The 57,671-nt window shown below is 36.7% G+C and carries 53 protein-coding genes; 33 read left to right on the forward strand and 20 right to left on the reverse strand.

Going from position 1 to position 57,671, the window contains the following annotated elements; all coding sequences use genetic code 11:
- The 6 genes from Q4496_RS13625 to Q4496_RS13650 all read left to right on the forward strand — a co-directional run.
- Positions 1–216: transposase (locus tag Q4496_RS13625; RefSeq protein WP_303610647.1), on the forward strand; the 216-nt coding region annotated here is incomplete at its 5' end.
- Between the two features lie 43 nt (positions 217–259).
- Positions 260–1,437, forward strand: a protein-coding gene (locus tag Q4496_RS13630; RefSeq protein WP_303610648.1) for an IS3 family transposase whose coding sequence is annotated in 2 segments (ribosomal slippage) — positions 260–518 and positions 518–1,437 — 1,179 coding nt in all. Because the reading frame shifts where the segments join, the coding sequence is not laid out codon by codon here.
- A gap of 265 nt (positions 1,438–1,702) precedes the next feature.
- The gene (locus Q4496_RS13635) at positions 1,703–3,865 is read left to right on the forward strand and encodes an AAA family ATPase (RefSeq protein WP_303610649.1); all 2,163 of its coding nucleotides are present in this window, start codon (positions 1,703–1,705) and stop codon (positions 3,863–3,865) included.
- A 1,326-nt stretch (positions 3,866–5,191) separates the two neighbouring features.
- Complete coding sequence (locus tag Q4496_RS13640) at positions 5,192–6,016, forward strand: hypothetical protein (RefSeq protein WP_303610650.1); 825 nt, start codon at positions 5,192–5,194, stop codon at positions 6,014–6,016.
- A gap of 98 nt (positions 6,017–6,114) precedes the next feature.
- The gene (locus Q4496_RS13645; protein WP_303610651.1) at positions 6,115–6,339 is read left to right on the forward strand and encodes a hypothetical protein; all 225 of its coding nucleotides are present in this window, start codon (positions 6,115–6,117) and stop codon (positions 6,337–6,339) included.
- A 165-nt stretch (positions 6,340–6,504) separates the two neighbouring features.
- On the forward strand, positions 6,505–6,903 hold the full coding sequence (locus Q4496_RS13650; protein WP_303610652.1) for a hypothetical protein: 399 nt from the start codon (positions 6,505–6,507) through the stop codon (positions 6,901–6,903).
- Positions 6,904–7,177: 274 nt separating this feature from the next.
- Here the strand turns inward: Q4496_RS13650 and Q4496_RS13655 are convergent, their stop codons facing one another.
- Positions 7,178–8,239 (reverse strand): AI-2E family transporter, encoded by a 1,062-nt coding sequence (locus Q4496_RS13655; protein WP_303610653.1) that lies wholly within the window; start codon positions 8,237–8,239, stop codon positions 7,178–7,180.
- 276 nt (positions 8,240–8,515) lie between these two features.
- Between Q4496_RS13655 and Q4496_RS13660 the strand changes: the two genes are divergently transcribed.
- Complete coding sequence (locus tag Q4496_RS13660; RefSeq protein ID WP_303610654.1) at positions 8,516–8,656, forward strand: hypothetical protein; 141 nt, start codon at positions 8,516–8,518, stop codon at positions 8,654–8,656.
- A 122-nt stretch (positions 8,657–8,778) separates the two neighbouring features.
- Here Q4496_RS13660 and Q4496_RS13665 read toward each other — a convergent pair whose 3' ends face one another.
- The 7 genes from Q4496_RS13665 to ubiG all read right to left on the reverse strand — a co-directional run bounded on the left by Q4496_RS13665 (position 8,779) and on the right by ubiG (position 15,430).
- Positions 8,779–9,183: a lysozyme inhibitor LprI family protein gene (locus tag Q4496_RS13665; protein WP_215974532.1), complete on the reverse strand. Its 405-nt coding sequence runs from the start codon at positions 9,181–9,183 to the stop codon at positions 8,779–8,781.
- Positions 9,184–9,204: 21 nt separating this feature from the next.
- On the reverse strand, positions 9,205–9,507 hold the full coding sequence (locus Q4496_RS13670; RefSeq protein ID WP_215974531.1) for a YciI family protein: 303 nt from the start codon (positions 9,505–9,507) through the stop codon (positions 9,205–9,207).
- Between the two features lie 8 nt (positions 9,508–9,515).
- Positions 9,516–10,139, reverse strand: a complete 624-nt coding sequence (locus Q4496_RS13675) for a septation protein A (protein WP_215974530.1) — start codon at positions 10,137–10,139, stop codon at positions 9,516–9,518.
- A 233-nt stretch (positions 10,140–10,372) separates the two neighbouring features.
- Positions 10,373–10,663: a class I ribonucleotide reductase maintenance protein YfaE gene (gene yfaE / locus Q4496_RS13680; RefSeq protein WP_303610655.1), complete on the reverse strand. Its 291-nt coding sequence runs from the start codon at positions 10,661–10,663 to the stop codon at positions 10,373–10,375.
- A gap of 20 nt (positions 10,664–10,683) precedes the next feature.
- Positions 10,684–11,814, reverse strand: a complete 1,131-nt coding sequence (gene nrdB, locus Q4496_RS13685) for a class Ia ribonucleoside-diphosphate reductase subunit beta (protein WP_215974528.1) — start codon at positions 11,812–11,814, stop codon at positions 10,684–10,686.
- A gap of 151 nt (positions 11,815–11,965) precedes the next feature.
- Positions 11,966–14,236 carry a class 1a ribonucleoside-diphosphate reductase subunit alpha gene (gene nrdA, locus Q4496_RS13690; protein ID WP_215974527.1) on the reverse strand — a complete coding sequence of 757 codons (2,271 nt, stop codon included), beginning with the start codon at positions 14,234–14,236 and terminating at the stop codon, positions 11,966–11,968.
- A 465-nt stretch (positions 14,237–14,701) separates the two neighbouring features.
- Positions 14,702–15,430, reverse strand: a complete 729-nt coding sequence (gene ubiG, locus Q4496_RS13695) for a bifunctional 2-polyprenyl-6-hydroxyphenol methylase/3-demethylubiquinol 3-O-methyltransferase UbiG (RefSeq protein WP_215974526.1) — start codon at positions 15,428–15,430, stop codon at positions 14,702–14,704.
- Between the two features lie 305 nt (positions 15,431–15,735).
- On the opposite strand from ubiG, the gene gyrA reads away from it, so the two are divergent.
- The 9 genes from gyrA (at position 15,736) to pyrF (ending at position 26,730) form a co-directional block, all read left to right on the forward strand.
- Positions 15,736–18,453 (forward strand): DNA topoisomerase (ATP-hydrolyzing) subunit A, encoded by a 2,718-nt coding sequence (gyrA, locus tag Q4496_RS13700; protein ID WP_303610656.1) that lies wholly within the window; start codon positions 15,736–15,738, stop codon positions 18,451–18,453.
- Between the two features lie 323 nt (positions 18,454–18,776).
- The gene (gene serC, locus Q4496_RS13705; protein ID WP_215974524.1) at positions 18,777–19,865 is read left to right on the forward strand and encodes a 3-phosphoserine/phosphohydroxythreonine transaminase; all 1,089 of its coding nucleotides are present in this window, start codon (positions 18,777–18,779) and stop codon (positions 19,863–19,865) included.
- 1 nt (position 19,866) lies between these two features.
- Positions 19,867–21,147 (forward strand): 3-phosphoshikimate 1-carboxyvinyltransferase, encoded by a 1,281-nt coding sequence (gene aroA, locus Q4496_RS13710; protein WP_215974523.1) that lies wholly within the window; start codon positions 19,867–19,869, stop codon positions 21,145–21,147.
- An 85-nt stretch (positions 21,148–21,232) separates the two neighbouring features.
- Positions 21,233–21,913 carry a (d)CMP kinase gene (cmk, locus tag Q4496_RS13715; protein WP_215974522.1) on the forward strand — a complete coding sequence of 227 codons (681 nt, stop codon included), beginning with the start codon at positions 21,233–21,235 and terminating at the stop codon, positions 21,911–21,913.
- A 144-nt stretch (positions 21,914–22,057) separates the two neighbouring features.
- On the forward strand, positions 22,058–23,719 hold the full coding sequence (rpsA, locus tag Q4496_RS13720) for a 30S ribosomal protein S1 (RefSeq protein ID WP_215974521.1): 1,662 nt from the start codon (positions 22,058–22,060) through the stop codon (positions 23,717–23,719).
- Between the two features lie 145 nt (positions 23,720–23,864).
- Entirely contained in the window at positions 23,865–24,152 is a 288-nt protein-coding gene (gene ihfB, locus Q4496_RS13725; protein ID WP_215974520.1) for an integration host factor subunit beta, read from the forward strand.
- A gap of 153 nt (positions 24,153–24,305) precedes the next feature.
- The gene (locus Q4496_RS13730) at positions 24,306–24,551 is read left to right on the forward strand and encodes a lipopolysaccharide assembly protein LapA domain-containing protein (protein ID WP_215974519.1); all 246 of its coding nucleotides are present in this window, start codon (positions 24,306–24,308) and stop codon (positions 24,549–24,551) included.
- 14 nt (positions 24,552–24,565) lie between these two features.
- Positions 24,566–25,735: a lipopolysaccharide assembly protein LapB gene (lapB, locus tag Q4496_RS13735; protein ID WP_215974518.1), complete on the forward strand. Its 1,170-nt coding sequence runs from the start codon at positions 24,566–24,568 to the stop codon at positions 25,733–25,735.
- 302 nt (positions 25,736–26,037) lie between these two features.
- On the forward strand, positions 26,038–26,730 hold the full coding sequence (gene pyrF, locus Q4496_RS13740) for an orotidine-5'-phosphate decarboxylase (protein WP_215974517.1): 693 nt from the start codon (positions 26,038–26,040) through the stop codon (positions 26,728–26,730).
- A 253-nt stretch (positions 26,731–26,983) separates the two neighbouring features.
- Here pyrF and gap read toward each other — a convergent pair whose 3' ends face one another.
- On the reverse strand, positions 26,984–27,988 hold the full coding sequence (gene gap, locus Q4496_RS13745; protein WP_215974516.1) for a type I glyceraldehyde-3-phosphate dehydrogenase: 1,005 nt from the start codon (positions 27,986–27,988) through the stop codon (positions 26,984–26,986).
- Positions 27,989–28,341: 353 nt separating this feature from the next.
- Here gap and gndA point away from each other — a divergent pair, with 353 nt between their 5' ends.
- From gndA to Q4496_RS13760, 3 genes are all read left to right on the forward strand, one after another.
- Positions 28,342–29,871 carry an NADP-dependent phosphogluconate dehydrogenase gene (gndA, locus tag Q4496_RS13750; protein WP_215974515.1) on the forward strand — a complete coding sequence of 510 codons (1,530 nt, stop codon included), beginning with the start codon at positions 28,342–28,344 and terminating at the stop codon, positions 29,869–29,871.
- 55 nt (positions 29,872–29,926) lie between these two features.
- Entirely contained in the window at positions 29,927–30,298 is a 372-nt protein-coding gene (msrB, locus tag Q4496_RS13755) for a peptide-methionine (R)-S-oxide reductase MsrB (RefSeq protein ID WP_215974514.1), read from the forward strand.
- A 539-nt stretch (positions 30,299–30,837) separates the two neighbouring features.
- Complete coding sequence (locus Q4496_RS13760) at positions 30,838–32,289, forward strand: glyceraldehyde-3-phosphate dehydrogenase (RefSeq protein ID WP_215974513.1); 1,452 nt, start codon at positions 30,838–30,840, stop codon at positions 32,287–32,289.
- Positions 32,290–32,580: 291 nt separating this feature from the next.
- On the opposite strand, the gene Q4496_RS13765 is transcribed toward Q4496_RS13760, so the two are convergent.
- The 6 genes from Q4496_RS13765 to Q4496_RS13790 all read right to left on the reverse strand — a co-directional run bounded on the left by Q4496_RS13765 (position 32,581) and on the right by Q4496_RS13790 (position 35,600).
- A complete protein-coding gene (locus tag Q4496_RS13765; protein WP_215974512.1) occupies positions 32,581–32,913 on the reverse strand; it encodes a TusE/DsrC/DsvC family sulfur relay protein in 333 nt (110 codons plus the stop codon).
- A complete protein-coding gene (gene tusB, locus Q4496_RS13770) occupies positions 32,904–33,233 on the reverse strand; it encodes a sulfurtransferase complex subunit TusB (protein ID WP_215974511.1) in 330 nt (109 codons plus the stop codon). Before tusB ends, Q4496_RS13765 begins: the two co-directional genes overlap by 10 nt.
- A 56-nt stretch (positions 33,234–33,289) precedes the next feature.
- Positions 33,290–33,661, reverse strand: a complete 372-nt coding sequence (gene tusC, locus Q4496_RS13775) for a sulfurtransferase complex subunit TusC (protein WP_215974510.1) — start codon at positions 33,659–33,661, stop codon at positions 33,290–33,292.
- On the reverse strand, positions 33,661–34,023 hold the full coding sequence (gene tusD, locus Q4496_RS13780; RefSeq protein WP_215974626.1) for a sulfurtransferase complex subunit TusD: 363 nt from the start codon (positions 34,021–34,023) through the stop codon (positions 33,661–33,663). The genes tusC and tusD overlap by 1 nt, the downstream gene beginning before the upstream one ends.
- Positions 34,024–34,182: 159 nt before the next feature.
- The gene (locus Q4496_RS13785) at positions 34,183–34,851 is read right to left on the reverse strand and encodes a Bax inhibitor-1/YccA family protein (RefSeq protein ID WP_215974509.1); all 669 of its coding nucleotides are present in this window, start codon (positions 34,849–34,851) and stop codon (positions 34,183–34,185) included.
- Positions 34,852–34,991: 140 nt separating this feature from the next.
- The gene (locus Q4496_RS13790) at positions 34,992–35,600 is read right to left on the reverse strand and encodes a DNA-3-methyladenine glycosylase I (protein WP_303601810.1); all 609 of its coding nucleotides are present in this window, start codon (positions 35,598–35,600) and stop codon (positions 34,992–34,994) included.
- A gap of 544 nt (positions 35,601–36,144) precedes the next feature.
- Here Q4496_RS13790 and Q4496_RS13795 point away from each other — a divergent pair.
- The 12 genes from Q4496_RS13795 (at position 36,145) to Q4496_RS13850 (ending at position 51,680) form a co-directional block, all read left to right on the forward strand.
- On the forward strand, positions 36,145–38,610 hold the full coding sequence (locus Q4496_RS13795; protein ID WP_303610657.1) for a TonB-dependent receptor: 2,466 nt from the start codon (positions 36,145–36,147) through the stop codon (positions 38,608–38,610).
- A 464-nt stretch (positions 38,611–39,074) separates the two neighbouring features.
- Positions 39,075–39,806, forward strand: coding sequence for a histidine phosphatase family protein (locus tag Q4496_RS13800; protein ID WP_215974506.1), 732 nt, complete (start codon positions 39,075–39,077; stop codon positions 39,804–39,806).
- Between the two features lie 36 nt (positions 39,807–39,842).
- On the forward strand, positions 39,843–40,610 hold the full coding sequence (locus tag Q4496_RS13805) for an SDR family oxidoreductase (protein ID WP_215974505.1): 768 nt from the start codon (positions 39,843–39,845) through the stop codon (positions 40,608–40,610).
- Between the two features lie 146 nt (positions 40,611–40,756).
- A complete protein-coding gene (locus Q4496_RS13810; protein WP_303610658.1) occupies positions 40,757–41,872 on the forward strand; it encodes an NADH:flavin oxidoreductase in 1,116 nt (371 codons plus the stop codon).
- A 64-nt stretch (positions 41,873–41,936) separates the two neighbouring features.
- Positions 41,937–43,145 carry an acyl-CoA dehydrogenase family protein gene (locus Q4496_RS13815; protein ID WP_215974503.1) on the forward strand — a complete coding sequence of 403 codons (1,209 nt, stop codon included), beginning with the start codon at positions 41,937–41,939 and terminating at the stop codon, positions 43,143–43,145.
- Positions 43,146–43,230: 85 nt separating this feature from the next.
- Positions 43,231–44,262: a phosphotransferase family protein gene (locus Q4496_RS13820; protein ID WP_215974502.1), complete on the forward strand. Its 1,032-nt coding sequence runs from the start codon at positions 43,231–43,233 to the stop codon at positions 44,260–44,262.
- Positions 44,263–44,413: 151 nt separating this feature from the next.
- Positions 44,414–45,175 carry an SDR family NAD(P)-dependent oxidoreductase gene (locus Q4496_RS13825; protein ID WP_303610659.1) on the forward strand — a complete coding sequence of 254 codons (762 nt, stop codon included), beginning with the start codon at positions 44,414–44,416 and terminating at the stop codon, positions 45,173–45,175.
- Positions 45,176–45,276: 101 nt separating this feature from the next.
- Entirely contained in the window at positions 45,277–47,082 is a 1,806-nt protein-coding gene (locus Q4496_RS13830; protein ID WP_303610660.1) for an acyl-CoA dehydrogenase, read from the forward strand.
- A 99-nt stretch (positions 47,083–47,181) separates the two neighbouring features.
- Complete coding sequence (locus Q4496_RS13835; protein WP_303610661.1) at positions 47,182–47,643, forward strand: MaoC family dehydratase; 462 nt, start codon at positions 47,182–47,184, stop codon at positions 47,641–47,643.
- Positions 47,644–47,680: 37 nt separating this feature from the next.
- Entirely contained in the window at positions 47,681–48,601 is a 921-nt protein-coding gene (locus Q4496_RS13840) for an SDR family NAD(P)-dependent oxidoreductase (RefSeq protein ID WP_215974498.1), read from the forward strand.
- Between the two features lie 119 nt (positions 48,602–48,720).
- On the forward strand, positions 48,721–49,902 hold the full coding sequence (locus tag Q4496_RS13845; protein ID WP_303610662.1) for an acetyl-CoA C-acyltransferase: 1,182 nt from the start codon (positions 48,721–48,723) through the stop codon (positions 49,900–49,902).
- 119 nt (positions 49,903–50,021) lie between these two features.
- A complete protein-coding gene (locus Q4496_RS13850) occupies positions 50,022–51,680 on the forward strand; it encodes an AMP-binding protein (protein WP_215974625.1) in 1,659 nt (552 codons plus the stop codon).
- Here Q4496_RS13850 and Q4496_RS13855 read toward each other — a convergent pair.
- A complete protein-coding gene (locus Q4496_RS13855) occupies positions 51,669–51,854 on the reverse strand; it encodes a hypothetical protein (protein ID WP_303610663.1) in 186 nt (61 codons plus the stop codon). The genes Q4496_RS13850 and Q4496_RS13855 overlap by 12 nt on opposite strands.
- Here Q4496_RS13855 and Q4496_RS13860 point away from each other — a divergent pair.
- Both Q4496_RS13860 and Q4496_RS13865 read left to right on the forward strand, forming a co-directional pair.
- On the forward strand, positions 51,853–52,851 hold the full coding sequence (locus Q4496_RS13860; RefSeq protein WP_215974495.1) for an NADP-dependent oxidoreductase: 999 nt from the start codon (positions 51,853–51,855) through the stop codon (positions 52,849–52,851). The two genes, Q4496_RS13855 and Q4496_RS13860, sit on opposite strands and share 2 nt — an antisense overlap.
- Positions 52,852–52,984: 133 nt before the next feature.
- Positions 52,985–53,893: a haloalkane dehalogenase gene (locus Q4496_RS13865; RefSeq protein ID WP_303610664.1), complete on the forward strand. Its 909-nt coding sequence runs from the start codon at positions 52,985–52,987 to the stop codon at positions 53,891–53,893.
- A 97-nt stretch (positions 53,894–53,990) separates the two neighbouring features.
- Here the strand turns inward: Q4496_RS13865 and Q4496_RS13870 are convergent, their stop codons facing one another.
- From Q4496_RS13870 to Q4496_RS13885, 4 genes are all read right to left on the reverse strand, one after another.
- Positions 53,991–54,683, reverse strand: coding sequence for a crotonase/enoyl-CoA hydratase family protein (locus Q4496_RS13870; RefSeq protein ID WP_303610665.1), 693 nt, complete (start codon positions 54,681–54,683; stop codon positions 53,991–53,993).
- A 29-nt stretch (positions 54,684–54,712) separates the two neighbouring features.
- The gene (locus Q4496_RS13875; protein WP_215974492.1) at positions 54,713–55,321 is read right to left on the reverse strand and encodes a glutathione S-transferase family protein; all 609 of its coding nucleotides are present in this window, start codon (positions 55,319–55,321) and stop codon (positions 54,713–54,715) included.
- A 137-nt stretch (positions 55,322–55,458) separates the two neighbouring features.
- Complete coding sequence (locus tag Q4496_RS13880) at positions 55,459–56,397, reverse strand: bile acid:sodium symporter family protein (protein ID WP_303610666.1); 939 nt, start codon at positions 56,395–56,397, stop codon at positions 55,459–55,461.
- Between the two features lie 50 nt (positions 56,398–56,447).
- Positions 56,448–57,575: a DUF2855 family protein gene (locus Q4496_RS13885; RefSeq protein ID WP_303610667.1), complete on the reverse strand. Its 1,128-nt coding sequence runs from the start codon at positions 57,573–57,575 to the stop codon at positions 56,448–56,450.
- Between the last annotated feature and the right edge of the window lie 96 nt (positions 57,576–57,671).

Here is a 57,671-nt window from a genome sequence, read left to right on the forward strand (position 1 = left end):
CAGTTTAAAAATGATGAATCGTGTAAACAGCTAAGCTACATTGACAAAATGAAGGTTAAAATAGACAGCCCAATCGGTCGACGACAATACAGTAAGCGATTAGGTGCTATCGAGCCAGTGTTTGGCAATATTACCGTCAACAAAGGCATGAATAAATTGACCTTACGCGGGAAGGAAAAAGTAAACTGTAGTGGCATAGTTAATTTGGCCACCTAACTAGAGGTGTTATTATACACCTCATCAAACTTTAGGTGACACTATGACAAAAAGAACAAGACCCAATTTTACACCAGAATTCAGACTCGAATGTGCTCAATTAGTCGTTGATAAAGGCCACACTGTACTTGAAACGGCAAAAGCCATGAATGTAGGTAAATCATCGTTAGATAAATGGGTTCGCCAATTAAAAAATGAGCGCAATGGTTTAACGAGTAAAGCCATGCCATTAACACCAGACCAACTTGAAATTCGTGCACTTAAAAAGCGTATTGCTCGCATTGAAGAAGAAAAGGAGATTCTAAAAAAGGCTACGGCTCTCTTGATGTCGGACTCACTCAACAGTTCGCGATAATCAAAGCCCTTAAAGGGAGTCATACCGTTAAACGCTGCTGCGATGTGTTTGCTATTCATCGCAGCAGCTACAAGTATTGGGCAAAGCAAGGTAGACGTATTAAGCCTAAAAAGGTTAAAGCACTGGCGATGGTAAAAAGCATTCACGCACAAAGTAATAGCTCGGCAGGTGCTCGCACCATTTCAGTTATTGCCACCACAAGAGGCTTAGCGATTAGCCGTTATGTTGCTACGCGTTTGATGAAAGAACAAGGCTTAGTTAGTTGTCAGCTGCCAAGTCACAAATACAAGAAGGCAACACAGCCGCATTTAGCGATACCGAACACACTTGAACGTCAGTTTGCCGTATGCCAGCCGGATAAAGTTTGGTGCGGTGATATAACGTTTATTTGGACGGGCGCTCGTTGGGCTTATCTAGCTGTTGTGATGGACTTATTTGCCCGAAAACTAGTGGGTTGGGCAATGTCGTATTCGCCCGATACTAAGTTAGCAGCGAAAGCCTTATCAATGGCATTTGAATCAAGAGGTCGACCAAGCAATGTGATGTTTCATTCAGACCAGGGAAGTACTTACACAAGCAGGAACTACCGTCAGTTATTGTGGCGATATCAGATTAAGCAAAGCATGAGCCGTCGTGGTAACTGTTGGGATAATAGTCCGATGGAGCGATTTTTTAGAAGTTTAAAAACAGAATGGGTACCAACAACAGGTTATCGCTCATTTATTGAAGCTGAAAAGTCAATTATTAACTACATCATTGGATATTACAGCAAAGTTAGGCCTCACAGTTATAACGGAGGATTAACACCAAATGAGTCAGAGAAAAGATACTGGCTTGAATACAAATCCGTGGCCAAAATTAGTTGACCACTACATAGATCTTTAACAGATGTAAAAGATGCGAAAAAGGAAGTGGATGCCATTCATGAGAAAGTTGAAAACCAACGTCAAAACCTTTTAGAGTCTGGTGGCAGGGGGTATCGATGGTTGAAGTAAAAGTAATAGTGCGAGTAACCAACGTATTTAAGGGTAAATTGGGAGCTGGTGACGCAATAATAACAGGTATCCGATACAAAAAGGATAAGGGGAATTTGTAGAAGCTTATGGTAGGTGGGTTACTTTTGAAAATACTTTGCAATTATTAGTTGAAAAATGTAGCCCTATTCCAATCCCCATGGAAATTATTGAGATTGAGCTAGTAAAATCTCCTCTTCTTATTCCTCCAGTCTATTTATATTATTTTAACAAACACCCAGCTTTTGAAGGATTAGGTCTCGGTCCCAAGCGACTTCAAAAAGCCATAGATCATGTTGGTAGTTTTACTCTCTTTATGGCAGATTTGGAAAATTACAACAGTAAATCCTTAATGGATGCATTTAACGGCAATTACGTAAGAGCGAGAGGCGTTATTGATGGGTATCATGAGCTTCAAGCAGAGATCGATACAGCTCTATTTCTAGCTGACTCCGGGCTAGATAACAATGAAATTAACAAGATAATATCTCTACTTGGAACAACATGTCATGAAACTATTAAATCCAATCCATACTGTTTATTGGCTTTTGGAAGCCGATTGGCTAAGAAAGCATGGATATTAGCTGAAGACTTAAAAGAAAAACTTGAAATTAGTGATGACGACCCTAGAAGGCTACTTGGTTCTGTAGATAAAATTGTTTATGACGCGCTATCAGAGGGTCATACAGCCATTTTAATTAAAAAGGCAAACGAAGACCTTGCTTCACTACTAAATGACCAACAGTTGGGTGAAGAGGCGATAAAGCTTGCTTTAAAAAACAGAACCGCTTGTCTAATAGGTGATTGCTTGCAAGGCGTTGGTCCAGCCGAACTAGAAATATACGTAGAAAAATCTTTTTCTAAATTGTTGAATTTAAATAGTCCAATGCAAGGACAACTTTTTGATGCATTAGAAATTGAATATGTTTCGAAAGCTACAGAAAAGTATGCTGCCAAATTCGAAAAAACAAATGGATATGGATTAGTCGCTAAGCAGGTTGAGGCTATTAAAATGGCTTTCACAACAGGTCTCGTAGTTCTCCAAGGTGAGGGTGGGACAGGCAAAACAACGGCATTATCTGGCATCAAAGCGGTAGGGATTGAGATAGATAGGCCCGTTTATTTTGTTGCTCTAGCAGGAGTTGCTCAGAGGAAAATCTACCGAGATTTACATAAACAAGGGCTGATCAATAATATTCAGACTAAAGACCCTGATTTAGAAATTGAAGAGCCGACATGTTTTACTATTCACTCATTTATTAATGCCATCTACAAAACCAAAAAAGCTAAGAAAGATAGCCCTTTTAACTTAAAATTAAATCAAAAGCCGATAATCGTTATGGATGAATCTTCAATGCCAGATTTGGGGTTGTTTAATCAACTATTGGCTGCACTTGGAAATGTTGAATATCATCTATTCATGGCTGGTGATATTGGTCAGCTAGCTCCAGTAGGCTTTGGCGTTGTTTGGCACAAGTTACATGACTCTAAAGTAGTTCCCTACATTGAACTTAATCAAATTCATCGTCAAGCAAATGAGAACCCAATTAAACAAGCTGCTCAAGCCATCAGAAAAGGTAAAATGCCTGAAGTACCACTTTTTGAAGGGGGTGGTGATGCTTTGGGGGTCTATCTGTCTGAGTGTGTAAATTCAGATTTGATCGAGGAGTCATTTGATTGCGCGATTAAGTTAGGTATGAGGGAATCACAAATTATCGCTCCCACTAAGCAGTTGGTCGATAAAATTAATAAATTCGTTCAAAGAAAAATGTTAACTCAAGAGGTTATGGCAGATGATTCTGCTTGTTATTTAAGTCGATTTTATCGAGGAGATAGGGTGATTTGTACTGAAAACAATCACGAGATGGGGTTGCAAAATGGTGATATTGGTGAGTTTATAGGTATTGAATACGAAGATGATTATGAGTATGCGCATTTTGATTTTCATCACAAGTCCTACAAATTGACTGAACAAGATATCTTTGCTTCTCGGATCAAACTGGGTTGGTGTATTACTATTCATAAAACTCAAGGCTCTGAATTTAAAAATACGATCATTGTCATGCCTGAGCCATATAACAAAAGGAAGAAAAATAATTTTGTTGAAAGAAGTATGATTTATACTGCTCTTACAAGATATTCCAAATTAAGCGTTTTTGTTGGTAATAAAAATGCTCTTGCCAACGCTATAATGGCCAAGGAAAGGTGGAAAACACTGAAAACTTTGTTTGATCTTGATAGATATCATGAATTAGATGTTTTAAACAACAAAGTATCTTAATCGAATTAAGTAAAAATAGATTTCACCTCGCGTCAGCGAGGAGGAAAGGAATTAATTATCGCCAAAATTCTTGTGAGTCAATGTAATCATATATGCCTGTTAGTGCTGACGTAAATCCGCAGTTATTTGCCGCAACACAATACCATAAAAATATATGAAATGGTTTTTTATTCAAAAATGTTATATATAATCAGATTTAGCATTCACTAATTCAAAGATCTATTTTTAGTGGGGGAGTTTTATGTGGTTCTTCTGAACATAAGTATTTAACGAGTGATGTCGAAGAAACGGAGAGCAAATATTATTGCAGGAATAGCAAAAAATCTCTTTAGTATATGGTTTCTTTTCAGACTTAAAAGTATCCTCAACAGAATTCCCATTATTAACCAGTAAATCACGAAGTGATATAACCTTGGAACACTGATGCGTCACTTTTTTTTTCAAACGATTTCTATAACGCTTTTGCCTTGCTGCATGATTAATGCGACCTTGGTAGGTTTTTTGATACTTTTGTTTAGCCCTGCGACGAGCTTTTAAGTACATGATTGGAGCACACTGCTTACAATATCTATTCCCCCGATCACAGTGCCTACAAATGACTGTAGGTCTGTTGCATTTAAGGCAACCATACTGTCTAGGGCTATCATGCATGAGAACACCAAAACCTTTAAATATTAATACCAGTTTATAACCATTTCAGATTGGACTAGCGAATAAACAAACAATTTTTTATTGAGTTTTAATCGCTGAGAACAAAATATTATTGCCTTGGAAATAGTTGTATAACCCAATTTCATAATAATTCAAAAATATTAAAAATTCGTAGATATAAAGAAAAAATCTAGTGTTCGGCAAATAATCGCGGTTTTAGGGTGGCGTTAACATATGTCTTTGTATTTTATGATATTAATATGTTTGATAAAATATTTATTGACTTTAAAGTTATTGTTTGTTAAGGTTTTTTTAGTTTTTTGATTTGTTAGTACATACTTGCATTTTGAAATGGATTAACATGGAATAAAGGGATATTAGATGAAAGGATTCAAGTTTTTCAATGGAATCGTGCGAGTTTTCGCAATAGCCCTATCAATACTTTCAATTATGTATGATGAAATTAGTAGTCAAACAGGTGAACTCTATCCTATTGAACTTCCATATTCTTTAGCTATATAAAGAAATAAAAATTTTTTAACAATATATCGTTATATCGTTTTTTACTCTAAACATATTGCTGATTTAGTCTATCAAAAGTAAATATAGCAAAGTACATGTATCTACAGTCAATTGGCTACAACTGTAATAACTACTATAAAAGGATTTTCTAAAATGAAAATAAAAACCCTTGCTTTAACTTCAGTATACTTAATATCAACTAATCTTTTCGGTATAGAGCTACCTTCTAGCACACAAGATTCACTTTGTCAAAATGCAGGTGCTATATTTAGCCCTGTATACGCACACAATACAATTGGTGTAGCAGGAGCTTTTGAAAATGTAATCTCTACTAAAAGTGGGCTTTACACTGAAAGCGGCAATACTTTTAAGGTTAAAGCTAAACAAAACCATCAATTTTTTTGGAAATCAGGTGATCTTTATCCTACTTATGAAACAACTAGAAAGTTCTCTTATTTTTCAGGAAACCTTTTTCCTACGATGCACACAAACCTAACCGCAAGTGAAGACTACCATATTAACATTTCTAGAGGTAGCAACTACATAACTGTCATTGCTACAGATAAGGAAGTGAGACAGCAGGTTTGGGATGGAATTAAATGGGTTGATGATAACTTCGTTCCTTTATGTGAAGCAATACAAGTCTGGGGACACAATAAACCTGTTGTTTCATCTGGCAATATAAGTGGTGGATCTTCTATTTTAGCAAGTGTTAGCATTACACTTGATAATTACTCTAAAACAAAACGAGAAGGGAACGGTGAGCCTGTCGTGATTTGGAAGTTTGAAAATAATTTTTACAATCAAACCGAATCAATTACTACAAACAGTTCTTCAATTTCATTTGCACCTCAATATAATGGCGTATATGAAGTAAGCGTAAGTGTAAGTGATGGCACTTTATCCACTTCTTATACAGTTGGTGATATGATTTTTAATGGCGGCATAAATTGCACAACCTGTGGAAATATAAATTAGAAACTTACTGATCTGATATTTGTAATTCTATGGAATATTGAATTGCTTAAAATATTATTTCAATATTTCATACTATACAACTTAGGAAAATAGTTTACATGAAAATTATTACAATTATGCTTCTTTTAATAATCAGTAGTTGCTCACACAATAATAACCGAGGAAATCAGCAGTTAGTTGAAGAAGCTTTTAAAGTTATTACTGGTAATGAAATATCATATAGATCAGATGATTGCCCTAAAATAGAAGCTAGGTGTGCAGACGGTGATTATCAAGAATGGATACAAAAAAATGGTGAGACTGCTTGTGCTTGTAATAATTAATATTCACGTGCAGTTAAATTATAATAAGTCAACGAGCTATTGAAAATCAGTACTCTAAAATGGAGAAATAAAATCAAAACATATATTTTACCAATAATCACTCTTTTGTTCTTAATCCCAACCAAAAGTGAGGCTAATGAACAAAGGTACTCCTTCGGTTTAGGTATGGGATCAATTTATAGTGGAATAGGCTCAAACTTTGCCATTATATCTGATAAAGATATGAAATATATATCGATAGGATGCATTGAGTATAGTTCAAATAACGGTGCTGAATGTGGCTTAGGTTTAGGGTGGGTTAATACCGACTTGTTTAGTCCTGATAACAATAAGCATGGTTTAGGCTTATATATCAGCATGGTTGGACATGAAAGTAACACAATAAAAGTAAATGGAAATTTTGAAACTGAAGAAAATGATATTTATGGACTAGGTGTTAGCTATACATATTTTTTTAATGGTATTGGGAATTCAGGTATGAACATTGGAATATCTTCCCATTTAACTAATGCAGATTATAAAGATAACTATGGTGGTTTTCTTCAAATAGGCTACCAGTTTTGAATTATGTGGAGCTTTCATCAATGCTCTACATATTAAATTATATTGAGAACAGGTCAAAATCATTATAAATTAAACTTGTAGAACAAGTAGTGGACATAATAACCACTTTGGTTACTTAATATGAACACTACTTTAATTCAACTACAAACCCTTATATTGAGCGTTGTGAAAAGTATATATTTGAACGCCAGATAAATTGCGCCTAACAGCCTTTAGGGTCTATCACAAAATTTAACTAATATGCTAGGTTTTTCACCTGCTGATGTATTTTTTATTATTTGTGCTGCCCCACACAAATAACCTCTTCAGAAGCCTCAACTTCTGGGCCTAGCATAATCCCTAACCATCTGGTTTTTTCACTAGTATCTAGTGAAATTTTAATGATCATTGTTAATGGTACGGAAAGAAACATTCCAATTGGGCCAAAAATGAAACCCCAACCAATTAGTGAAGCAAATGTCACAAAAGTCGAAAGACCAAGCATTTTCCCCATTAGTTTTGGTTCAACAAAATTACCAATCAAATTATTAATTACAAAATAGCCTATGCCAGTCCATACAAACGCCCCAAACCCTAGTTGCACTAGTGCAAGTAATAAAGGTGGTATTGCAGCAATTAAGGAACCAATTGAAGGAATGTAATTTAACAGAAAAGCTACCATTCCCCATAAGAAAGGGTAGTCAACTTCTATTATTAACAATAGTGCAGTAGCTAGTACACCAGTTATAAGGCTTGTAATGGTTTTAATTGCCAGGTAATGACGGATTTTGCTTAATACATGGTTTACATGAAACATTTTTTCTTTAGAGTTTGAAAATGCTTTCGAAAACTTAGACGGGAAGCTTGTTGTTTCAGCGAGTAAAAATATAACACTAAGGAAGATGATGAAGAAATCGCCAAATATTACACCTACGCCACCTACGACTTGTGTTATTAGAGTCATGATATCTATTTTTTCAAACAGGGATTTAATCTCAAAACTGTCTATTGGTGCCCCAATTCCATCTAGCCAAACCACCAAATCAGTGAAACGAGTATTTAATCGTTCAATATAAAATTCCTTATTGCTATTGAAGGAATTAATAGAATCTCCAACTAAAACCATAACAGAATAAACAAAAATCATTATAACTGTAAGTACAATTAATATAGCTAAACCACGAGGCACTTTTTTACTTTCCATCCATCCAATAGGAGGTGTACAAACCACAGCAATAAATAAAGCCATTAAAAATTGGCTCAGCAATGGTGCTGCGAATTTTAATCCTGTGATGATAATTACTATTGATGCTAGGGTTACCAAAATAGAGGTAGACTGTTGCTGTAAATTACTCATGTAAAATATAACCTTGTTAATGATATTGTTTTTGTAACATGTGCTTCATTTAAATTCTAGCTATAAATCTAAATGGATTCTACATAATAAATCACTGTTAGACGTGTCCAGTAGTAATCTATAATAAATAATATTTTTTATTGTCCTGTTTCTTTTATAAATTTCTAGTATATACAGGGTCTATAGTGGTAATATATTTTTACCTTACTCCTATTGCATGCACACACATGGATAACCTAGAGAAAACTAGTATCAGATAAATTAGGAACTGTTGGTATGTTATTGAGTGTCCCATTAACCATGATTTTAAAAATAGGGTTAGAAAGTACGCCTGAAGGACGCTGGTTAGCTGTTTTACTCAGTGATGAAGATAGCGTTTTATTAGAAATAGAACAGATTCAAAAGAGTAAAGATTAATTGTTTAAATTGTTTGGAATAACTTGATGAATTTAATAAAAGTCAGCGATGTAAATAGCTGACTTTTTTATGGATATTATTTGATATTATTAATACTAATATGCCGCTACTGTTAATATTCTTTACAGTGTCTTACTCAATTGATCTATACGATTTTGAGTAATTAATATGTAGCATCGTTTATATGTTAATGTTGCACTTTTTTCTGGTGGTGTCGCAAAATATTGCCACCGACATTCATGCTCTCGAAAAGCAACAAAGTCACTTTCTGAACGTCTGAAAAGTTTTAGTGCTGCTGGGCGCCAAGTAGCTGTTATTTTCTCTTCCAAGTTTAAAATATGGGTGTTTATCCATGTTTGCAATTCGCGTTCAACCACTTCTTTTAAATTATCAAGGCAGAGTGATTGGCTTTTAGCCGTTTGCTCTACCTCTAAGCATGCGTCTAACGGATCATGAGCGTAGACAGGAGCAGAAAGTAATTGATACGTAAATATTAATACGCTTGAGATAGTTCTCTTGTTAATCATATTTTAAATAGAAGAAAATTATTAATTAGGTAATACTTTTTTATAAGGCTTCACGGTGACTTTTTCATAAACACCGGCTGCAATATAGGGATCAGCATCAGCCCATTGTTGTGCTGCTGTTAGGTCATCAAACTCTGCAATAATTAATGAGCCCGTAAAGCCAGCTGCACCCGGATCATTACTATCTATAGCGGGGCATGGGCCTGCAACTAATAAGCGTCCTTCACTTTGTAGAGTACTTAAGCGAGCTAAGTGAAGCTCTCTTACTGATAAGCGTTTTTCTAAACTGTTGCTGACGTCTTCACTGTATATTAAATATAACATTTGTTTTCCTATATTTTGTCATTATCTTTGTTGTGTTGAGGTTTACTTATTACATTTGAATTTATTTCAATACTATCTTCAATTGCGTTAGTTATGTCTTCGCTGTCATCACGCATATATTTGTGTAAAGATAATATTGTGATAATTGAGAAGGCAAACATAAGCCCAGTTAAGCCAAATACTTTAAAATTTACCCAAGTTTCTAAGTCAAAGTTAAAAGCAACATACCAATTTAGTACACCACATAAGGCAAAGAAAAGTGCCCAAGCTAGGTTTAGTTTAGTCCAAATAGGATCGGGAAGGTTTATTGATTCAGATAAAAATTGTTTAATAATATTCTTTTTAAATAGGTAATAACTAACGAGTAGCGCAACAGCAAAAAACTCATTGATGATCGTTACTTTCCATTTAATAAAAGCTTCATCGTGTAAAAAGATAGTTAAGCCACCAAAAACAGCGATTAAACCAAAAAATATCCAATTACGTGTGGGGACTTTTTCTTTTTTAATAATGTAATAAAGAATTTGTAAGGCTGAACTAGCAATTAATGAAGCGGTAGCCCAATAAATATCGACAAATTTATTTACTACAAAAAAGATAACTAATGGAATGTATTCAAAAAGTGCATGCATATTATAATTATTACAAGGAAGATACTGATGAATTGAGTTTAACGAAACTTCCTATACTTTAAAAGTTAAAGCTCAGTATCTTGTAAAATAAACCTACTTTCTTTGTAAGTATTGTTTAAATAGTAACTATTGAGCTTAGTATTTGATTTTTTAAGTGTATTTAATATTTCTATATGTAAAATAATTAAAGAGTGGTGACAAAGACATCTCAAAAAATAGTTAAGATGTCTTTATTATTCATCAATTTTTAAACTAATATCAGTAACGGGAACACAGCAGCAAGGTAGGATCTCATTTTCGCCGATAAAGGCTAACGGCTCCCCATCAGGGTAGCTTATCTCTCCTGAGGCTAGCGTGACTCGACAAGCTCCGCAAAATCCATCTCGACAGTGATAATGAACTTCGACACCTGCCTGCTCTAAACATTCCAATAAGCTTTGCTTTGATTGCTTATACGCTATGACCTTACCGTTGACACTAATTTGTGGCACTGGTTTTATCGAAGGTTTACTTGATGCAGGCATAGAAAGATATTTAAACGGTTTTACAAATCAAAATCATCAAAATCATCAGCATCAATAGTTGAATCTACTTGGCCAACTAAGTAACTTGATATCTCTGTTTCTTGAGGAGCTACTTGTACATTGTCACTAACTAAATAAGCATTCATCCAAGGGAGTGGGTTGCTTTTTATATCGAATGGCGCACCAAAACCAATGGCAGAAAGGCGTTGGTTGGAAATATATTCGATGTATTGATTCAATATTTCGGCATTCAATCCGATCATTGAACCATCTTTAAATAAGTATTGTGCCCATTCTTTTTCTTGTTCAACAACATCTAAGAATATTTGTAAACCAGCATCACGTAATTCAATGCTTATTTCTTGCATTTCAGGATCGTCTTTACCTGTCATCCAATTGTTTAAAATATGCTGAGTTCCCGTTAAATGAAGTGCTTCATCGCGAGCAATTAATTTAATAATTTTTGCATTGCCTTCAAGTAATTCACGTTCCGCAAAAGCAAATGAACAAGCAAAGCTAACGTAAAATCTGATTGCTTCTAAGGCGTTAACAGAGCATATAGCTAAATATAAACGTTCTTTAAGCTTACGTTTACTTACCTCGATAGTTTTCCCTTCAATGTCGTACGCGCCTTCACCAAGTGATTGTAACAATTGTGTGGTTAGAATAACGTCATCAAAATATTTTGAAATGCTACTTGCACGTTTTAAAATTGCCGGGTTGACAATAATGTCATCAAAAACTTCACCTGGATCGGTAAATAAATTACGTAAAATATGCGTGTAAGAGCGTGAGTGAATGGTTTCACTAAATGCCCAGGTTTCTACCCAAGTTTCAACTTCGGGTAATGATACTAGAGGTAATAAAACTGCATTAACTGAACGTGCAGCCATTGAATCAAGTAAAGTTTGATATTTTAAATTTGAAATGAAAATATGTTTTTCAGAGTCAGTTAAACCTTGCCAATCAGATCTATCTTTTGAAACATCAACTTCTTCTGGTCGCCAAAAAAATGAAAGCTGTTTTTCAATTAATTTTTCAAAAGCGACATATCGTTGCTGGTCATAACGAGAAACATTAACACTATTACCTAAGAACATTGGTTCAAGTAAAGCATTATTAGGCGTCTGATTAAACGTGGTGTACGTCATTATTTATTTATCCCTTAATATATTGCCATTGTTTTAAACGACAATAATGAATCGAGTAAAATTACCCGATTCATTTGATTTCATTTGTTGAATTGTGTTCGTTATATTATTTGATGATTGTTATATACCTGATTACGTAATCACTTAGGTATTATATTTTGCAAGCACCACCAGCGCAGCTATCATCTTCTACTTCCATATCATCATTCGCACCATCACGAGTGTTATGGTAATACATGGTTTTAACACCAAGCTTATAAGCAGTTAATATGTCTTTTAAAATTTGTTTAATTGGCACTTTGCCACCGTCAAACTTAGCCGGATCATAATTGGTATTTGCAGAAATAGTTTGGTCAACAAATTTTTGCATAATACCAACAAGCTCTAAATAACCTTCATTGCTTGGGATATTCCAAAGTAATTCGTAATTGTCTTTAAGTTTCTGATACTCAGGTACAACTTGTTTTAGTATGCCATCTTTACTGGCTTTAACACTGATCAAACCACGAGGTGGTTCAATGCCATTTGTTGCATTTGATATTTGAGATGAAGTTTCAGATGGCATCAAAGCCGATACAGTTGAATTACGTACACCATATTTTTGAATACTTGCGCGCAATGATTCCCAATCTAAATGTAACGGTTCACCGGTAATATCATCAATAGATTTTTTATAAGTATCAATTGGTAAAATACCTTGAGCAAGACGAGTTTCATCAAACTTAGGACAAGCACCTTTTTCTTTTGCTAAACCGTTAGTCGCTTTCAGTAAATAATACTGGATGGCTTCAAAGGTTTTATGGGTTAAATTATTGGCACTACCGTTTGAATAATATAAGCCATTTTTAGCTAAATAATAAGCATAATTGATTACACCTATGCCTAACGTACGGCGTGCTAAACTCGCACTACGGGCCGCAGGAATAGGGTAGTCTTGATAATCTAATAAGTTATCTAGCGCACGTACGGCTAAATCGGCCAACTCTTCTAGTTCATCAAGAGACTCAATTGCACCTAAGTTAAAAGCAGATAAGGTACAGAGTGCTATTTCACCATTTTCATCGTTGATATCAGTCATTGGCTTAGTTGGTAAGGCAATTTCTAAACACAAGTTACTTTGACGAATAGGGGCTTTGCTTGGGTCAAACGGACTATGAGTATTACAATGGTCAACGTTTTGTAAATATATACGGCCAGTACTCGCACGCTCTTGTGCGAATAACGTAAATAACTCTATTGCTTTAATGCGTTTTTTACGAATTGAATCATCGTTTTCATATTGTACATAAAGCGCTTCAAACTTGTCTTGATCTTCAAAGAATGCATCATAAAGTCCTGGAACATCACTAGGGCTAAACAGGGTAATATGGCCACCTTTAATCAGACGTTGATACATGACTTTGTTAAATTGAACGCCGTAATCTAAATGTCTAACACGGTTTTCTTCAACACCACGATTGTTTTTAAGTACTAGTAAGCTTTCAACTTCTAAATGCCAAAGCGGATAGAACAAGGTAGCGGCACCGCCACGAACACCACCTTGTGAACAACTTTTAACGGCTGTTTGGAAATGTTTGTAGAAAGGGATACAACCGGTATGAAATGCTTCACCATTACGAATAGTACTACCTAATGCACGAATACGTCCTGCATTAACGCCAATTCCAGCACGTTGAGAAACATATTTTACTATTGCGCTTGATGTTGCGTTAATCGAATCTAAAGAATCATCACATTCTATTAATACACATGATGAAAATTGACGAGTTGGTGTTCTAACACCCGCCATTATTGGGGTTGGTAACGATATCTTAAAGGTTGATATAGCGTTATAGAACCCCTTAATATAACTTAACCTAGTTTCTTTCGGATATTTAGCGAATAAACAGGCAGCAACTAAAATATATAAAAACTGTGCGCTTTCATAAATTTCACCATTAACACGGTTCTGTACTAAGTATTTACCTTCGAGTTGCTTAACTGCAGCATAGCTGAAGTTTAAATCACGACTATGATCTAAAAATAGCGACATATGTTCGAAATCGCTTTCATCGTAATCAACTAATAAATGTTGATCATATTTACCTGAGTCAACCAGCTTCACTATATGGTCATATAGTTTTGGTGGCTCAAATTGGCCATAAGCTTTCTTACGTAAATGAAAAACCGCTAGTCTGGCAGCTAAATATTGATAATCAGGTGTCTCTTCTGATATTAAATCTGCGGCTGCTTTAATAATCGTTTCATGAATATCAGCCGTTTTAATACCATCATAAAATTGAATATGAGATTTTAATTCAACTTGAGAAACAGAAACGTCATCAAGATCTTCAGCTGCCCAAGCAATAACGCGGTGAATTTTCTCTAAATCGATGGGTTCTTTTTCGCCATTACGCTTAGTAACAAAAAGTTTATTAGTCATGAAAGGCCTGTGGTGTAAATTGTTATTGTTTTCTTTAGTTTTAAAACGTTATTTATCACTAAAGAGTCCTGTGTTGTACCTGCTTTTCAAATAGCCTAATAAATAGACTGGTTAAAAAGTGCATGCACAACATCTAGGGTTTGTTTGTAAATATAGACACAAGATAATGAGGTTTGGTTATTATTGCAAGTGATAAAAAAGTGCTAATTTCACTTGATTTTTCGATTGATTGCATTAGGTTAGTAATGACTAACCTACTACCATTAAAAGCTTTAGTAATTTGCTAAAATCAATCTTTATTTTTAAATAAATAATTCGCTAAAAATATTTTAATTAATTTTAATATATTTTCACAACGATTAAATATGGAATTTGAGAGAAATAAAAATAATTATTTAAATCAATTGCTTAGCTGTTTTGTTTGTAGTTTGAACAACTTGATTGAAAAAAAAACAAATGCGTAAATTATATTTTCTTACAGCACAAAATGTAGTTCACATCTAAGTTATTTGTTAATTTATGATTCTCAGAAATTGGATTGTAATGAATACCGCTAGCATCAATACAATTTAACCCACATTGTTCAGCCCAACTTATTAATTGCGAAGGCTTGATAAACTTATCATGCTCATGTGTACCATCAGGTACTAACTTAAATATTTTCTCTGCGGCTAAAATAGCAAGTAAATAAGATTTGACTGTTTTATTGAGTGTTGAGAAAAAGACTAAACCACCAGGTTTTACTAAGTTTGCACAAGCATTTATTATAGAAGCAGGGTCGGGAACATGCTCTAGCATTTCCATACAAGTTACCATGTCAAAACTTTCGTGGTTTTGTTGTGCTTTTTCTTCAGCGGTTATTTTTTCGTAATTAATTGTTAAACCTGACTCGAGTGCGTGTAACTTAGCAACGTTAAGTGGTTCAGTTCCCATATCAATACCAGTAACATTAGCACCTAATTTAGCTAAAGATTCTGATAAAATACCACCACCACAGCCAACATCAATTACCTTTTTAGAAAAGAGTTCGCTTTGTTGTTCGCTAATATGCTGACATATAAATTGTACTCTTAGTGGGTTAACCTGATGTAATGGTTTAAAATCACCTGTTAAATCCCACCACTGATTTGCAATTTGCTCAAATTTAGCAATCTCAGCATCATTCACATTCAGCATTTTATTAGTTTCTGTCATGGTTATATCTAGTTAATTTTTGAATTATTCAATTCTAAACGAAACTTTTAACTAAGCAAAGCGCAAACGAAGCGCAAACAGCAGCTAAAGTAATAGAGTAGATCAATTTAACTGTGCATTTGTTGTTTTTATCATCACTTTTTTATTAGTACTCCATCACCTTGTAAATGGGCAAATAAAGCTGTTTGGCATCACTCAAAATTGTGCTATTATGCCGCGTTGATTTATATATTTTTTATGAAAATATAATAATAAAAATATTGTGATTTTATAGTTACATTTTAAGTTAAGGGATACGTCTATATATGTCAGATCTGGCCAAAGAAATAGTTCCAGTAAATATTGAGGATGAGTTAAAAACATCCTACCTAGATTATGCCATGAGCGTAATCGTTGGGCGTGCATTGCCTGACGTTCGCGATGGATTAAAACCTGTACATCGTCGCGTATTATTCGCTATGGAAGTTTTAGGGAATGATTGGAACAAACCTTATAAAAAATCAGCCCGTGTGGTTGGTGACGTTATAGGTAAATATCACCCGCACGGTGATACTGCTGTTTACGATACTATCGTTCGTATGGCGCAATCATTTTCTTTACGTTATATGTTGGTTGATGGTCAAGGTAATTTCGGCTCTGTTGATGGTGATAGTGCAGCTGCAATGCGTTATACCGAAATTAGAATGTCTAAAATTGCGCATTCGATTCTTGCCGACTTAGATAAAGAAACTGTTGATTTTGTACCTAACTATGATGGTACAGAGTTTATTCCAGCAGTAATGCCTACCCGTATTCCTAACCTACTTGTTAATGGTGGTTCAGGTATTGCTGTTGGTATGGCTACTAATATTCCACCGCATAATTTAACAGAAGTTATTAACGGTTGTTTAGCGTTAATCGATAACAGTGACATTACGTTTGAAGAACTTTTAACGCATATCCCTGGTCCTGATTTTCCTACTGCCGCTATTATTAGTGGTAGAGCAGGTATAGAAGAAGCATACCGAACAGGTCGTGGTAAAATAAAGATTCGTGCACGTGCAGAAATTGAAGTTCACGAAACATCAGGTAAGGAAACAATCATTGTTCACGAATTACCTTACCAAGTTAACAAAGCACGCCTGATTGAAAAAATGGCTGAGCTTGTTAAAGAAAAACGTCTTGAGGGTATTTCAGCATTACGTGATGAGTCTGATAAAGACGGCATGCGTATGGTTATCGAGATTAAACGTGGCGACGTAGGTGAAGTTGTATTAAATAACTTATTTAAACTTACGCAAATGCAAGTATCTTTTGGTTTTAATATGGTGGCATTAGGTAATGGCCAACCGAAAATATTTAATCTAAAAGAAATGCTTGAAGAGTTTGTTCTTCATCGCCGTGAAGTTGTTACGCGTCGTACTATCTTCGAACTTAGAAAAGCCCGTGATCGAGCACATATATTAGAAGGTCTATCGATTGCGCTTGCTAATATTGAACCTATCATTGAATTAGTTAAAACCTCTCCGTCAAGAAAAGAAGCGGAAGAGCAGTTAGTTGCTCATGGTTGGGACTTAGGTAATGTTAGCGCAATGCTAGAGCGAGCAGGTACTCATGCAGCTCGTCCTGAGTGGTTAGAGCCACAATTTGGTATTCGTGATAATAAATACTATTTAACGCCGGTTCAAGCAAAGGCGATTGTAGAACTACAATTGTATAAGTTAAGTGGTCTTGAACATGAAAAAATTCTAAATGAGTACAAAGAGTTATTAGATCTTATTGCTGAATTAATGCTTATTTTAGAAAGTCCTGAGCGTTTAATGGAAGTTATTCGCGAAGAACTAGAAGTTATTAGAGATGAATTTGGTGATGAACGCCGAACAGAAATTACTAATGCGTCTCATGATTTATCACTAGAAGATTTAATAACTGAGGAAGATGTTGTCGTAACACTTTCTCACGAAGGTTATGTTAAGTACCAAGTGTTAAGTGATTATGAAGCTCAACGTCGTGGTGGCAAAGGTAAAGCTGCAACTAAGATGAAAGAAGAAGATTTTATTGAACGCTTATTAGTCGCTAACACTCATGATACTATATTATGCTTCTCAGATCGCGGTAAGTTGTACTGGTTGAAAGTTTATCAGTTACCACTAGCAAGTAGAACGGCCCGTGGCCGTCCAATTGTTAATATTTTACCATTAGAGAATGATGAACGTATTACAGCAATTCTACCTGTACGTGAGTATGAGGAAGATAAATACATTATCATGGCGACAGCGTCTGGTACTGTTAAGAAAACAGCGTTAACTGCTTATAAAAATCAAAGAGCTAACGGTATTATTGCGTTAAATCTACGTGATGACGATACCTTAATTGGTGTTGATATTACAGATGGTAATAATGACATCATGTTGTTCTCCGATGCGGGTAAAGTTGTACGCTTCAACGAAAAAGTTCGTGATAGTGAAACAGGTGAAATTAAGCTTGATCCTGAAACAGGTGAACAACGTTGGGCGTTAAAACCTATTGGTAGAACCGGTACTGGTGTTCGTGGTATTAAACTTGAAGACGATCAAAAGGTAGTATCACTGATTGTTCCTAAGAATGACGGTCCTATTTTAACCATTACTGAAAATGGTTTTGGTAAACGTACTGACCTAAATGAGTATCCTGCGAAGAGTAGAGCAACGAAAGGTGTTGTTTCTATTAAAGTTAGTGAACGTAACGGTAAAGTTGTTGGCGCTGTTCAAGTTGAAGATCTTGACGAGATTATGGTTATCACTGATAACGGTACATTAGTACGAACGCGTGTTAATGAAGTGAGTGTTATTGGTCGTAATACCCAAGGTGTTCGTTTAATTCGTACAGTTGAAGGTGAACATGTTGTTGCACTTCAACGTATTGATGAGGTTATTGAGCCAGAATTACCCGAAGGAGAAGAAGGTGAGAATGTAGATGCTATTGAAGCAGAGCAAACATTATCCCCTGATACTTCTGAAAGTAATGAACAATTAGATAACGAAAGTACACCCGACGACCAATAATAGGCGTCACATATGAAATAAAGGCGGCTAATAACCGCCTTTTTTTATGTTCAGGATGAACGGTATTTCGCGGTGCCATGTCGTTACAAGGATGTGACTTATTAGGATAATGCAGGAGCAATTATCCTGATGGTAAAGAGCGTGTATGTTCAAGAGGAGCAGTATTTTGCGGTGCCATGTCGTTACAAGGAGGTAACTTATTAGGATTATGCAAGGAGCAATTATCCTGATGGCAAAGCACGTGTATGTTCAGGATGAACGGTATATCAAGTGTATATTTTAAGGCTTGATAAGTTAAAGTCACCTATTTTGAGAAAAAGATAATGTCAGAAATATTTAATTTTTGTGCGGGTCCAGCAATGTTACCTAAGCCGGTAATGGCAAAAGCACAAAAAGAGTTTATTCATTGGAATAATACAGGTAGCTCAGTAATGGAGCTAAGTCATCGTAGTAGTGTATATATGGCTATGGCTGCAAAAGCTGAAGCAGATTTACGTGAACTTATGGCTATCCCAAGCAATTATAAAGTATTATTTTGCCATGGTGGCGGACGAGGTCAATTCTCAGCGGTACCGCTAAACTTATTGCCACCAGGTAAATCTGCTGATTATATCGTGAATGGTTCATGGTCAAAAGCGGCAGCTATTGAAGCGCAAAACTTCGGTGAAATTAATGTGATTAATATTCGAGAAGAGCATTCTGATGGTGAAATAAGCTTAATGCCGAGTGAACAATGGCCACTCAATAGTGATGCTGCTTATGTTCATTACTGTCCGAATGAAACGGTTGATGGCATTGAAATTAATGATGTACCTGATACCAATGGCATTCCACTTGTTGCTGATATGTCATCAACTATCTTATCTCATGAAATAGATGTCACTAAATTTGGTGTTATTTATGCTGGAGCTCAGAAAAACATTGGACCTTCAGGGTTAACAATTGTCATTGTTCGTGAAGATTTACTTGGGAATGCACAAAAAGCAACACCTTGTATTATGAATTACGAAACTTCAGCCAATAATGATTCTATGTATAACACGCCACCAACGTATGCATGGTATTTAGCAGGATTAGTTTTTCAATGGCTTAAAGCACTAGGTGGAGTGAGCGCCATAGCTAAAGTCAATCAGGCTAAAGCTGAATTGTTGTACCAAACAATCGATGCCAGTGATTTTTATCAAAACACTGTTGAACACAAGTATCGTAGTAAAATGAATATCCCATTTTGGCTTAAAGATGAAAGCTTAAATGAAACGTTTTTAGCACAAGCTGAACAACAAGGCTTAATGGCTTTACAAGGTCATAGAATTGTCGGTGGTATGCGTGCAAGTATATACAATGCAATGCCAATTGAAGGTGTGCAAGCGTTGGTTGATTTTATGCAAGAATTTGAAAAGGGGAATAAGTAGTATGGAGCAGTTAACATTACAGCCAATTGGCAAGATTAACGGCGAGATTTTCTTACCAGGCTCAAAAAGCTTATCTAATCGTGCATTGCTAATTGCCGCATTGGCTAATGGCGTGACTAAAATTACTAACTTACTTGTTAGTGAAGATATTGAGCATATGCTTAACGCATTAACAACACTTGGTATTAAATACACGTTAAGTGATTGTGGTACAGAATGTACTGTTGTTGGCAATAATGGCTTTTTTAAAACAGATAAACCTTTAGACTTATATTTGGGTAATGCAGGTACTGCAATGCGTCCATTATGTGCTGCATTAGCTGCCAGTGAAGGGGAATTTGTTTTAACAGGTGAACCACGAATGAAAGAGCGACCTATTGGTCATTTGGTTGATGCACTTGCACAACTTGGTGCTGGTATAGAGTACCTTGAAAATAAAGATTACCCACCAGTAAAAATATCTGGTAAAGCGTTAACAGGTAAAACTGTTAGTATTGATGGTTCAATTTCAAGCCAGTTTTTAACAGCGATATTAATGGTTGCCCCTTTATTAGCAACAGACACCAATATCGAAATTGAAGGTGAATTAGTTTCTAAGCCATATATAGATATTACACTTAATATCATGAGTCGATTTGGCGTGGATGTGCAAAATAATAACTATCAATCCTTTATCGTTACAGGTAACCAATCATACCAAGCTGTTGAAAAGTACATGGTTGAAGGGGATGCCTCTTCAGCGTCATACTTTTTAGCTGCCGGTGCAATTAAAGGTGGAAAAGTTACAGTACATGGTGTTGGAACATTAAGTGTTCAAGGTGATAAACATTTTGCCGATGTGCTTGAAAAAATGGGTGCAGAAGTTACTTGGGCTGATGAATCAATCAGTGTTGTAGGTAAACCATTGACGGCAGTTGATATGGATATGAATCATATCCCTGACGCTGCAATGACTATTGCAACAGCGGCACTTTTTGCGAAAGGTACAACAACCATTCGTAATATTTATAATTGGCGAGTAAAAGAAACTGATAGATTAACTGCTATGGCAACAGAGCTTAGAAAGGTAGGGGCAGAAGTAATAGAGGGTGAAGATTTTATTACTATAACTCCGCCAGCTTCATTAAAGCATGCTGAAATTGATACTTATAATGATCATCGTGTCGCTATGTGTTTTTCGCTTGTGGCATTAAGTGATACACCTGTCACTATCAATGACCCTAAATGTACGGCGAAAACATTTCCTGACTACTTTGACAAATTAGCACAAGTTTCTTGTTAAACAGGTTACAAAATATTTTTTTTGGCGATTTTAATACATAAATCCAGTATAATTCTGCCGATTTTTGAGATAAGGAGAAATATGTATGCTGGAAAGCATTCCCGTCATTACTATTGATGGCCCAAGTGGGGCAGGCAAAGGAACTGTTGCCAGAATTGTTGCTGAACAGCTTGGTTGGCACCTACTCGATAGTGGTGCTATCTATCGTGTACTTGCTGTAGCAACCCAACATCATCATGTTAATCTTGATGATGAAGAACACTTGATTCCTATGGCAGCGCACCTTGATGTACAATTTGAAATAACGGGTGAAGGCGAAAGTAAAGTTATTTTAGAAGGTGAAGATGTTACTGACACCATTCGAACAGAGGAAATTGGTGCTCTAGCATCAAAAGTTGCTGCTTTTCCGCGTGTTCGTGAAGCTTTATTACGTAGACAGCGTGCATTTAGTGTTGCTCCTGGGTTAGTTGCTGATGGTCGCGATATGGGAACTGTTGTTTTCTCTAAAGCACCAGTGAAGGTTTTTTTGACGGCTAGTGCAGAAGAAAGAGCAGAACGCCGATTTAATCAGTTGAAAGAGAAGGGCTTTGATGTTAAAATCGGGCGCCTTTTGGATGACATACGTCAACGAGATGAAAGAGATAGCAACCGAGAAGTCGCTCCTCTTATTCCCGCAGAAGGTGCGTTAATTATTGATTCTACTGGCCTTTCTATACAAGAAGTGGTCAATAAAGTCCTTTCATTTGCGAATGGAAAGTTAACATAAACCCTTATTTTTTTTATTGATGTTGAAAAACTAAATAAAAATAAATTTAACTAAAGCCTACGTCATGGATGTACCGAGGCTAAATTAATAACCCCATGAAACAATGATGTTGACTGGATTAATAACTGAGTTAATAGACAAGTTATGATGGAAAATTTTGCAGAACTTTTTGAAGAAAGTTTAAAAGAAATCGAAACTCGCCCGGGTTCAATTATCCGTGGCACAATCGTTAAAGTAACCAAAGACAACGTAATTGTTGACGCTGGTCTTAAATCTGAGAGTGTAATCTCAATCGACCAATTCAAAAACGCTGCTGGCGAAGTTGAAGCGGTTGTTGGTGATGAAGTAGATGTATCGCTTAAAGCTACAGATGATGGTTTCGGTGAAACTATACTTTCACGTGACGATGCTAAACGTCACGAAGCATGGCAAGTACTTGAAAAAGCTTACGAAGAAAAAGAAACTATTATCGGTGTTATCAACGGTAAAGTTAAAGGTGGTTTCACGGTTGAAGTTAGCAATATTCGCGCTTTCTTACCGGGTTCATTAGTTGATGTACGTCCAGTACGTGACACAGCTCACCTTGAAGGTAAAGATTTAGAATTCAAAGTTATTAAGCTTGATCAAAAGCGTAATAACGTAGTTGTTTCACGTCGTGCTGTTATCGAAGCAGAAGGTAGTGCAGAACGTGATGAATTACTAGAGTCATTAGCGGAAGGCCAAGAAGTTAAAGGTATCGTTAAAAACCTTACTGATTACGGTGCATTCGTAGACTTAGGCGGCATTGACGGCCTACTTCACATCACAGATATGGCTTGGAAACGCGTTAAGCACCCAAGTGAAATCGTAAATGTTGGTGATGAAATTCAAGTTAAAGTATTGAAATTTGACCGTGAGCGCACTCGTGTATCTCTAGGTATGAAGCAGTTAGGCGAAGATCCATGGGTAGCAATTGCTAACCGTTACCCAGAAGGTTCTAAACTTTCTGGTCGTGTAACTAACTTAACTGACTACGGTTGTTTCGTTGAAATCCAAGAAGGCGTTGAAGGTTTAGTTCACGTTTCTGAAATGGATTGGACTAACAAAAACATCCACCCATCTAAAGTTGTTAACTTAGGTGACACTGTTGAAGTACTAGTATTAGAAATTGACGAAGAACGTCGTCGTATTTCTTTAGGTCTTAAACAATGTATCGCTAACCCTTGGGAAGAGTTTGCTAAAAACTTCAACAAAGGTGATAAAGTATCAGGTAAGATTAAGTCAATCACTGACTTCGGTATCTTCATTGGTCTTGATGGCGGCATAGATGGTTTAGTTCACTTATCTGATATTTCATGGGCTGGCGGTGAAGAAGCTGTTCGTGATTATAAGAAAGGCGATGAAATCACTGCTATCGTTCTTCAAGTTGACCCTGAGCGTGAGCGTATCTCTCTTGGTGTTAAACAAGCTGAAGATGACCCGTTCAACATGTACTTAACTGATAAGAAGAAAGGTACTATCGTTACTGGTAAAGTAACTGAAGTTGACGCTAAAGGCGCTACAATTGAGTTAGCTGAAAGTGTTGAAGGTTACTTACGTGTTAGCGACATTTCTGTAGAGCGTATCGAAGATGCATCTACAGTAATTAAAGTTGGTGATGACGTTGAAGCTAAGTTTATGGGTGTGGATCGTAAGAACCGTACTATCAGCTTATCTATCAAAGCAAAAGATCAAGCAGAAGAACGTGATGCAATGGAAAACCTAAACCAAGTTGAAGAAACTGGTTTAAGTGCTATGGCTGCTGCGTTTAAAAATGCTAAAAACTAATATCTTGTAACAAGATACTAATTTTATTTTTTGCACTTTTTATAGATTGTATTACACTATAAAAAGACTAGGGGAGGAGAATGTTATTATTCTCCTCTTATATTAACCTCATTAGCACGATGCTAGATGAATACTGGAGGGTCATATGACCAAATCAGAACTCATTGAAAAACTAGGTGATAAATTCAGCCATTTATCAGCTAGAGATGTAGAACAATCGATTAAAGAAATCTTAGAATTAATGGCGCAATCTTTATCTAAAGGAGAACGCATTGAAATTAGAGGGTTTGGTAGTTTTTCATTACATTATCGTGCTCCTAGAGTTGGTAGAAACCCAAAAACAGGTGAATCAGTTGAGTTAAGTGGTAAATACGTACCTCACTTTAAACCTGGTAAAGAGTTACGAGAAAGAGTTAATCTTTCAGCTGCTTAATCGCTGCATCATTGTAAGCTCATTGCAAAAGCAAGAAAAAAATTGGATAATAAACGGTATACTTTAGTATGCCGTTTTTTTTTGGTAATTATTTTTTATATTCGAAAGACGCTTACGTAATTTCACCAACAACTTCAAGCGAGACAGTCCAACGTGCGAATTTATTTTACTCTTTTATTAGTTCTAATTTTACTCGCCATTGCTTTTGTTTTTGGTAGCCAAAATGATCAAATAATTTCATTAAATTATTTGATCGCTAGAATTGAGCTTTCTATTGCAGCAGCTGTTAGCTTATTTACCGGGATTGGTTTTTTTCTTGGTTTGTTAGCAACCATTATTTGGCGATTGATCCGCAAGGGTAAAAAGTCTTTAGCCAAAAACCGCTCAACTGAAATATAGAAATAAGTAACCAAATGATAGAGCTCCTTTTCTTACTACTCCCAGTAGCTATGGCCTATGGCTGGTTTATGGGAAGAAATAGCATAAAGCAAAAAGATCAAACCATTAAACAAGACTTGTCTATCAAGTACTCCACCGGACTAAACTACTTACTTTCTAATCAAAAAGATAAAGCAATAGACTCACTGCTTGATGCATTAAAAGTTGAAGATGATAGTGTGGAAGCACATTTTGCCATGGCTAATCTCTTTCGTAAAAGAGGTGAATTGGATAGAGCATTAAAAGTACATGAACATTTAGTTCGTCATGGCAACCTACCTACAAAAGACAAACAACAAGCAGTCTACGAGTTAGGTAAAGATTTTTTAAGTGCAGGTCTATATGATCGTGCAGAAAAAATGTTTAATAAATTATTAAAATCTCCTGATTATGGACTGAAATCATTAACTTATTTGCTGCAAATATTTCAATCTACTAAAGATTGGCAACGTGGTATTAGTCATAAAAAATTAGCCATTAAATTTAATGATAAACGTTTATTACATACGTTAGCTAATTTTTATTGTGAACAAGCAACAACTGCTTTTGAGCAAGATAAATTTATTGAGGTAATTGAATTACTTGAACAAGCACTCAAGTTGGATCCTAATTCTTGCCGTGCTAATTGGTTGATGGCTAAGATTTATGAAAATCATAAGCAGTGCGAGTTAGCGGGAAAATGTTATCAAGATATCTATACACAGGATAAAGATTTCTTTCCTGACGTTATCGATCAAATGCATCAATGTTATCTTGACCTTGATGCTAGTGATGAATTTTTTAGTTTTATTAAAAAAGTTTATGATGAAACGGCAAGTTCCAGTGCGCTTATTTCTTATTTAAGTCATGTTGAAAAAAAACATGGCAATAAAAAAGCTAAAGAGTTTTTATTATCAGCACTTAAACGCAGACCCACTATTCGAGGCTTTAAACACCTAGTTAAAATGGAAATGAGCCAAAGTGACCAAATAGAGAACAAGGCTAGTTTAGATTTAATAAAAGATCTAATCAGTGAATATTTAAAACTTAAACACAGGTATAGTTGTCGTAGTTGTGGTTTTAATAGTTCGACCCATTATTGGTCTTGTCCATCATGTCACGAATGGGAACAGCTTAAGCCAGTTCGAGGCCTTGAAGGTGAATAATTTAATCTTTCTTTGTTCTAAAGCTCAATAACTGCATCGGAAGTACTCATTGACTATCGTCAACTCCGTGCTTTCTCTTTGCTCTTGAACTATAGAACTTTGAAAGAAGTCATTATTAATAAAATGATCGTAATTTAGTTAAGCAGTTAAGTAAATAAAGTCGACTAATTTAACATTGTTATTATAAGTTTCAAATAATACGCCCTTCCGGTTGTGTCTTAAGTCGGAATCTATAGCTATTAACATAAATTATACTGTAAGAGCGACATTGTCGCGTGAAAGAATTGAAAATAGGAACTCCCATGTTTGACCCAAAAGTTGTTGTCGCTTTAGACTTTGATAAAAAAAATGATGCTTTGTCGTTTGTAGACAGAATTTCTCCGACAGAGTGCAAACTTAAGGTAGGCAAAGAAATGTTTACCTACTTTGGTCCAGATTTTGTTAAAACGTTAACAGGGAAGGGCTTTGATGTCTTTCTTGATTTAAAGTTTCACGACATTCCTAATACCGTGGCAAAAGCGGTAACGGCTGCGGCTGACTTAGGTGTTTGGATGGTTAATGTACATGCTAGTGGTGGTAGTCAAATGATGACTAAAGCAAAACAAGCATTAGATAACTATGGTAACGATGCACCACTGTTAATTGCAGTTACGGTATTAACTAGTATGGCACAAGATGACTTAACAGGTTTAGGTATTAATAAAACACCAGCAGAGCAAGTTAACTTTTTAGCAAAATTAACTAAACAAAGTGGCCTTGATGGCGTCGTTTGTTCAGCATGGGAAGCAGAACAATTAAAGCATGATTTAGGTAAAGAGTTTAAATTGATCACGCCAGGAATAAGACCTGAAGGCTCAGCACAAGACGATCAACAACGTATTATGACCCCAAAACAAGCTATTGATGTTGGTGTCGATTATTTGGTGATCGGACGTCCTATTACTAAAGCGGCTGATCCACAATTAGTTTTACAACAAATTAACGCCTCAATTTAATTTTTAACTTATTTTCAGGTTTACTCCTGAAAATTAAGATAGTAAATTCTCCTTTATTGAAAGAGTTTAGTTATAAGATTTATCTTATGGTTAAACTCTTTGTTCGCATTGATATTCGCTATAGCAGTATGGGTTAATGCTAGTTGATAGAGATTCTTCTATTTGAAATAAAAGTCGTTATTTAATATTTTAAGCAAAAAAAACCAGGTAATTAAATTACCTGGTTTGATATTTTTCTTATGATAAATAAAAGTTATTTTTCGTATTGACTGATGAAAGCAACAAGATCTAATACCTTGTTTGAGTAACCAATTTCATTATCGTACCAAGATACAACTTTCACAAAAGTATCAGTTAAAGCAATACCTGCTTTAGCATCAAATACTGAAGTACATACTTCACCAACAAAGTCATTAGAAACAACAGCATCTTCTGTGTAATCTAAAATACCTTTTAACTCACCTTGAGAAGCCGATTTCATTGCTTCACAAATTTCAGCATAAGTAGCTGGTTTTTCAAGGTTAACTGTTAAATCAACTACAGAAACATCAGGAGTAGGTACACGGAATGCCATACCAGTTAATTTACCATTCAATGCTGGAATAACTTTACCTACAGCTTTTGCTGCACCTGTTGAAGATGGAATGATGTTTTGGCCAGCACCACGACCACCACGCCAATCTTTAGCAGAAGGGCTATCTACAGTTTTTTGAGTTGCTGTAGTCGCATGAACTGTTGTCATTAGGCCATCTTTAATGCCCCAGTTATCATTTAATACTTTTGCAATTGGCGCCAAGCAGTTAGTGGTACAAGAAGCATTAGATACCACATCTTGTCCTGCATATTCAGCTAAATTAACACCACAAACAAACATCGGTGTATCATCTTTAGAAGGTGCCGAAAGCACAACTTTTTTAGCGCCAGCTTCAATATGTTTACGTGCTGTTTCGTCTGTTAAGAACAAACCTGTTGATTCAACTACAACATCAACATCGATTTCATTCCATTTTAAATCAGCAGGATTACGCTCTGCCGTAACACGTACTACTTTATCGTTAACGATAAGTTGTCCGTCAACAACATCAACAGTACCATTAAAACGACCATGCGTTGAATCATATTTCAACATGTATGCCATGTAATCAATATCAATTAAATCATTAATACCAACTACTTCAATATCATCTCTTGCTGCAGCAGCACGAAATACGAAACGACCAATACGGCCAAAACCATTTATACCTATTTTAATTGTCATAGAACTCTCCCAGAAACTCAATATGTAGTAAAATTACATCATTTTAGGAAAAATTCAAGTTAAAGTTTGCATATATGACGTAAAATGTCATTTTAAGTTAATTATTTACATGTTTTTGCTAATAAATAGATATTTATTGTAGAATATTTCAGAATATGTAGCTTTATTCGCTATTTTCATGATTTAGCAATAGCTGCATGTTAGAATAATGTTATTCCGATGTACCTTTTATATTTTATCTTTGGGAAATAAAGATCAAAATCGTTACATCAGTATAAGCTTCATATAGTAAAATTTATCAATATCAAGTCAACACATTAGTGTAGAGCATTAATCTTTAGGAAAATAATTTTATGACACAGGATAAAATTTTGTGTGACATCGGTTTTATTGGCTTAGGCGTTATGGGTAAAAACCTTGTACTGAATCTTGCCGATAATGGCTACAATATAGCAGCTTTTGATTTATCAGCAGAAAAAGTTCAAAGCGTTATTGAGCAAGATAAAGAGGAAAACACAACGGGTTTACCTCGTGTTTATGGATGCTCATCCTACACTGAATTATTAGCTCAGTTAAAGGCACCTCACCTTATTGTGTTGAGTGTTCCTGCTGGCTCGCCTGTTGATCAAGTTTGTGAGAGTTTAATTGGTGCTGGAGTTCAGCCAGACGATATTGTTATTGATACAGGCAATAGCCTTTGGGTTGATACCGTTGCTCGTGAACAAAAATATAAAAATAATTTTTTATTATTTTCTTCAGCTGTTTCAGGAGGAGAAGTTGGAGCACGTTTTGGACCTTCATTAATGCCAAGTGGTTCACCTTATGCTTGGACTCGGGTTAAACCTATTTGGGAAGCCATTTCAGCTAAAGTTGATGCAAATACAGGCAAGCCTATTGAACGAACAAAACCAGGCCAAGTTGTTACTGAAGGTGAACCTTGTGCCACTTATATTGGGCCTGCTGGTGCAGGGCATTATGTTAAAATGGTGCATAATGGTATTGAATATGCGGACATGCAAATTATTTGTGAAGCCTATCATATTCTAAAATCCGGTTTGGGTTTATCTTCTGATGAAATAGCTGATATTTTTGAAAACTGGAATGGTGGTTTACTTGATAGTTATTTAATGGAAATTAGTGTGGAAGTGCTTCGCCATAAATCAGTTGATACAGGCACAACACTTATTGATCTTATCCTTGATAAAGCGGGACAAAAAGGTACGGGTCTGTGGACCGCGATGAGTAGTTTAGAGGTAGGTTGTCCAGCACCTACTATTGCTCAAGCCGTTTATGCTCGTTCAATTTCATCATTTAAAGATTTACGTGTTAAGGCATCCACAATATTAAGTGGACCAGCAGAGACAAGCTTATCAAGCCAAGAACAACATGATTATATCGAACAACTGCATGATGCTATTTACTGCGCTAAAATGTGTGCGTACGCACAAGGTTTTCAGCTAATGAAATTAGCTGCGAAAGAACATGGTTGGACGCTTGATTTTGCTAATATTGCAAAAATTTGGCGTGCTGGGTGTATTATTCGAGCGACATTTTTACAATCTATTGTTCAAGCCTATGCAAGAGATGAAAACCTAGATAACTTACTATTAGACAGTTTTTTTGCTGAGCAGTTGAACACACGTCAGCTTAATTGGCGTAAAGCTATCTGTGGTGCCACTATGTTTGGTATACCTAATGGTGCCCTTTCATCTGCATTATCATATTATGACTCTATACGTAGTGAAATGTTGCCAGCAAATTTATTGCAAGGGCAACGAGATTTTTTTGGTGCGCATACTTTTGAGCGTCTTGATAAAGCGGATGGCAAAAAATATCATGTTGAATGGTCTACTGCAGAGCGTAAAACGGTTGTTGTAGACTAGTTTTAGGTACCAAAATACATATTAATAAGGTTTATAGCCTTTAGGAGAAATATTGATGAACGATCATTATAAAGATAAACTAAGTGAAGACGCTTACAAAGTTTGCCGTTTAGCTGCAACAGAGCAGCCCTTTTCGGGTATTTATAATGATCATTGGCTATCAGGTACTTATCTGTGTGCTTGTTGCGATAAACCTTTATTTAATAGTGACAGTAAATTCAATGCTGGTTGTGGTTGGCCTAGCTTTTCTTCTTCTATCGCAGGCAATGTTGCCTACTTTGAAGATGAAACTCATAATATGAGCCGTACAGAAATCCAATGTAAGGATTGTCAGTCACACCTTGGTCATGTATTTGACGACGGACCTATGCCAACCGGCAAAAGATATTGTGTGAATTCGCTCAGTTTAACTTTTAAAAACAATTAAGCATTACTATCTCTAAGCATATAATTATCTCTACCATTTTACTGTTAATGGCTGCGAACAAAATGACTCACATCTTGGTGAGTCATTTATACAATCACTTTGTGTCACAACCTTAAATTACCATTCCTTATAGCAAATAATTTAACGGTTTCCATCGCCTAAAGGAAATCGTTTACTACAATGCCTATCAAAGAAAACAACGTATAATATTATTTATAGAATAACGAAGATAAATGAATAAAATAACGCGTTGATAAAGATTGTCTATTCTAAGGGGTGACCTATAAATTTTAATTGTATATCAATAATATTGATCTATTACCTTAAAATCAGGCTAGGTAATAACGAATTAATAGCGTTGTAATAATTGTAGTTTTTCTCATTAAATTATTATGTAACCTATAGAGAAATATTACGTCTTGCATTACAATATGCCAAAATTAATTATCCACCTTAGTCTAGTTTTATATTTTTTTTAATTAGTCTAAGATTATTTTATTAAACTCTCGCTCAATCACTTGAAATATAAGGCTTAACTAATGACGTCTCATCTTGAGGAAGAATATCAGATCAGCTGGCAAGAACGCCAAACTTTCGCAGAAAATATGCAACCAATCATTGGTCAATTATTTAGAAATAAAGGAATTGAAATATCTGTTTATGGTAGACCGTTATTAAATGCTTCTCCTATTGATATCATTAAAGCGCATAAATCCGTTGCTTTACATGAAGAAAGCAAACTACGTTTACGTGAAAGTTTTCCATTTGTTGAAGCGTTAAGCAAAATGTCATTGGCTCCTGCACGTATTGATGTAGGTAAATTGGCATATCGTTACTTATTTAAAGAGCAGTCTAATGGCTTGTCTATTGAGCAATATTTAGAAAAAGAATTAGAAACAGTCAATACAACAAATAATGTAGATCAAGGGCAAGATGTTGTTTTATATGGTTTTGGACGTATTGGCAGACTACTTGCTCGTTTGTTAATTGAGCAAACAGGTCCTAATGCTAAATTAAATCTTCGTGCTATTGTATTACGTCCAAGTAAAGGCGGAGACGACCTAGAAAAACGTGCAAGTTTACTACGTAGAGACTCTGTGCATGGCGCATTCAATGGTAGCATTACTATTGATAAAGAAAATAATGTCATCAAAGCCAATGGCGCTTTTATTAAAGTTATTTATGCAAATTCACCTTCAGAAGTAAACTACATTGAGCATGACATTAACAATGCTCTTGTTGTTGATAATACTGGTATCTGGACTGATGAAGAGGGTTTAAGCCAACATTTACAATCTAAAGGTGTTGCTAAAGTTTTATTAACAGCCCCTGCTAAAGGTGATATCAAAAATATCGTTTATGGTGTTAATCAAAGTATGATTTTACCGGAAGATAAAATTGTTTCAGCTGCAAGTTGTACAACGAATGCGATTACTCCTGTTCTTAAAGCATTGAATGATGAATTTGGTATTCGTAATGGCCACGTTGAAACCATTCATTCTTATACAAATGATCAAAACTTAATTGATAATTATCATAAAGCGCCTCGTCGTGGTCGCAGTGCACCACTTAACATGGTTATCAGCACTACAGGTGCAGCAAAAGCGGTTGCAAAAGCGCTACCTGAACTGGCAGGTTTGTTAACGGGTAATGCTATTCGTGTTCCTACGCCAAATGTATCTATGGCTATTATGAACTTAAACCTGAAAAAAGAGACTGATAAAGATAGTTTAAACAACTATTTACGTGAGATGTCTTTAGAGTCTGATCTACAAAATCAAATTGATTATACTGCTTCAAACGAAATTGTTTCAACAGACTTAGTGGGCTCACGCTATGCGGGTGTTGTAGACTCACAAGCAACTATTGTTGATGGTGATCGTGCTGTTTTATACGTATGGTATGATAACGAGTTTGGTTATAGCTGTCAGGTAGTACGTGTTATGTTAGAAATGGCAGGTATTACAATTCCAACCTTACCAGTGAACTAGTAATAACATTAACTGAAAGTAACACATTGAAACGCCTTCATTAAATTGTAGGCGTTTTTTTATGCTTAAAATTTATTAAATTTCCATGTTATACCAGTTTCATTAATTAGGTGAGCAATTTTATACGAAGAAAAAATTGCCCAATACCAGGTATTTATTTCAATAACTCGTAGTTCTAATTATTAAATAAATAACGATGTCGTTGGTGACGTTAACAAGTAGAAATGACACATAGTTAGTGTGCTAGCTTTGAACTCTCGTGTTTAGCGAAACATGTTTATCTTCGTGGCACTATAAACAGCGTTTAGGTTTTGGTAAACCAGCATATTTAGTTGCTTGTTTAGCCGGCCCATCAGGAAATAAACGAAAAAGATAACGGCTATTGGCTTTATCCTCACCAAACTCAGCTTTCATTGCTTTTGTTAGGGCTCTTATTGCTGGAGAAGTGTTATAGGTTAAGTAAAACTGACGAACAAAATTGATTATTTCCCAGTGTTCAGTTGTCAGTGTAAAACCATCTTGATCTGCGATTATTTGTGCTAAATCGGATTGCCATTGAGTGTAATCTAATAGGTATCCTTGTTTGTCAGTATCAATTTTTATGCCTTTAAAGTCTATTGCCATGTTATCACTCTGTCATTTTCAAAAGTCAGTGAAACTAAATCTGTCATCTCAATTTTACTAACAACTGCTTCATTGATCTTAATTGCCCGAGCATTAGCATGCTGCGCAATCACCTTTAATTTTATGTTAATTGCGCTTACATTGCTCTTAGATAAATTGTTATTTAAGTTATCGATTAAGTTGTTTGTTAAATGATGATGTAAGTTATAGCAGCCATCATCAATAAAAACGATGACATCGTTATCACCAAGTACTTGTAAGCATTGAGCATAATCATTGGTATTAAAAGCACTTTGACGAACAATATGTAGTGTAGTCATCAACGTAATTCCTTAGCGTTTATTCGTAAATTAGTATAATTATTAATAAATTAACACTAAAACCTGAAAATAGTATGGTGTGATGTTAATCGCTCTGCAAAGTCTCGTTGATTTAATACCTGTACTGCTTCAATATGAAAAGTAGCAGGTAAATTCCGCTGTTCTAACGAGTTTTGGCATACGTAAATATCTTCAATATCGTAAAATTCAAAAGCTGAAAAGGTCTTAAGATAATCTTTCACGGCAATAGCCGAGCCATCTTGCCCTTGTACTAGCTGCCAAACACCATCCCCCTGAAAGAACAGTGATACAGGTTGTTCAAAAGAGCCAAAAACTAAGGCAATATCTACTGAATCCTTACCAGCGCTATCACTATAAGGGGCTTTACTATTCAGTATTGCGAGTGTTTTTAATGCGTGATCACTCATTACAGTTGCACCATCCTATCAGCCTTTGTCGTAAGTTCAACTAACTCTCCTAAACCTGAAACAGTAAAAATTGCGTGAATAGAGTCATTGTGTTCATCACTTATGCCGCGTTTTTCTGCTGCCGTAATACAAAGATGTAAGGGGAGGTTATAGGTGTGGTGTAATCGTTGCCAATGTTGTATTGCTTGAAATTCATCACTGGCTATTTGGATATTTTTACTCGCATGCATAACTCCGTCCTGATAAAAGAAAACCCCTACAAGCTCAATATTACTTTTTAGCGCAGTTTCAATATAGTCAAGTGCTGTAACACTTAGATTACTATAAGGGGAGGTGGTGACAAGAACGGCAAGTTTCTTCACGATTAAAATCTCTATTTGTCTATTAATAAACGTCTATATTATGCTAATGAAAAAATCATACTTTAGACATAAAAAAGCCCCGCAATAGCGAGGCTTGATATTATAACGTTTTTTTTTGAGACTAAAAGCTAATTAGCTTAAGCTGTTATACAGCTTCTATTAGTCATCGCCACCGAAAACACCTAAAAGGTGAAGCAAGTGAACAAAAATATTATAAATGTTTAAATACAATGAAACAGTTGCTCTAATATAGTTTCGTTCGCCACCGTTAATAATACGGCTAGTATCAAACAAAATTAAACCAGACATAATCATGATAACACCGGCACTAATTGCTAATGATAACGCTGGAATTTGGAAAAATATGTTAGCTATCATAGCAACAAATACAACAATTAAGCCTGTCATCAAAAAACCACCCATAAATGAGAAGTCTTTTTTACTTGTTAAAGCGTATCCAGATAAAGCGAAAAATATTAATGCTGTACCACCAAGTGCTTGCATAATCATTGCTGGACCACCAGGCATAGCTGCATAACCATTAAGCATTGGTCCTAATGATGCACCCATTAAACCAGTAAAAGCAAAAATCCAGTAAATACCACTAGCAGAATCAGCCTTTTTATTAACAACAAACATTAAACCAAAAGCAACTAACATCATCACAAGTGCTGCCATGTGAGACAGGTTGATTGCCATTGAAACGCCAGCAGTTACGGCACTAAATGCTAGTGTCATAGATAAAAGCATATAAGTATTTTTTAATACTTTGTTAATTTCAATCGCTGAGCTTTTACTCGCGGTTTGAAAATTCATATTAGTTTGCATAACTCTTCCTTTAAGAACTTAATTATAATTACTTTATATAAGCTAAGATAAGGGCGTTTACGTAAAGTTCAAGTATTTTTCTTAACATTGACTAACGACCTTCTGACATATTATGACATGGGGGTTTTTAAATAGCTAGTTTAGCACTGCTGATATTTATCAATAATTTGTTTCCGTTTGTAACATGACAAACTGTGATCATTAACCATGCCACATGCTTGCATATGAGCATAACAAATCGTTGAACCAACAAATTTAAAACCACGCTTTTTCAAATCTTTACTCCAAGCATCTGACTCTGGACTTGTGGCTGGGTAATCGCTCAATGTTTTATATTCTTTAACTATGGTTTTGTTATCGACAAAGCCCCACATATAGTTACTGAAGCTACCAAACTCTTGCTGAATTTTAATAAATAATTGTGCATTATTGATCGCGGCGTTAATTTTACCTCGATGACGAATAATGTCAGGGTTTAGCAATAACTGCTCAACTTTATCCTGATCATATTGTGCAACAATATTCACATCAAAGTTTGCAAATGCATCACGATAGCCATTTCTACGTTTTAATATAGTGTACCAACTCAAACCCGCTTGTGCAGATTCAAGGCATAAAAACTCAAACAATTTCTGATCATCATAAACGGGAACACCCCATTCTTCGTCATGATAAGCAACATAATCAGGCTTTGATGTATCTAGCCATGGACAGCGACATGCTAATAGCTCTTTTTGTTGATTTTCCACAGATACCTCTTTTATATTTAAATTAATTTCACTTACTTGTATCACCTAGTTATCTTGTTTTGCTTAATAAGGTTACAGGCTCTTTATATTTAATGATTTTCTGTATTTTGTCCGATGGTCGTTGATAATAAATTAACCATATAACTTTAAGTCTTGGATATTATCACTATAAAAAACAGCTCAACTCTTATCGAAAAACCTCGCTTTATCCAGCTAAAAACATGGAGTTTTCCATCATAATATCTTCTTTATTTTGAGGTATATCTATCACTATTCTCAATATGCATAGTTAGTTATTAGAACTATTCATTTGTTAAATCTAATAGCTAGACCTAGCATGATTAATAGTACAAAAATTGTGCTTGAGGAATCATTAACGTTGGACTGATAGTGACAACAGGTGGTGACAATAATAAGTACGGCTTAGTCAGTAATTACTGAAATGTACTTTATACAATAATTCATGTTCAAACAAAGTATTTGAATGGGATCATATTAGTGAATACGTGTTTTTTAGTATTTATAGCAAAATTGGGGATTCAAGATGAGAGATATACCAACAACAAGAACAACAAAATATTTTAAACGTACATTACTTGTTTCAGCAATATTAAGTGCAATCAACCTAGGCGCAGTAAGTGCTCAGGAAGTTAATCAAGCTGTTGAAGACGATGATAAAGATGTAGAAAGGATAATGGTCACTGCATCTAAGCGACTTAAAGGGCTACAAGAATCTCCTGTAGCCATAACCGTTGTAAGTGGCCTCGCTGTTGATCAAGCAAAAGTTTTAGATATGAATGATTTACAAACGCTGGTGCCAACCTTACGTGTCACCCCTTTACAGCGGTCTATAAATACTAATTTTGCTATACGAGGTTTTGGTAATGGTACAAATAATACCGGTATTGAACCATCGGTAGGTATTTTTATTGACGGTGTTTATCGTTCGAGAGCTGCCGCTCAAATTGGTGATTTACCACGATTACAACAAATAGAAGTGTTAAGTGGTCCTCAAAGTACGTTATTTGGAAAGAATGCATCTGCTGGTGTTATTAATGTTCGAACGATGGAGCCTGCTCACTCGCTTGAAGGAAGCATAGAATTTGGTGCTGGTAATTTTAATCAAAAACTTGTTAAAGGCTATATTACTAATGGTGTTACGGAAGAGTTGGCTTTCAGTTTATCAGGTGGTTTCAATAAACGTGATGGTTACACCGATAGTGTTGTTGGACTAAATAAAATTAATAATCGCGATCGCTGGAATATTCGTGGTCAGGCATTATATGAGCCTACTACAGATGTAACCTTACGTGTTATTGCTGATTATAGTGAGATAGATGAAGCCTGTTGTACTGCCGCCGATGTTATTAATGGTCCGACAACTGCAGCGGTACGTGCATTAGGTGGTGTTGTGTTAGAAGATAACGATCCATTCTCTTATCAATCATCACTTAATATTGACCCTGACAATACAGTGCAAGATGGTGGTGTTTCAGTTCAACTTGATATTGATTTTGATGGCTTTTCTTTTACCTCAATTAGTGCGCTGCGTAGTAATGATTCCGATTTTTTAAACGATGTAGACTATACCTCGTTAGATATTTTACGAGAAGGAGGTCACACCAAAATTGATACTCTTACTCAAGAATTTCGTTTGACTTCAACAGGAAAGCAAACTTTGGAATGGATGATAGGTGCGTATATTTTCCAAGAAGAAGTAATTACAGGCGATACGCTATATTACGGGGATGATATTCGTAGCTTTTTTGATGCGTTGATGACCGCTGGTGGTGCAGATGGTTTATTAGCGGGTGTTGAACAAGTTTACGGGCTTGAACAGGGGGCGTTTTTTTCTAATGAATCTTTTGTAAACTCTGAATTTACCCAAGATAATGACGCTTATTCATTATTCGCTAATTTTGATTATCATATAACGGAAGATTTTACGGCTATTTTCGGTGTTAGTTACACGAAAGATGAAAAAACGATAACAGCGGAACAGATCAATAAAGATGTATTGTCTGGCCTTGATATAGACACTGAATTAACAGCATTTGGTGTACCATTATCGCTTATTCCAACACTTGCACCAGCCATTCCTATTTTAAATAGCATTCAATTGTTACCACCCATGCCGAGTTTACCTAACGACGTTGAACAGAGTAAATCTGAGGATAGTAAAACAACTTGGTCAATGCGCTTGGCCTACGAGGTAAACGATAACTTTAATGTTTTTGCAACGGCAGCGACTGGCTTTAAAGCATCATCATGGAATCTAGGACGAAATAGTAACCCTTTTATTGCAGATCAAGCAGCAATGGAAAGTGCAGGTGTTGCGCTTGCTAATCAAACCTACGGTGGTCGCTTTGCTTCACCTGAGGAAGCAAAAGTTTATGAGCTTGGCGTGAAAGCGAGATTTAAAAAAGGGGCATTTAACGTAACTTTATTTGACCAAACGATTGAAGGGTTTCAGTCATCTATCTTTATTGGTACTGGTTACGTATTGGCAAATGCCGGTAAACAAAGTACGCAAGGACTGGAATTTGATTCAGTTTACAACCCAACTGAAAACTGGTCATTTACGTTAGCAGGTACTTTTCTTGATCCTGTCTATGACTCATTTGTTGGAGCAACAGGGTTAGATGGTCCTGTTGATTTATCAGGTGAAAAACCAGCGGGTATTCATGAACGCAGCATAACGGCCGGCATTACTTACAGCTATGAATTAGAAAATGGTGCATATGGTTATGTAAGAACTGATTATATTTATGAGAGTGAAGTGTACCTCGCTGAAAATGTGCCGGAGTCGCTAACACGCGAAGTTGGCACCTTAAATGCGACAGCAGGATTAAACTTTGACAATGGACTTAATGTTCAACTTTGGGTACGTAATCTAAATAATGATGAATACCTACATTCTGCCTTCCCACCACCAATACAGGCAGGTAGTTATAATGCTTACCCAAGCCAGCCTCGTATGTATGGTGCTTCTATTTCTTATGAATTTTAAACAGAAGGATTAAACAAAAACGTAAGCACATTTAAGAAGCATATCAAACTCAAGTCGATTTTATGGTCGAGTTGAATTGATAGTGAGTGTCAATTAAACAGCCTTGTAATTTTTATTACAAGGCTGTTTCTTATTCTAGGGTTCTATACCCAGTAAATTTTTAATAAAACAATTATAAATCAGATGTTTAAATAGGTTTTTTGTTGTTTGCTTATTACTAAGTATTGATCATTTTATTTACTACTATTAATTCGTATGGAGAATAGTAAGTTATAAGAACTATTCATTTGTTTAATCATTCGATTAGGCATAGCATGAGTTATTCACATTAATCCAGAGTGTTAAAGCTGTTTTTAATTATATCAATTAACTGTTTAACTATATTGGTGGTAATAAATAAGATGATAAAAATAATAAGCATTATCCCAGTGCAACACCCAACCTTGATAATAGCAGCGTAACTTATGTCTGCTATCTATCTTATTCGCCATGGGCAGGCTTCATTCGGCAAAGCTGATTATGATCAACTGTCTGATAAAGGTTGTCAGCAATCTGAATTACTTGGTCAATATTGGCAAACGCTTAAGACACAGAATAAACCAGGAAAGTTATTTTCAGGTGCATTGTTACGTCATGAACAAACACTTGAAAACTTTTTAAAAGGTTATCAGGGCGATAAACCATCTACAGTGTTGCACTCTGGTTTTGATGAATTTAATCATGTTGATTTGTTATCGCGTTATGATAGTCAATGGAAAAATTACGCCAAAATGGCTGCACTAATTAGTCAAAAACCAGAAGCAAATAAAGTGTTTCAAAAAGAATTTTCTTTGGCGCTTAATCGTTGGGTTAGCGGTAAATATGATGGAGATTATATGGAAAGTTGGTCGCAGTTTAAAAAGCGCTGTATTACTGCATTAAAAGACGTAATTAACCAAGAGCTCAATGCTAAGAAAGAATTCAGTAACATCACACCGTCAAATAACATTTGTATTTTCACTTCTGGCGGTACTATTTCAGTATTGGTTCAACATATTTTAGGCTTATCTGATCAAAACACATTATCGATTAATCAACAATTACGAAATACTAGTGTCACAAAGCTACTCTTTACCAAAGGTAGCCTAAGCATTGATTATTTGAATAATTATGGTCACTTAACTCAAGCAGGTCATGACTGGGAAACATTTAGATAAAGGTCGTTAACAAAAATTTTAAAGAGGAATTTAGATATGAGTACTAATTTGTTCGATTTAACAGGAAAAGTGGCTTTAGTTACCGGCGCAAGTCGAGGTATTGGTGAGCATATAGCAAAATTACTCGCTGAAAATGGCGCTCATGTCATTGTATCGAGCCGTAAAATAGACGGTTGCCAAGCTGTCGTTGACCAAATCATTGCCGCCGGTGGTAGTGCTCAAGCAATTGCTTGTCATATTGGTGAGATGGAACAGATAGAAAGCATATTTAAGCAAATATCAACTGAGCACGGCAAACTAGATATATTAGTGAATAATGCTGCAGCAAATCCTTATTTTGGCCATGTATTAGATACAGACCTGTTAGCTTTTCAAAAAACGGTTGACGTTAATATCCGTGGCTACTTCTTTATGTCTACTATTGGCGCTAAATTAATGAAAGAAAATGGTGGTGGAGCCATTGTTAATGTTGCCTCAATCAATGGAATAATTCCTGGTGATTATCAAGGTATATATTCTATTACCAAGGCCGCGGTTATTTCTATGACAAAAACGTTTGCTAAGGAATGTGCACAATTCAATATTCGTGTTAATGCCTTATTACCTGGTGGTACGGATACTAAATTCGCTTCAACCTTAGTCAATAATCCAAAAATATTAGAACAACTAATGCATCACGTACCAATGAAACGTGTTGCCCAGCCAGAAGAAATGGCAGGCACGGTACTGTATTTAGTTTCTAATGCTTCTAGTTACACAACTGGCACGGCAATAAATGTTGATGGCGGCTACTTGATCGGATAAATCGCGACAGATAAAACAAAGTATTCGATTGAGTAGATAAATAAGCCGTAAGTTTTCTTTACTAGTGTACGGTGTAAATTTAAACAATATCAAGTTAGCAAGCATGTTAACGATAGATAATTAGCAAATGAATGTTAGGAAATAAAATGAGCAACAATAACGCAGCAAAACTATTTGAGTCATTCTCAGCAGGTAGCTTAAACTTAAAAAACCGCACCGTGATGGCACCCATGACACGTACGTTTTCACCTAACTATATTCCAACAGATGACGTAGCAAAATACTATCGCCGCAGAGCAGAGGGCAATGTTGGTTTAATTATTACCGAAGGGACATTTATTTCTCATAAAGCCGCAAACGGCTATGAACGTGTACCAGCAATTTTTGGTGATGAGGCTTTAGCGGGTTGGAAACACGTCGTTGACGAAGTTCATACTGCAGGCGGAAAAATAGCGCCACAACTTTGGCATGTAGGCTCGGTACGTAAAGAAGGTATTGGTCCAGATAAAGAAGTTCCGGGCTATAGCCCATCAGGTTTATATAAACCGGGCGCACCAAACGGTGTTGCTATGAGTAAAGCAGATATCGATGATGTCGTCGCTTCATTTGCCCAAGCTGCTGCAGACGCGAAAGCTATTGGTTTCGATGCTATCGAAGTACATGGTGCACACGGTTACTTGGTTGACCAATTCTTTTGGGAGGGCACTAACCAACGTGATGATGAATATGGTGGATCATTAGAAAACAGAACCCGTTTTGGCGTTGAAATAGTCAAGGCTATTCGTGAAAAAGTAGGTAAAGACTTTCCAATTATTTTTCGATTTTCACAATGGAAGCAACAAGATTACAACGCCAAACTTTGTCAAACGCCTGAAGAATTAGCAACCTTTCTAACCTTATTAAGTGATGCAGGCGTTGATATTTTCCATGCAAGTACTCGACGCTTTTGGTTACCTGAATTCGAAGGCTCTGATCTTAACCTTGCCGGTTGGACAAAAAAATTAATCAATAAACCTGTAATTACTGTTGGTAGTGTTGGTTTAGACAGCGATTTTACCGGTGAAGGTAGTGTTGATCTTGCTGGTACGTCTAACCCAACGGGAATCGAAGGATTATTAACGCGTTTAAATAATGATGAATTTGATTTAGTAGCTATTGGCCGTGCCTTATTGGTTGACCCTGAATGGGTAAATAAAATTGAACATAATAAAGAAGATGAAATAGCGCCGTTTAATAAAGAGGCGTTAATGAAATTAAGTTAGTCGCTTAATTAGGTATTAGTTAATCACTTACATAACTTTATAGTAAAAATAATAAGGATTTCCCATGGATTTTGAATACAGCGACAAAGTTAAAGAATTAATGGCACGTGTTAGCGCATTTATGGACGAGTACGTTTATCCTGCTGAAGCAGAAATGCATGAGCAAGTAGCACAAAATCAATGGACAACACCTGCTTTAATGGAAGAGCTGAAAGCGAAAGCGAAAGCACAGGGATTATGGAATTTATTTTTACCCGTTAGTTATGGCAAATACAGTGCAGGACTTACTAATTTAGAATATGCCCCTCTTGCTGAAATTATGGGCAAAGTATTTTGGGCGCCTGAAGTATTTAATTGTGCTGCGCCAGACACGGGCAATATGGAAGTATTAGCTAAATATGGTAACGAAGCACAAAAAAAACAGTGGTTAGAGCCGTTGCTTGAAGGAAAGATTCGTTCGGCTTTCGCGATGACTGAGCCAGAAGTTGCCTCTAGTGATGCAACTAATGTTGAATTAAGCATAGTGCGCGATGGTGATGAATACGTTATCAATGGTCGAAAATTTTACATCAGTGGCGCTTGTCGAAAACAGTGTGAAATTATGATTGTGATGGGTAAAACTGACCCAGATAACACTGACCGCTACATTCAACAATCTCAAGTACTTGTACCAATGAAAACGCCAGGGGTCACTATGGTACGTCCAATGAAAGTGTTCGGTTATAACGATGCACCAGAAGGACATGCAGAAATCACCTTTGACAATGTTCGCGTACCTGTTGAAAACATCATTATGGGTGAAGGTAAAGGTTTTGAAATTGCACAAGGGCGATTAGGCCCAGGTCGCATTCATCATTGCATGCGATCAATTGGTGTCGCACAACGCGCGCTAGATTTAATGTGTCAGCGTGTTAACGATCGCATTGTATTTGGTCGTCCAATGATCAAACAACAATCTATTCGAGAAGATATTGCTATTTCGGCTTGTCAAATTGAACAAGCCAGACTGATGACGTTAAAAGCGGCTCAAAAGATGGATCTAGAAGGCAATAAAGCGGCCAAAGATATTATCGCCATGATAAAAATTGTTGCTCCGAGTATGTCACTAGATGTACTCGACCGGGCTATTCAATGTCATGGTGCTGTAGGCGTTAGCCAAGATACCTTTTTAGCTCATGCGTTTGCCGGCCAAAGAACGTTACGTTTAGCTGATGGCCCTGATCAAGTACACATGATGCAACTTGGACGCGACTTAGTAAAAAAATCAACATAGTACTTAATTCGGCTAAAAACTAGCGGTAATTTTTGTTAGTGAAGAGTTAATCATTAGTACGTTAAATAAATGGAAGAGATAAAAAATGTCAGCAACCGTTTCTTTTGATATAGAAAAATTGACTCGCTATTTAGAGTCTAATGTTGAGGGGTTTGTTGGTCCTATCAGTTTAGAGAAGTTTCCTGGTGGTCAGTCAAATCCAACCTTTAAAGTCAATGCTAAGTCGGGGCTTTATGTACTACGAAGCCAACCGCAAGGAAATTTATTGAAATCTGCACACGCAGTAGATCGAGAGTTTCGGGTACTTAATGCCCTAAAAGATACCGATGTGCCTGTAGCTAAGGTTTATCACCTGTGTATCGATATCAGCATTATCGGCTCGATGTTTTATTTAATGGAATATTGTGATGGTACTGTTTATTGGAGTGCTTCATTACGTGAGGTATCAACTAACGCTTATCGAAGTCAACTATACGACACTATGAATAAGGCTTTAGTTGCATTACATAGTGTTGATCTTGATGCAGTTAATTTACGTGACTATGGCAAAGCAGGAAATTACTTCGAGCGTCAATTTTCGCGATGGACATCACAATATCGTGCTACTGAGTTGCAACAAATTGATGCGATGGATAACTTAATATCATGGCTTGAAACACACCTACCGCCTGATGATGGTCGAGTTTGTTTAGTTCATGGTGATTTTCGTTTAGACAATATCATGTTTAGAAAAGACAAAGCAGAAGTGATAGCGGTGCTCGATTGGGAATTATCGACACTCGGACATCCATTTTCTGATTTAGCTTATCAATGTATGCAGTTGCGTATGCCACAAGGCATGGGAACTATTGATGGATTACAAGGCGTAAACAGAGCAAGTTTAGGTATTCCTACAGAAGAAGAATATGTTGCGGCTTACTGTCAGCGTATGGGAATTGAACGTATTGAAAATTGGACATTTTACCTTGCTTTTAGCTTCTTTAAATTAGCGGCTATTGCACAAGGCGTTGCTAAACGAGCTTCTCAAGGCAATGCCACAAATGAACAAGCGAATAAAGTGGGCGCTTTTGTTGAACCATTGGCACAAATGGCCTTGAGTATTATTAGTGATGAATAAAATGTGATTAATGCTGTTTGATGAAGAATTACGGATAAAGAAAATAAAATAATTAGCAAAAAATAAAGTAATGCATAACAACTAAGAACAAAAGAAATTGTTATCTAAACAATAAATTATTAAACGATATTTGTAACGTAAGGAATTTACCATGGATCCACTATTAGATTTTACAGGAAAAGTTGCCGTTATAACTGGTGCAGCTCAAGGCTTTGGTCAGCTGCTTGCTGAAGAATTAGCGAAGCGCGGTGCAAAACTAGTGATTAGTGATATCAACGAAGCAGGTGTAATGAAAGTTGCTGACGGCATTAAAGCGACTGGTGCAGACGTTATTGCCATGGCGTGTAACGTTGCAAAAAATGATGATTGTAAAGCAATGGTAGATGCGGCAATTAAGCACTTTGGTAAAGTTGATATTGGCGTTAATAATGCCGGTATTGCCCACGAATTTATGCCATTACATGACATAGATGAAGCCATTATGGACTCTCAATTTGCGGTTAATGTTAAAGGCGTGCAATTTGGTATGCGTCATCAAATACAACAAATGCTTAAACAGGGCGAAGGCGCTATTTTAAATGTTAGCTCTATGGCCGGTTTAGGTGGCGCAGCAAGAGGCAGTGCTTATGCAATGGCTAAGCATGCGGTTATTGGTTTAACCAAAACCGGTGCCGTTGAATATGGTCGTAACAATATTCGTATTAATGCTATTTGTCCGTTTTTTACCTTGACGCCAATGGTGACAAACTTTGCTGATGATGAGCAGCAAAAACGCATGAGCAGAGGTGCACCTATGCACCGATTAGGTGAGCCTAAAGAGATTGTTGCCATGATGCTGATGATGTTATCACCAGCAAATACCTATATGACAGGACAATGCATCGCAATAGATGGTGGTGTATCTGCACAGTAAGCGGTAAAGCAACACGCATTTATAGCGCAGTATATTAGCCATAAATCATTATTTTTTATGGCTAATAATATCGATAAGTAAAAAGATAAGAAGAGAATAGTATGACAGCCACATTAATGAATGAACGAGATCTTGAATTTATGCTCTATGAGCTTTTTGACAGTGAAGCGCTGATCAAACGCAATAGATATCAAGACCATGACCGTCAGACTTTTAATGAAGTCATTAATACTGCGAAGGCGATAGCAGAAAAACACTTCTTACCTATTCGGCAAAAACTTGATACTCATCAACCAACATTTGATGGCAAAAAAGTCACACTTATTCCTGAGCTTAAGCCAGCTATTGAAGCGATTATTGACTCAGGTATCTCCTCTGCAACGGCTGATTACGAATTAAATGGTATGCAGTTACCACCGATAGTTGCCAGTGTGGCGAGCACCTATTTAACGGCTGCAGGTGGTGTTGGTTTAGGCTATAACATGCTGACCAATGCCAATGCTAACTTACTTGAAGCTCACGGCAGTGAAGCGTTAATTGAAAAGTGGGTTAAACCGATGCGTTCTGGACGTTTTATGGGCACCATGGCGATGACGGAACCCGGCAGTGGCTCAGGGTTAGGCGACCTAATCACGAAAGCCGTGAAATCCGACGATGGCACTTACCGTATTAGTGGTAATAAAATTTATATTTCTGGTGGCGATCATAATTTAAGTGAAAATATTGTTCATTTAGTTTTGGCTCGAATTCAAGGTGCGCCAAAGGGCGTTAAAGGTATCTCTTTATTTGTGGTACCTAAATTTTTAGTAAATGACGATGGTACGTTAGGTGCTGATAATGAAGTTGCCCTTGCAGGCTTATTTCACAAAATGGGGGGCAGAGCACAAACCTCTACCGCGTTAAGTTTTGGAGAAAAAAATGGCTCTATTGGCTACTTAGTTGGCGAAGAGAACCAAGGGCTTAAGTACATGTTTCATATGATGAACGAAGCTCGTATTATGGTTGGCACAAGTGGCGCTACACTTGCCGTTGCTGGTTATCAATATTCAGTCGACTACGCAAAAAACCGTCCTCAAGGCCGTTTACCGTCTTGTAAAGATCCACTTTCACCTATGGTGAATATTATCGAACATGCTGATGTTCGTCGTATGTTACTTGCACAAAAAGCTTATGCCGAAGGCGCGTTGTCATTAGTACTTTATGGCTCTCAACTGAGTGATGACGAAAAAACAGCAACGACAGAAGAAGCACGAGCACATGCGCATATGCTATTGAACTTTCTAACTCCTATTATCAAAACTTGGCCGTCTGAATATGGCACTAAAGCGAATGATCTGGCGATTCAAGTACTTGGAGGGCATGGTTATATTAACGAACATCCTGTTGAGTTGTTTTATCGTGACAATCGTTTAAATCCTATTCATGAAGGTACAACCGGTATTCAATCGCTAGATTTATTAACCCGTAAAGTACCGATGAATAAAATGGCGGGCTACTCAGCAACGTTGAGTGAAATTTATAAAACGATTGAACAAGCCAAGCAATATAGCAATTTAACTGCATTTTCAGCACAGCTTAGTGATGCACTTGAAACATTAAAGCAAACTACGGATGTGGTATTAACTGCAATACAAACGACAAATATCGACCTTGCATTGGCGAATTCAGTGAAATATTTAGAACTATTTGGTCACGTTATCATTGCTTGGTTATGGTTAAAGCAAGGTGTCGTTGCTAGTGAAGCGTTGCGCAAGCAGCCGCACCAAGCAGATGAAGATTTTTATAATGGCAAACTACAAGCGTTACAGTATTTCTATCGTTTCGAATTGCCAGAAATAGCGTTGTGGTCAAATATTTTACGTACTAGTGACAGTACAACATACGATATGAAAGTAGCTTGGTTTTAAGCGTATAGCTATAGTTTTTAACTATGTTTAACACTATAGCTAAAAATAAATTTTAATAATAAATAACATAAAAAATGTTTAGCTAAATAAGGATTTACTATGCCAACAATGATAAAAAAAGATCAAATAGCCGAATACATTGGCTTTCAATCAGCGCCAACACCTTGGCACGTAATAAGCCAAGAGCAAATTAATCAATTTGCAGATTGTACGCTCGATCATCAATTTATCCATGTTGATGAAGAAAAAGCGAAAGCAACACCTTTTGGTTCAACCATCGCTCATGGCTTTTTATCTTTATCTCTATTGTCGCATTTTGCTGAAGATTTCAGTGTCATTATCGACGGCTTCTATATGGGCTTAAATGCAGGTTTCGATAAAGTCAGATTTTTACAACCCGTTAAAGTTAATAGTCGCGTAAGAGCACATGCTAAGACCTTGGTAATTGAAGAGAAAAAGCCTGGGCAATATCGTTTATGTACAGAAGTAACGGTTGAAATAGAAGGTTGTGATACCCCCGCACTTGTTGCTGAATGGGTTTCTGTACAAATGGTTAAATAATTGTCGTTATTATAAAAAGAATTCTTAAGGAAATATTATGTCAATCAGTTTTGAAGGTAAGGTCGCCATTGTTACTGGCGCAGGTAACGGTTTAGGTCGCTCACACGCATTAGCACTTGCAGCCCGTGGTGCAAAAGTTGTTGTTAATGATTTAGGTGGTGCTCGCGACGGTAGCGGTGCCTCGTCAGAAGCTTCTCAAGAAGTAGTGCGTTTAATTGAAGCGCATGGCGGCGAAGCAATTAGCCATGGTGCTAATGTTGCCAACTTCGATGAAGTGCAAGATATGGTTAATCAGACCATGGAAAAATGGGGGCGTGTTGATATTCTTATCAACAATGCAGGCATTTTACGTGATAAGTCTTTTTCAAAAATGACGTTAGATGACTTTAAACTGGTGATGGATGTTCACGTGATGGGATCGGTTAATTGTACTAAAGCCGTTTGGGAAATTATGCGTGCACAAAATTATGGCCGTATTGTGATGACGACCTCATCAAGTGGTATGTACGGTAATTTTGGGCAATCAAATTACGGCGCTGCAAAAATGGCGGTACTAGGATTTATGAATACGTTAGTGCTAGAAGGTGCAAAGAACAATATTCGCGTTAATGCCTTAGCGCCAACTGCTGGCACAAGAATGACAGAAGACTTAATGCCTCCAGAAATTGTGCAAGCCTTTGCTCCTGAAGCAGTAACAGCGGGTATGTTAACCCTGTGTGACGAAGAAGCGCCAAATCGCTTTATTTTATGTGCGGGGGCAGGTGGCTACTCAAGTGCTGGTATGTTTGAAACCGAAGGATGTTTTATTCCAGAGCATAAACAAAGCCCTGAAACTGTACTTGAGCACTGGTCTGAATTAACCGACCAAACAGGGCAAGCAGCGTTAATATCAGGTGATAAACAAGGTGAAAAGTTTGTGTTAAAAGCGATGGCGTTTATGAAGTCACAACAAAAATAGTCATACAGCACTTTGTTTATTAAACATTTAAAAGCGTAGGTAGTAATTAATAAGTAACTAATAACTAAGTCATTGAGCTAAGTCATTGAACTAATTCATTGAAGTAATGGGGAGTCATCATGAGAGAAGCAGTAATAGTATCAGTAGCACGTACGCCAATAGGTAAAGCATATCGCGGCGCATTTAATGATTTATCAGCACCAACATTGGCAGCGGTTGCGGTAAAAGCAGCAGTAGAGCGTGCGGGCATTGATGCTAATGAAATTGAAGACTGTATTTTTGGTGCAGCATTAACGCAAGGTAATCAAGGCATGAACTTTGGTCGTCAAGTTGCTATGGCTGCCGAGTTACCAGTATCAGTTGCTGGTATGACGATTGATCGTCAATGTTCATCAGGTTTAATGTCGATAGCAACGGCAGCAAATCATATTGTTTGTGATGGTGCTCAGGTTGTTGTTGCTGGTGGGTGTGACTCTATTAGTTTAGTACAAAATGATAAAATGAATATGCACCGTGCGGTTGACCCAAGTGTAAAAGCTTATCGTCCAGCGATATATATGCCAATGCTAGATACCGCAGAAGTTGTCGCTGAACGTTACAATATTTCAAGATCAGCACAAGACGCTTATGCCCTTAAATCTCAGCAACGTACAGCAGCAGCTCAAGCTGAAAACAAATTTGACGATGAAATTGTCCCTGTAACTGCAACCAAGTTAGTGATGGATAAAGCAACAGGTGATATCAGCAAAGAAGAAGTTACGCTAACTAAAGATGAAGGTAACCGTCCGTCGACTAACCTCGAAGGCTTATCAACATTAAAAACCGTAAAAGAAAACGGCACCATTACCGGCGGAAATGCGTCTCAGCTTTCTGACGGCGCAGCTGCGGTTGTGGTGATGGAACGCGGATTAGCCGAGCAACGTGGTTTAAAACCATTAGGTGCGTATCGAGGTATGGCTGTTGCCGGTTGTGAACCCGATGAAATGGGTATAGGTCCTATTTATGCTATACCTAAATTATTAGCACGTAAAAATTTAACGATGGATGACATCGGTTTATGGGAAATTAATGAAGCCTTTGCCGTGCAAGTTTTATATTGTGCAGAAAAATTAGGTATTCCAGAGGATCGTTTGAATGTAAATGGTGGTGCAATTTCAATAGGACACCCTTATGGCATGAGTGGTACACGTATGGTTATGCACGCATTAATTGAAGGTAAAAGACGCGGTGTAAAATATGTTGTAATCAGTATGTGTATTGGCGGTGGTCAAGGGGCAGCAGGCTTGTTCGAAGTACTGTAATCGTAGGGTAAGTAAATAAATATCAGTAATCATGTATTAATAAATAAGTTTTCATAAATAAGAGTGCTATGAACAATAATAACAATGGCACTAAAATTAGTGATTGGGGAGAGAAAATAATGGAAAAGATTTGGCTTGAGAAGAGTTATCCGGCAAATGTTGAATTTGAGATAAACCCAGATAAATATAGCTCTTTAGCGGAGTTGTTTTTTAAATACACTAAATTATATAAGGATAATGTAGCATTCATTAATATGGATACTAGCATTACTTATCAAGAGCTTGAGCAGCAAGCTACCGACTTCGCTGCCTATTTACAATGCGATTTAGGATTAGTGAAAGGTGATAAGTTCGCCATTATGATCCCTAATATTTTGCAATACCCTATTGCACTCTTTGGTGCTCTGATTGCTGGGTTAACGGTCGTAAACGTGAATCCACTGTATACACCGCGTGAATTACAACATCAATTAAAGGATTCTGGTGCCAAATCTATCCTAATCCTTGAAAATTTTGCCAATGTATTGGAAAGCGTTATTGATAACACTGATGTTGAGAAAGTTATAATTACTGGTGTTGGTGATCGATTAAGTAAAGTGAAAGGGGCAATTGTCAATTTCGTCTTAAAGTACGTTAAAAAACAAGTACCAGCATATAACTTACCAAATGCAGTTAGGTTTAATCAAGCCATGGCAAAAGGTGCGAAGCTTAACTTTACCTCAGTGCCTGTTAATGGTGAAGATTTAGCTTTTCTACAATATACCGGTGGTACAACAGGACCTTCAAAAGGCGCAATGTTAACTCACCGTAATTTAATTGCAAATATTGAACAATCTAATGCATCGACTAAAAATGTTTACGAAATAGGTAAAGAAATAATGGTCACGGCTTTACCTTTGTATCATATCTTTGCATTAACCTCTAATTGCTTGTCTTTTATGCCTTTTGGGGGCGCAAATCTATTAATTACCAACCCAAGAGATTTAGATGGTTTTGTTAAAGAATTAGCTAAATATCCTTTCACTGCTATTACAGGGGTTAACACGTTATTTAATGGTTTATTGCATACGCCAGGCTTTGAGCAACTTGACTTTAGTCATTTAAAACTAGGTTTTGCTGGTGGTATGGCGGTACAGCGTCCAGTGGCCGAATTCTGGGAAAAAGTAACAGGAACACGTTTATTAGAAGGGTACGGCCTAACGGAATGTGCCCCATTAGTGACGATGAGCCCTTATAACCAAGAAAGCTACAATGGCTCTATTGGTGTACCAGCACCGTCAACCGATATACGTTTAATTGGTGATGACGGTAAAGAAGTTGCGTTAGGTGAGCCCGGTGAAATGTGGGTGAAAGGACCACAAGTAATGAAAGGTTATTATAACCGTCAAGATGCAACTGATGAAGTATTGCAAGACGGTTGGCTAGCAACGGGTGATATTGCCACCGTTGATGAAAACGGTTTTTTCAATATTGTTGACCGCAAAAAAGACATGATCATTGTTTCAGGGTTTAATGTTTTCCCAAATGAAATTGAAGAAGTGCTTGTTATGCATGAAGGGATCCTAGAAGCAGCTGCCATTGGTGTTAAAAACGAGGTTACCGGTGAAGCCGTAAAAGTATTTATTGTTAAGAAGGATCCTAACTTATCAGAAAAAGATATTTTCGATTTGTGTCATGAAATGCTGACTAACTATAAACGTCCTAAATTTATTGAATTTATGGATGACTTACCGAAAACAAATGTCGGAAAAGTCTTAAGAAAAGAATTACGAGAATAAGTCACAAGTAATAGCACTTTCATTAAGTTTATTAACATGACTATTTGCCAATATAGGCTTAATAGAAAGTAACAACAGCGTTATCTGATGTGTTGATTCATTAGATAACGCTGTATCACATTGCTGTACCTCAACGCCGCACATCAGGACAGCACCAAAAAAGAGAAACATCATGACTACTTATACCGCAATTAATTTAATCGCTCGTCCAACTGGAGGGCCAATAGGTCCAGAATTATTTGACGTTGTACAACTTGATATGCCAACGGTGGGTAACGGGCAATTTTTAGTAAAACAAAATCACATGTCGTTAGACCCTGCAATGTTTGGTTGGATGAGCCCAGATACTGAAAGCTATATTCCACCCGTGGCATTAGGTGATGTTATGCGCAGCTCTGGTATTGGTGAAATAGTAGAAAGTAATCATCCTGATTTTAACGTAGGTGATCGTGTTATGGGCATGATGGGTTGGAAAGAATACCATTTAAGTGACGGCACAGGATTAAATAAAGTGTCTGCGCCACTCCCAGACGAAGCTATTTTATCTGTTTTTGCCTTACCTGGTTTAACGGCTACACAAGGTTTATATAGTATTGGTAAGCCGCAAAAAGGTGAAACCTTAGTAGTGTCTGGTGCCGCAGGCTCAGTTGGCTCTATTGTGGGGCAGCTAGCTAAAGCGGACGGTTTAACGGTTATAGGTGTCGTTGGTAGTGATGAGAAAGCCGATTGGGTTATTAACGAATTAGGTTTTGATGGCGCGGTTAACTACAAATCAGCAAACTTGCCTGAAGAGTTAGCCAAACTAACGCCACGTGGTGTTGATGTTTACTTTGAGAATACTGGTGGGCCAATACAACATCACGTATTTGATCGCATGAACGCCCATGGCCGAATTGCTGTTTGTGGCTTGATTGCGGATTATCCAAAGCAAACACCAGATTTAGGTCCAAACTGGATACCTATCATTAAAAAGCGTTTAACGGTTCAAGGTTTTACCATGCCAGATCATTTCGGTGAGATTCCAGCGTTATTAGAAAAACTTACACCGTATGTTATGGCGGGGAAAATCAAACATCGTGCGCATGTTCTTGATGGTTTACCGTCAGCAATGACAGGGTTGAACTTATTTTTTACTGGCAAAAACAAAGGTAAGTTGATTGTTAAAATTTAAGTAAACTCATTTTGACTTATTTTAACTTAACTTAACTTAACTTAACTTAACTTAACTTAGCTTAGCTGAACTTAGCTTAACTGAACTTAGCTTAATCACATAACACCAATAATTATAAAAAATAAGGACACATATGGACTTTTTAAGAACTGACGATAGTTACTTTTCAACGTTAGAAGGTTATAAATTTTCACCCAATTATTTACTCGTTGATGATACTGAAGGTGGGCAACTTAGAGTCCATTATGTTGATGAAGGCCCTAAAGATGCCCAGCCAATATTGTTATTACACGGTGAGCCATCATGGAGCTATTTATACCGTAAAATGATACCACCACTGGTTGGGGCAGGTTATCGCGTTATTGCACCTGACTTGGTTGGTTTCGGTCGCTCTGATAAACCAACAAAACGCACTGATTATACCTATCAACGTCATGTTGACTGGATGCACAGCGTGCTTAATCAGTTGGAATTAACAAGTATTACGTTATTTTGTCAAGATTGGGGTGGGTTAATCGGTTTACGTTTAGTCGCAGAGCAAAGTGATCGCTTTGCCCGAGTTGTTGCAGCAAATACTATGCTACCCACAGGAGAACATTCACCGGGCGAAGCTTTTATGAAGTGGCAAAAAAACTCGCAAGAAATGCCAGTATTTCCAGCTGCTAGTGTTATTAATGGCGGTACAAATTCAGATTTAACGCCGGAAATCCTCGCTGGCTACAATGCTCCTTACCCTGAAGAAAGTTATAAAGAAGGTGCTCGTCAGTTTCCATTATTGGTGCCAACTAGCCTTGATGATCCCGCATCAAAAAGTAATATTGCTGCTTGGCAGGTGTTAACTCAGTGGAATAAGCCATTTTTAACGGCATTTAGTGACAACGATCCTATTACTTGCGGTGCAGATAAAATATTACAAAAACTTATTCCTGGTACCAAAGGGCAGGCGCATACAACCATTGAAAATGGCGGGCATTTCCTACAAGAAGATCAAGGTGAGAAAATAGCGCAAGTGATTATTGATTTTATCAAAGCCAATAACTAAGCTTTTAATACCAATCTCACGAACGATGAGATCATTTCTACTTGTTAAAATAAAAAGAGGACTTAAACAGTCCTCTTTTTTTGTACAGTTGCTTATACTACAGCTTTAATACAATGGTTGAATCAAGTACGATAGCTGCATCTAAAGCCGCTAACATAGCTTTTCTTTCTTTTAATTTAGTACCATGATGTGCTGTCATATTTAATGTTAGCATTTGTTTAGCGATACGCTTCGCTGTTACCATTAACTGCTCTGGCTCTACTACCGTATCTAAAAAACCTGCGGGAACGGCTGCTTCTGGAGAAAACAATTCTGCGTTAATGACTGAACGTGTTAAATAATTAATTGGAATGCGATTACGTGCGATTTCTATACCCGCTTGATGCATCGTCATACCAATGGCAACTTCATTTAAGCCTATTTTAAATTCGCCTGAACTGCCAACACGGTGATCGCAACTCAATAACAAAAAGGCACCTTTCGCGATGGCATGACCAGTACATACACCGATAATAGGGAATGGAAATGACAACATCCGACGTGATAATGTTGAACCTGCAGTAACTAATGCTACCGCTGACTCTGAACTTTCTTTCATGGTTTTCAAATCAAAACCGCCTGAGAATATCCCCGGCTGGCCAGTTAAAATAACGACAGCACCTGCCGATTCTGCTTGATCTAAAGCATCATTTATTTCCACAATCACCTGAGGAGAAATAGCGTTAACCTTGCCATTTTTTAAGGTAATTGTTGCAATTTGTTCAGTAATATCTAAATCGATTAATTCCACGGTATTTCCTCGTGCTAAATAATTATAATCTAACCAAAACTTGCTGCTTTTTGATAGGCAGGTCTTTGCTTCATATTTACAAGATAAGCTTTGATATGTGTTCTGTTTTCTAACAAGCCAAGGTTATCAGCGATGTCTAACATAATTGTCATCATAATATCTGCTGCGCTAAAAGCACCGTCAGCAAAATAAGTACGTTGGCTTAACGTATCGTCAATATATGAAAAGTCTAGCTGTAGTTCTTTCGCAATATAACCATCAAGCGGTTTGTTACCCTCACGGGTTTCCATCGACATTAATAAGCTACTGATTATTGGTAAACTTAATGACCCTTCAGCAAAATGAAGCCATTCTAGATATTGATAGTATTGAGCGCTATCAATCTTAGGTCTTAAAGTATCATTGCTTGCTTGGTTAAGAATATAGCCCATTATTGCGCCGGATTCACATAAGGTAACATCGTTATCAACAATAATAGGAGCCTTAGCTAATGGGTGAATTTTCTTCAAACTTTCAGGCGCTAAACCTGTTTGCGAGTCTCGTTCGTGATTAACTATGTTATAGGGCATATTCAGTTCTTCTAGTAACCAAATAACGCGAGTTGAACGTGACTTATTTAAATGGTGAATCGTTATCATAATAAGGTAATGCCTTAAATTTTTGTACAGCTTCAACACTAGAGTTGAAGCTGTAAATGGAGTAATAGAATAACAGTATAACTTAAAAAAACTGCTTATAACTTACCGTAACAACAAGAAACTTATTGGAATTGGTATTACGCAAGCTCATCAATAACATTGCTTTGCTTTTTAACTTTTTGTTGTTGTTTTAGTGCTAGCTCTAGGTTAACTTTCGAGCGAAAAAATCGCACTAGCATTCCTGCAGTAAACAGCATAATTAAAGTGTATATTGCTGGCGTAAATGACATTTGATAATTCGCTAATAAAGTGAGTGCCATAAACATTGATAAAGTACTATTTTGTAACCCTACCTCAATTGTAATAGACGTAGTTTGTGCGGTATTTAAGCCAAACCAACGACTCGAATAATAACCTAATGCCATGGTAGAAATATTAAGAATAAGTGACACAGGGCCGGTTGCTATAATGGCAGAAACAATAATGTCTTGCTGAATATACGTTAAAAACATGACCAATAGGGTTAAAAATAATACACCAAATCGTGATACGTGTATTTGTGAGCTATCGGCAAATTTAGGGGCAAACGCTTTAATTAACATACCAATAATAATAGGCACTATCGTTAACTTCATTAAACTTATCATGGTTGCCATCATAGGTAATTGAAATTCATTGCCTTCACCCATAAAATGCTGCAAAGAGAGGTTTAACACAATAGGAATAGTAAAAACGGTGATCAAACTTGCTACCGCTGTCATGGTAACTGACAAGGCAACATCGCCTTTCGCCAAATGGGTAAACATGTTTGAGGTGGTTCCGCCTGGACATAGCACGAGTAGCATTACACCAACGGCATATTCAGGCTCTAGTGGCATAATATTAGCTAATCCAAAACCAATCAAAGGTAAAAGTATTAGCTGATTGAGTAAACCTACGGACACTGCTTTTGGGTATTTTAATACGCGCTTAAAGTCGTTAGGAACAAGCGATAATCCCATCCCCATCATAATGAGAAATATGCAAATAGGAACGACTTTCGTATTGACCATTGTTATTAACTCTGTGCCTTCCATATTCATATCTCCAATTATTAAATAGTTTATGTCTGGTGAGGTTAGTTAACTCATAAAGAAATTATTTGCCCCGTATTAGCATCTGACGTTCCTGATAACACGCGTTGATAAATAGGGTTGATTTTTTCACTGTCTGTTGTGTGCTCTATCGTGATGGTGCTTTGGCAAAATTGAATATAATTGAGTAATGACAAGCCGATTTTTTGCATTACTGTATTAGTACCCCAGTCATCTATCCGTTTTTTAAGTTGTGTCGGGGCAAAAAAGAAGGTTGGCGTAACGCCAGGTAAGGTTGATATTTTACTTAGTTCATCTGGTAATAAATCATCATGATGGGTTACGCCTATACGGCATGAATAACGTAATTGATCGCCAAAATGATAATGAATTTTTGACAAAATACTTTGGCTACCAGCCATATCAACCACAACTGATAATTGCTTAGCGTCTAAGGTGGCAATTTCGTCATAGCTAATGACTTCATCATAGCAACCTAAAGAGGCGACAAAATCACGATGAGTTGCAGAAGTAATACCAATACTCGGGACTGTTCCTCGTTGTTTAATCGCAAAGGCAAGGGCTATGCTGGTTTTACTTGATGCACTGGTAATTAAGTATTGCGAAGCACCAAAATACTGATTGTCATCGATAAAATCATCAACCAGCCAAGAGGTAGTAAATAAACCACGAACAAGTATGTCGAAATCTTCATTTTCTACTGAATAAAAAGGGTTAGCACTTACAAGTTCAAATACTGAATATAAAGGAGCAAGTCCTTTTCTATACGAGCTAACATCTGAAAAACCATTTTTATTAACGTTACCTGCTAGAATTTTTACGTGGCTTGCCATTGGCATGAAGCCCCAAACGCGTTGGCCTACGCTAATGTGCTCATTATTCGAGGCAATAACGTTAGCAAATCCCATCACTGGTAATCGACCCCATTGTTTTTCGCTTGCTGGTTCAGCTGGAAAAAATCGCCAATATCCTAGGCTATCACCCGCTACTCCATAACTGATGTTATTGGCGGTAAGAGCAAATTTATCGACTTTAAGCACAACTTCATTTTCACTCAGTGGCATTGCAATTGTTGATGTTGTTAAGCGTGTTGTTTGTAAATTAGCTTTTTCAACTTCAAATGTTTGAACGTTAATATCCTGCATTTTAGTACCTTGCATTTTAATTTCCTTAACTTTGGCTTGTCCTATTTACCTATTTACTATGCTTGTCACCTTGGTAAGTTTTAGCTAGCAACAAGGGGATGTCTACGGCAA

Origin of the sequence: Colwellia sp. 5_MG-2023, assembly GCF_030547795.1 — a bacterium.
Classification (GTDB): Bacteria; Pseudomonadota; Gammaproteobacteria; order Enterobacterales; family Alteromonadaceae; genus Colwellia.

Coding starts and splice junctions, on each gene's coding strand:
- Q4496_RS13640 (WP_303610650.1), top strand. CDS start 5,192: ATGAAAATAAAAACCCTTGCTTTAACTTCAGTATACTTAATATCAACT.
- Q4496_RS13645 (WP_303610651.1), top strand. CDS start 6,115: ATGAAAATTATTACAATTATGCTTCTTTTAATAATCAGTAGTTGCTCA.
- Q4496_RS13650 (WP_303610652.1), top strand. CDS start 6,505: ATGGGATCAATTTATAGTGGAATAGGCTCAAACTTTGCCATTATATCT.
- Q4496_RS13655 (WP_303610653.1), bottom strand. CDS start 8,239: ATGAGTAATTTACAGCAACAGTCTACCTCTATTTTGGTAACCCTAGCA.
- Q4496_RS13660 (WP_303610654.1), top strand. CDS start 8,516: ATGTTATTGAGTGTCCCATTAACCATGATTTTAAAAATAGGGTTAGAA.
- Q4496_RS13665 (WP_215974532.1), bottom strand. CDS start 9,183: ATGATTAACAAGAGAACTATCTCAAGCGTATTAATATTTACGTATCAA.
- Q4496_RS13670 (WP_215974531.1), bottom strand. CDS start 9,507: ATGTTATATTTAATATACAGTGAAGACGTCAGCAACAGTTTAGAAAAA.
- Q4496_RS13675 (WP_215974530.1), bottom strand. CDS start 10,139: ATGCATGCACTTTTTGAATACATTCCATTAGTTATCTTTTTTGTAGTA.
- yfaE (WP_303610655.1), bottom strand. CDS start 10,663: ATGCCTGCATCAAGTAAACCTTCGATAAAACCAGTGCCACAAATTAGT.
- nrdB (WP_215974528.1), bottom strand. CDS start 11,814: ATGACGTACACCACGTTTAATCAGACGCCTAATAATGCTTTACTTGAA.
- nrdA (WP_215974527.1), bottom strand. CDS start 14,236: ATGACTAATAAACTTTTTGTTACTAAGCGTAATGGCGAAAAAGAACCC.
- ubiG (WP_215974526.1), bottom strand. CDS start 15,430: ATGACAGAAACTAATAAAATGCTGAATGTGAATGATGCTGAGATTGCT.
- gyrA (WP_303610656.1), top strand. CDS start 15,736: ATGTCAGATCTGGCCAAAGAAATAGTTCCAGTAAATATTGAGGATGAG.
- serC (WP_215974524.1), top strand. CDS start 18,777: ATGTCAGAAATATTTAATTTTTGTGCGGGTCCAGCAATGTTACCTAAG.
- aroA (WP_215974523.1), top strand. CDS start 19,867: ATGGAGCAGTTAACATTACAGCCAATTGGCAAGATTAACGGCGAGATT.
- cmk (WP_215974522.1), top strand. CDS start 21,233: ATGCTGGAAAGCATTCCCGTCATTACTATTGATGGCCCAAGTGGGGCA.
- rpsA (WP_215974521.1), top strand. CDS start 22,058: ATGATGGAAAATTTTGCAGAACTTTTTGAAGAAAGTTTAAAAGAAATC.
- ihfB (WP_215974520.1), top strand. CDS start 23,865: ATGACCAAATCAGAACTCATTGAAAAACTAGGTGATAAATTCAGCCAT.
- lapB (WP_215974518.1), top strand. CDS start 24,566: ATGATAGAGCTCCTTTTCTTACTACTCCCAGTAGCTATGGCCTATGGC.
- pyrF (WP_215974517.1), top strand. CDS start 26,038: ATGTTTGACCCAAAAGTTGTTGTCGCTTTAGACTTTGATAAAAAAAAT.
- gap (WP_215974516.1), bottom strand. CDS start 27,988: ATGACAATTAAAATAGGTATAAATGGTTTTGGCCGTATTGGTCGTTTC.
- gndA (WP_215974515.1), top strand. CDS start 28,342: ATGACACAGGATAAAATTTTGTGTGACATCGGTTTTATTGGCTTAGGC.
- msrB (WP_215974514.1), top strand. CDS start 29,927: ATGAACGATCATTATAAAGATAAACTAAGTGAAGACGCTTACAAAGTT.
- Q4496_RS13760 (WP_215974513.1), top strand. CDS start 30,838: ATGACGTCTCATCTTGAGGAAGAATATCAGATCAGCTGGCAAGAACGC.
- Q4496_RS13765 (WP_215974512.1), bottom strand. CDS start 32,913: ATGGCAATAGACTTTAAAGGCATAAAAATTGATACTGACAAACAAGGA.
- tusB (WP_215974511.1), bottom strand. CDS start 33,233: ATGACTACACTACATATTGTTCGTCAAAGTGCTTTTAATACCAATGAT.
- tusC (WP_215974510.1), bottom strand. CDS start 33,661: ATGAGTGATCACGCATTAAAAACACTCGCAATACTGAATAGTAAAGCC.
- Q4496_RS13785 (WP_215974509.1), bottom strand. CDS start 34,851: ATGCAAACTAATATGAATTTTCAAACCGCGAGTAAAAGCTCAGCGATT.
- Q4496_RS13795 (WP_303610657.1), top strand. CDS start 36,145: ATGAGAGATATACCAACAACAAGAACAACAAAATATTTTAAACGTACA.
- Q4496_RS13800 (WP_215974506.1), top strand. CDS start 39,075: ATGTCTGCTATCTATCTTATTCGCCATGGGCAGGCTTCATTCGGCAAA.
- Q4496_RS13805 (WP_215974505.1), top strand. CDS start 39,843: ATGAGTACTAATTTGTTCGATTTAACAGGAAAAGTGGCTTTAGTTACC.
- Q4496_RS13810 (WP_303610658.1), top strand. CDS start 40,757: ATGAGCAACAATAACGCAGCAAAACTATTTGAGTCATTCTCAGCAGGT.
- Q4496_RS13815 (WP_215974503.1), top strand. CDS start 41,937: ATGGATTTTGAATACAGCGACAAAGTTAAAGAATTAATGGCACGTGTT.
- Q4496_RS13820 (WP_215974502.1), top strand. CDS start 43,231: ATGTCAGCAACCGTTTCTTTTGATATAGAAAAATTGACTCGCTATTTA.
- Q4496_RS13825 (WP_303610659.1), top strand. CDS start 44,414: ATGGATCCACTATTAGATTTTACAGGAAAAGTTGCCGTTATAACTGGT.
- Q4496_RS13830 (WP_303610660.1), top strand. CDS start 45,277: ATGACAGCCACATTAATGAATGAACGAGATCTTGAATTTATGCTCTAT.
- Q4496_RS13835 (WP_303610661.1), top strand. CDS start 47,182: ATGCCAACAATGATAAAAAAAGATCAAATAGCCGAATACATTGGCTTT.
- Q4496_RS13840 (WP_215974498.1), top strand. CDS start 47,681: ATGTCAATCAGTTTTGAAGGTAAGGTCGCCATTGTTACTGGCGCAGGT.
- Q4496_RS13845 (WP_303610662.1), top strand. CDS start 48,721: ATGAGAGAAGCAGTAATAGTATCAGTAGCACGTACGCCAATAGGTAAA.
- Q4496_RS13850 (WP_215974625.1), top strand. CDS start 50,022: ATGGAAAAGATTTGGCTTGAGAAGAGTTATCCGGCAAATGTTGAATTT.
- Q4496_RS13860 (WP_215974495.1), top strand. CDS start 51,853: ATGACTACTTATACCGCAATTAATTTAATCGCTCGTCCAACTGGAGGG.
- Q4496_RS13855 (WP_303610663.1), bottom strand. CDS start 51,854: ATGATGTTTCTCTTTTTTGGTGCTGTCCTGATGTGCGGCGTTGAGGTA.
- Q4496_RS13865 (WP_303610664.1), top strand. CDS start 52,985: ATGGACTTTTTAAGAACTGACGATAGTTACTTTTCAACGTTAGAAGGT.
- Q4496_RS13875 (WP_215974492.1), bottom strand. CDS start 55,321: ATGATAACGATTCACCATTTAAATAAGTCACGTTCAACTCGCGTTATT.
- Q4496_RS13880 (WP_303610666.1), bottom strand. CDS start 56,397: ATGGAAGGCACAGAGTTAATAACAATGGTCAATACGAAAGTCGTTCCT.
- Q4496_RS13885 (WP_303610667.1), bottom strand. CDS start 57,575: ATGCAAGGTACTAAAATGCAGGATATTAACGTTCAAACATTTGAAGTT.